This is a genomic window from Sabulicella glaciei, assembly GCF_026183895.1.
Classification (GTDB): domain Bacteria; phylum Pseudomonadota; class Alphaproteobacteria; order Acetobacterales; family Acetobacteraceae; genus Roseococcus; species Roseococcus glaciei.
On record NZ_JAPFQI010000015.1, the window covers coordinates 54,164 to 109,992 of the forward strand.

Annotated in this window: 50 protein-coding genes, 1 tRNA gene and 1 pseudogene (2 of these 52 running past the window's edge); 27 read left to right on the forward strand and 25 right to left on the reverse strand. The window is 68.4% G+C overall.

What is annotated here, in order from left to right:
• The 5 genes from OF850_RS16775 to OF850_RS16795 form a co-directional block, all read left to right on the forward strand.
• Positions 1-2,401, forward strand: partial view of an FAD-binding and (Fe-S)-binding domain-containing protein gene (locus tag OF850_RS16775; protein WP_301591471.1) — the 3' portion only. The gene continues 467 nt to the left of window position 1, outside the view; the window shows 2,401 of its 2,868 coding nt (coding positions 468-2,868); the start codon falls outside the window, past its left edge; the stop codon is at positions 2,399-2,401.
• Positions 2,398-2,967, forward strand: a complete 570-nt coding sequence (locus tag OF850_RS16780) for a DUF924 family protein (RefSeq protein ID WP_301591472.1) — start codon at positions 2,398-2,400, stop codon at positions 2,965-2,967. Before OF850_RS16775 ends, OF850_RS16780 begins: the two co-directional genes overlap by 4 nt.
• Before the next feature lie 87 nt (positions 2,968-3,054).
• A complete protein-coding gene (locus tag OF850_RS16785; RefSeq protein WP_301591473.1) occupies positions 3,055-3,663 on the forward strand; it encodes a glutathione S-transferase family protein in 609 nt (202 codons plus the stop codon).
• 218 nt (positions 3,664-3,881) lie between these two features.
• Positions 3,882-4,622, forward strand: coding sequence for a DUF1194 domain-containing protein (locus tag OF850_RS16790; protein WP_301591474.1), 741 nt, complete (start codon positions 3,882-3,884; stop codon positions 4,620-4,622).
• A 165-nt stretch (positions 4,623-4,787) separates the two neighbouring features.
• The gene (locus tag OF850_RS16795) at positions 4,788-5,426 is read left to right on the forward strand and encodes a VOC family protein (protein WP_301591475.1); all 639 of its coding nucleotides are present in this window, start codon (positions 4,788-4,790) and stop codon (positions 5,424-5,426) included.
• 108 nt (positions 5,427-5,534) lie between these two features.
• On the opposite strand, the gene OF850_RS16800 is transcribed toward OF850_RS16795, so the two are convergent.
• A complete protein-coding gene (locus OF850_RS16800) occupies positions 5,535-6,128 on the reverse strand; it encodes a class I SAM-dependent methyltransferase (RefSeq protein WP_301591476.1) in 594 nt (197 codons plus the stop codon).
• Between the two features lie 32 nt (positions 6,129-6,160).
• On the opposite strand from OF850_RS16800, the gene OF850_RS16805 reads away from it, so the two are divergent.
• Complete coding sequence (locus tag OF850_RS16805; RefSeq protein ID WP_301591477.1) at positions 6,161-7,516, forward strand: PleD family two-component system response regulator; 1,356 nt, start codon at positions 6,161-6,163, stop codon at positions 7,514-7,516.
• 52 nt (positions 7,517-7,568) lie between these two features.
• Here the strand turns inward: OF850_RS16805 and rpmG are convergent, their stop codons facing one another.
• The 9 genes from rpmG to ruvX all read right to left on the reverse strand — a co-directional run bounded on the left by rpmG (position 7,569) and on the right by ruvX (position 17,676).
• On the reverse strand, positions 7,569-7,736 hold the full coding sequence (gene rpmG, locus OF850_RS16810; RefSeq protein ID WP_207540172.1) for a 50S ribosomal protein L33: 168 nt from the start codon (positions 7,734-7,736) through the stop codon (positions 7,569-7,571).
• A gap of 63 nt (positions 7,737-7,799) precedes the next feature.
• Positions 7,800-10,040 carry a ribonuclease R gene (gene rnr, locus OF850_RS16815; protein ID WP_368044700.1) on the reverse strand — a complete coding sequence of 747 codons (2,241 nt, stop codon included), beginning with the start codon at positions 10,038-10,040 and terminating at the stop codon, positions 7,800-7,802.
• Between the two features lie 4 nt (positions 10,041-10,044).
• Positions 10,045-12,780 carry a type I DNA topoisomerase gene (topA, locus tag OF850_RS16820; RefSeq protein ID WP_301591479.1) on the reverse strand — a complete coding sequence of 912 codons (2,736 nt, stop codon included), beginning with the start codon at positions 12,778-12,780 and terminating at the stop codon, positions 10,045-10,047.
• A 19-nt stretch (positions 12,781-12,799) separates the two neighbouring features.
• Positions 12,800-13,810 carry a DNA-processing protein DprA gene (gene dprA / locus OF850_RS16825; RefSeq protein WP_301591535.1) on the reverse strand — a complete coding sequence of 337 codons (1,011 nt, stop codon included), beginning with the start codon at positions 13,808-13,810 and terminating at the stop codon, positions 12,800-12,802.
• A gap of 47 nt (positions 13,811-13,857) precedes the next feature.
• The gene (plsY, locus tag OF850_RS16830) at positions 13,858-14,445 is read right to left on the reverse strand and encodes a glycerol-3-phosphate 1-O-acyltransferase PlsY (RefSeq protein WP_301591481.1); all 588 of its coding nucleotides are present in this window, start codon (positions 14,443-14,445) and stop codon (positions 13,858-13,860) included.
• Positions 14,442-15,710 carry a dihydroorotase gene (locus OF850_RS16835; RefSeq protein ID WP_301591482.1) on the reverse strand — a complete coding sequence of 423 codons (1,269 nt, stop codon included), beginning with the start codon at positions 15,708-15,710 and terminating at the stop codon, positions 14,442-14,444. The genes plsY and OF850_RS16835 overlap by 4 nt, the downstream gene beginning before the upstream one ends.
• A complete protein-coding gene (locus tag OF850_RS16840; protein WP_301591483.1) occupies positions 15,707-16,150 on the reverse strand; it encodes a GNAT family N-acetyltransferase in 444 nt (147 codons plus the stop codon). The genes OF850_RS16835 and OF850_RS16840 overlap by 4 nt, the downstream gene beginning before the upstream one ends.
• Complete coding sequence (locus tag OF850_RS16845) at positions 16,150-17,103, reverse strand: aspartate carbamoyltransferase catalytic subunit (RefSeq protein ID WP_301591484.1); 954 nt, start codon at positions 17,101-17,103, stop codon at positions 16,150-16,152. The genes OF850_RS16840 and OF850_RS16845 overlap by 1 nt, the downstream gene beginning before the upstream one ends.
• Before the next feature lie 105 nt (positions 17,104-17,208).
• Positions 17,209-17,676 (reverse strand): Holliday junction resolvase RuvX, encoded by a 468-nt coding sequence (ruvX, locus tag OF850_RS16850; protein WP_301591485.1) that lies wholly within the window; start codon positions 17,674-17,676, stop codon positions 17,209-17,211.
• A 42-nt stretch (positions 17,677-17,718) separates the two neighbouring features.
• On the opposite strand from ruvX, the gene gatC reads away from it, so the two are divergent.
• Genes gatC through gatB form a run of 3 tightly spaced genes read left to right on the forward strand, consistent with a single transcriptional unit; the run spans position 17,719 to position 20,908 of the window.
• Entirely contained in the window at positions 17,719-18,012 is a 294-nt protein-coding gene (gene gatC, locus OF850_RS16855; RefSeq protein ID WP_301591486.1) for an Asp-tRNA(Asn)/Glu-tRNA(Gln) amidotransferase subunit GatC, read from the forward strand.
• On the forward strand, positions 18,012-19,472 hold the full coding sequence (gene gatA / locus OF850_RS16860; RefSeq protein WP_301591488.1) for an Asp-tRNA(Asn)/Glu-tRNA(Gln) amidotransferase subunit GatA: 1,461 nt from the start codon (positions 18,012-18,014) through the stop codon (positions 19,470-19,472). Before gatC ends, gatA begins: the two co-directional genes overlap by 1 nt.
• The gene (gatB, locus tag OF850_RS16865; RefSeq protein ID WP_301591490.1) at positions 19,469-20,908 is read left to right on the forward strand and encodes an Asp-tRNA(Asn)/Glu-tRNA(Gln) amidotransferase subunit GatB; all 1,440 of its coding nucleotides are present in this window, start codon (positions 19,469-19,471) and stop codon (positions 20,906-20,908) included. The genes gatA and gatB overlap by 4 nt, the downstream gene beginning before the upstream one ends.
• 88 nt (positions 20,909-20,996) lie before the next feature.
• Here gatB and OF850_RS16870 read toward each other — a convergent pair whose 3' ends face one another.
• Positions 20,997-21,254 carry a hypothetical protein gene (locus OF850_RS16870; protein ID WP_301591491.1) on the reverse strand — a complete coding sequence of 86 codons (258 nt, stop codon included), beginning with the start codon at positions 21,252-21,254 and terminating at the stop codon, positions 20,997-20,999.
• A gap of 71 nt (positions 21,255-21,325) precedes the next feature.
• Positions 21,326-21,628 carry a TM2 domain-containing protein gene (locus OF850_RS16875; RefSeq protein WP_301591492.1) on the reverse strand — a complete coding sequence of 101 codons (303 nt, stop codon included), beginning with the start codon at positions 21,626-21,628 and terminating at the stop codon, positions 21,326-21,328.
• Between the two features lie 64 nt (positions 21,629-21,692).
• Here OF850_RS16875 and OF850_RS16880 point away from each other — a divergent pair, with 64 nt between their 5' ends.
• Together OF850_RS16880 and OF850_RS16885 are read left to right on the forward strand one after the other, a co-directional pair.
• Complete coding sequence (locus tag OF850_RS16880; protein ID WP_301591493.1) at positions 21,693-22,325, forward strand: glutathione S-transferase family protein; 633 nt, start codon at positions 21,693-21,695, stop codon at positions 22,323-22,325.
• A gap of 72 nt (positions 22,326-22,397) precedes the next feature.
• Positions 22,398-22,490: transfer RNA gene (locus OF850_RS16885), tRNA-Ser, on the forward strand.
• A gap of 2,065 nt (positions 22,491-24,555) precedes the next feature.
• Here OF850_RS16885 and OF850_RS16890 read toward each other — a convergent pair.
• Positions 24,556-25,268, reverse strand: a pseudogene (locus OF850_RS16890) (IS5 family transposase); the annotation flags it as partial.
• A 110-nt stretch (positions 25,269-25,378) separates the two neighbouring features.
• Positions 25,379-25,627, reverse strand: coding sequence for a hypothetical protein (locus tag OF850_RS16895; RefSeq protein WP_301591494.1), 249 nt, complete (start codon positions 25,625-25,627; stop codon positions 25,379-25,381).
• Positions 25,628-25,847: 220 nt separating this feature from the next.
• Here OF850_RS16895 and OF850_RS16900 point away from each other — a divergent pair, with 220 nt between their 5' ends.
• From OF850_RS16900 to OF850_RS16920, 5 genes are all read left to right on the forward strand, one after another.
• The gene (locus OF850_RS16900) at positions 25,848-26,555 is read left to right on the forward strand and encodes an FkbM family methyltransferase (RefSeq protein ID WP_301591495.1); all 708 of its coding nucleotides are present in this window, start codon (positions 25,848-25,850) and stop codon (positions 26,553-26,555) included.
• A gap of 107 nt (positions 26,556-26,662) precedes the next feature.
• Positions 26,663-27,394, forward strand: a complete 732-nt coding sequence (locus OF850_RS16905; RefSeq protein WP_301591497.1) for a hypothetical protein — start codon at positions 26,663-26,665, stop codon at positions 27,392-27,394.
• Positions 27,395-27,417: 23 nt separating this feature from the next.
• Entirely contained in the window at positions 27,418-28,254 is an 837-nt protein-coding gene (locus OF850_RS16910) for a PEP-CTERM sorting domain-containing protein (protein WP_301591498.1), read from the forward strand.
• 1,358 nt (positions 28,255-29,612) lie between these two features.
• Complete coding sequence (locus OF850_RS16915) at positions 29,613-30,974, forward strand: ABC transporter substrate-binding protein (protein ID WP_301591500.1); 1,362 nt, start codon at positions 29,613-29,615, stop codon at positions 30,972-30,974.
• 1,084 nt (positions 30,975-32,058) lie between these two features.
• Positions 32,059-32,748 carry a hypothetical protein gene (locus tag OF850_RS16920; protein WP_301591501.1) on the forward strand — a complete coding sequence of 230 codons (690 nt, stop codon included), beginning with the start codon at positions 32,059-32,061 and terminating at the stop codon, positions 32,746-32,748.
• Positions 32,749-32,957: 209 nt separating this feature from the next.
• Here the strand turns inward: OF850_RS16920 and OF850_RS16925 are convergent, their stop codons facing one another.
• The 3 genes from OF850_RS16925 to OF850_RS16935 all read right to left on the reverse strand — a co-directional run bounded on the left by OF850_RS16925 (position 32,958) and on the right by OF850_RS16935 (position 36,755).
• Positions 32,958-34,301 (reverse strand): cytochrome P450, encoded by a 1,344-nt coding sequence (locus tag OF850_RS16925; RefSeq protein ID WP_301591502.1) that lies wholly within the window; start codon positions 34,299-34,301, stop codon positions 32,958-32,960.
• A 151-nt stretch (positions 34,302-34,452) separates the two neighbouring features.
• Positions 34,453-35,625 (reverse strand): glycoside hydrolase family 1 protein, encoded by a 1,173-nt coding sequence (locus OF850_RS16930; protein WP_301591503.1) that lies wholly within the window; start codon positions 35,623-35,625, stop codon positions 34,453-34,455.
• Between the two features lie 20 nt (positions 35,626-35,645).
• Positions 35,646-36,755: a glycosyltransferase family protein gene (locus OF850_RS16935; protein ID WP_301591504.1), complete on the reverse strand. Its 1,110-nt coding sequence runs from the start codon at positions 36,753-36,755 to the stop codon at positions 35,646-35,648.
• A 248-nt stretch (positions 36,756-37,003) separates the two neighbouring features.
• Here OF850_RS16935 and OF850_RS16940 point away from each other — a divergent pair, with 248 nt between their 5' ends.
• From OF850_RS16940 to OF850_RS16950, 3 genes are read left to right on the forward strand one after another with little or no spacing between them, the layout of a single operon-like run.
• On the forward strand, positions 37,004-38,314 hold the full coding sequence (locus OF850_RS16940; protein ID WP_301591505.1) for a family 1 glycosylhydrolase: 1,311 nt from the start codon (positions 37,004-37,006) through the stop codon (positions 38,312-38,314).
• Positions 38,311-38,766 (forward strand): DUF4267 domain-containing protein, encoded by a 456-nt coding sequence (locus OF850_RS16945; RefSeq protein ID WP_301591507.1) that lies wholly within the window; start codon positions 38,311-38,313, stop codon positions 38,764-38,766. The genes OF850_RS16940 and OF850_RS16945 overlap by 4 nt, the downstream gene beginning before the upstream one ends.
• Before the next feature lie 3 nt (positions 38,767-38,769).
• Positions 38,770-39,750 carry an aldo/keto reductase gene (locus OF850_RS16950; protein WP_301591508.1) on the forward strand — a complete coding sequence of 327 codons (981 nt, stop codon included), beginning with the start codon at positions 38,770-38,772 and terminating at the stop codon, positions 39,748-39,750.
• Positions 39,751-39,757: 7 nt separating this feature from the next.
• Here OF850_RS16950 and OF850_RS16955 read toward each other — a convergent pair whose 3' ends face one another.
• Together OF850_RS16955 and yghU are read right to left on the reverse strand one after the other, a co-directional pair.
• Positions 39,758-40,966: an MFS transporter gene (locus OF850_RS16955; RefSeq protein WP_301591509.1), complete on the reverse strand. Its 1,209-nt coding sequence runs from the start codon at positions 40,964-40,966 to the stop codon at positions 39,758-39,760.
• A 338-nt stretch (positions 40,967-41,304) separates the two neighbouring features.
• The gene (gene yghU / locus OF850_RS16960) at positions 41,305-42,180 is read right to left on the reverse strand and encodes a glutathione-dependent disulfide-bond oxidoreductase (RefSeq protein ID WP_301591510.1); all 876 of its coding nucleotides are present in this window, start codon (positions 42,178-42,180) and stop codon (positions 41,305-41,307) included.
• Between the two features lie 113 nt (positions 42,181-42,293).
• On the opposite strand from yghU, the gene OF850_RS16965 reads away from it, so the two are divergent.
• From OF850_RS16965 to OF850_RS16975, 3 genes are all read left to right on the forward strand, one after another.
• Positions 42,294-42,569 carry a hypothetical protein gene (locus OF850_RS16965; RefSeq protein ID WP_301591511.1) on the forward strand — a complete coding sequence of 92 codons (276 nt, stop codon included), beginning with the start codon at positions 42,294-42,296 and terminating at the stop codon, positions 42,567-42,569.
• 120 nt (positions 42,570-42,689) lie between these two features.
• The gene (locus OF850_RS16970) at positions 42,690-44,684 is read left to right on the forward strand and encodes a BCCT family transporter (RefSeq protein WP_301591512.1); all 1,995 of its coding nucleotides are present in this window, start codon (positions 42,690-42,692) and stop codon (positions 44,682-44,684) included.
• A 13-nt stretch (positions 44,685-44,697) separates the two neighbouring features.
• Positions 44,698-45,714 (forward strand): MBL fold metallo-hydrolase, encoded by a 1,017-nt coding sequence (locus OF850_RS16975; RefSeq protein WP_301591513.1) that lies wholly within the window; start codon positions 44,698-44,700, stop codon positions 45,712-45,714.
• A gap of 17 nt (positions 45,715-45,731) precedes the next feature.
• Here OF850_RS16975 and OF850_RS16980 read toward each other — a convergent pair whose 3' ends face one another.
• Entirely contained in the window at positions 45,732-46,181 is a 450-nt protein-coding gene (locus OF850_RS16980) for a GNAT family N-acetyltransferase (RefSeq protein WP_301591514.1), read from the reverse strand.
• 113 nt (positions 46,182-46,294) lie between these two features.
• Here OF850_RS16980 and OF850_RS16985 point away from each other — a divergent pair, with 113 nt between their 5' ends.
• Both OF850_RS16985 and OF850_RS16990 read left to right on the forward strand, forming a co-directional pair.
• Positions 46,295-47,263, forward strand: a complete 969-nt coding sequence (locus OF850_RS16985) for a Bug family tripartite tricarboxylate transporter substrate binding protein (protein WP_301591515.1) — start codon at positions 46,295-46,297, stop codon at positions 47,261-47,263.
• Between the two features lie 77 nt (positions 47,264-47,340).
• Positions 47,341-47,715, forward strand: a complete 375-nt coding sequence (locus OF850_RS16990; RefSeq protein WP_301591516.1) for a hypothetical protein — start codon at positions 47,341-47,343, stop codon at positions 47,713-47,715.
• A gap of 60 nt (positions 47,716-47,775) precedes the next feature.
• Here the strand turns inward: OF850_RS16990 and OF850_RS16995 are convergent, their stop codons facing one another.
• Positions 47,776-48,279, reverse strand: coding sequence for a PilZ domain-containing protein (locus tag OF850_RS16995; RefSeq protein WP_301591517.1), 504 nt, complete (start codon positions 48,277-48,279; stop codon positions 47,776-47,778).
• A gap of 367 nt (positions 48,280-48,646) precedes the next feature.
• Between OF850_RS16995 and OF850_RS17000 the strand changes: the two genes are divergently transcribed.
• The 3 genes from OF850_RS17000 (at position 48,647) to OF850_RS17010 (ending at position 50,524) form a co-directional block, all read left to right on the forward strand.
• On the forward strand, positions 48,647-49,363 hold the full coding sequence (locus tag OF850_RS17000) for a hypothetical protein (RefSeq protein WP_301591518.1): 717 nt from the start codon (positions 48,647-48,649) through the stop codon (positions 49,361-49,363).
• A 342-nt stretch (positions 49,364-49,705) separates the two neighbouring features.
• Positions 49,706-49,981 (forward strand): hypothetical protein, encoded by a 276-nt coding sequence (locus OF850_RS17005; protein ID WP_301591520.1) that lies wholly within the window; start codon positions 49,706-49,708, stop codon positions 49,979-49,981.
• Positions 49,982-50,257: 276 nt separating this feature from the next.
• A complete protein-coding gene (locus tag OF850_RS17010) occupies positions 50,258-50,524 on the forward strand; it encodes a hypothetical protein (RefSeq protein ID WP_301591521.1) in 267 nt (88 codons plus the stop codon).
• An 825-nt stretch (positions 50,525-51,349) separates the two neighbouring features.
• On the opposite strand, the gene OF850_RS17015 is transcribed toward OF850_RS17010, so the two are convergent.
• The 4 genes from OF850_RS17015 to OF850_RS17030 form a co-directional block, all read right to left on the reverse strand.
• Positions 51,350-52,957 carry a gamma-glutamyltransferase family protein gene (locus OF850_RS17015; RefSeq protein ID WP_301591522.1) on the reverse strand — a complete coding sequence of 536 codons (1,608 nt, stop codon included), beginning with the start codon at positions 52,955-52,957 and terminating at the stop codon, positions 51,350-51,352.
• Between the two features lie 354 nt (positions 52,958-53,311).
• Positions 53,312-53,845, reverse strand: a complete 534-nt coding sequence (locus OF850_RS17020; protein WP_301591523.1) for a DUF3455 domain-containing protein — start codon at positions 53,843-53,845, stop codon at positions 53,312-53,314.
• A 128-nt stretch (positions 53,846-53,973) separates the two neighbouring features.
• The gene (locus OF850_RS17025) at positions 53,974-55,383 is read right to left on the reverse strand and encodes a phosphatase PAP2 family protein (RefSeq protein ID WP_301591524.1); all 1,410 of its coding nucleotides are present in this window, start codon (positions 55,381-55,383) and stop codon (positions 53,974-53,976) included.
• Between the two features lie 73 nt (positions 55,384-55,456).
• Positions 55,457-55,829 carry the 3' end of a class I SAM-dependent methyltransferase gene (locus OF850_RS17030; RefSeq protein WP_301591525.1) on the reverse strand. The gene runs 470 nt beyond the window's last position, so only the last 373 of its 843 coding nucleotides appear in the window; the start codon falls outside the window, past its right edge; its stop codon occupies positions 55,457-55,459.

A 55,829-nucleotide genomic window follows, 5' to 3' on the forward strand; every position in this document is an offset into this window, starting at 1 on the left:
CTCCAAGTCCATCCGCTACGGGCTGATGGCCGACAACGTGCGCGCCATCGACGCCATCCTGGCCGACGGCTCGCGCCACGTCTTCGGCGAAAGCGCGCCCAACACCGACCTCGTCGCCCGGCTGCATGCCCTGGGCGAGCGCGAAGCGGCGGAGATCGCCGAGCGCTTCCCGCCCGTGCTGCGCCGCGTCGGCGGCTACAACCTAGACGCGCTGACGCCGGATGCGCGGGCGAACGGCCGGGGCAACCTGTCGCGCCTGCTGGTGGGCAGCGAGGGGACGCTGGCCTTCTCGGCCGCGCTTGACCTCAAGCTCTGGCCGATCAAGCCGCGCAAGGTCGTGGGGATCTGCCAGTTCCCCACCTTCCGCCGCGCCATGGAGGCGGCGCAGCACCTGGTCCAGCTGGACCCGGAGGCGGTGGAGCTGGTGGACCGCACCATGATCGAGCTGGGCCGCTCCATCCCCATCTACCGCAAGACCATCGAGGGGATGCTGATCGGCGAGCCGGACAGCCTCTTGATCGTGGAGTTCCACGGGCACGAGGATGCGCCGCTCCTGCGCGGCCTCGATGCGCTGGACGACATGATGGCGACGCTGGGCCTGCCGGGGCAGGTGGTGCGCGTCACCGACGCCGCGACCCAGGCCGCCGTGGCCGAGGTGCGCGAGGCCGGGCTGAACATCATGATGAGCATGAAGGGCGACGCGAAGCCTGTCTCCTTCATCGAGGATTGCGCCGTCCCGCTGGAGGACCTGGCCGACTACACGGAGCGGCTGACCGGCGTGTTCGACCGGCACGGGGTGAAGGGCACCTGGTACGCTCATGCCAGCGTCGGCTGTCTGCATGTCCGCCCGGTGCTGAACATGAAGGATGGCGGCGACGTGCGCCGCATGCGCGAGATCGCCGAGGAATGCTTCGCCCTGGTGCGCGAGTACAAGGGCAGCCATTCCGGCGAGCACGGCGACGGCATCGTCCGTTCCGAGTTCAACGAGCCGATGTTCGGCTCCCGCATGGCCCGCACCTTCGAGGAGGTGAAGGACATCTTCGACCCCGGCGCGCTGCTCAATCCGGGCCGCGTCGTCCGGGCGCCCAAGATGGATGACCGGACCTTGTTCCGCTACGCGCCGGAATACGGGCCGCGTACCGCGGGGCAGCCGGTGCTGGACTGGTCGGAGCATCCCGGCTCGCTGCTCGGTGCGGTCGAGATGTGCAACAACAATGGCACCTGCCGGAAGTTCGACGCCAACGTCATGTGCCCCTCCTTTCGCGTCACGCGGAATGAGCGGGACCTGACGCGGGGCCGCGCCAACACGCTGCGCCTTGCCCTGACCGGGCAGCTGGGGCCGGAAGGGCTGGCGAGCGACGCGGTGATGGAGGCGCTTTCGCTTTGCGTCTCCTGCAAGGGCTGCAAGCGCGAATGCCCGACTGGCGTAGACATGGCGCGCATGAAGATCGAGGCGCTGGCAGCGCGACGCGCCACGCATGGCCTCGCGCTGCGCGACAAGCTGCTGGGCCACCTGCCGCGCCTGGCGCGCTGGGCAAGCCGGGCGCCCGCCGTGCCGAACGCCCTGTTCGGGATGAAGGCGCTGCGCCGCTTGGCGGAGCGGAGCCTGGGCCTCGCCGCCGATCGCCATTTCCCGGCCTTCCTCTCGGACATCTTCCGCGACGAAGAGGCCCGGGCCGAGGGCAGCAAGGGCGAGGTGCTGCTGTTCGGCGACAGCTTCAACCGCAACTTCGAGCCGGAGAATCTCCGCGCCGCGGTGCGGGTGCTGGGCGCCGCCGGCTACACGGTCCGCCCCGCGCGGCACCCGACCGAGTCGCGCCCGCTCTGCTGCGGCCGCACCTACCTTGCCGCCGGGATGGTGGAGGAAGCGAAGCGCGAGGCGCGGCGCACCATCGAGGCGCTCTCCGGCAGCGACGCGCCGGTGATCGGCCTGGAGCCCTCCTGCCTCATGACGCTGCGCGACGAGTTCCCGGCCCTGCTGCCCGGCGAGGCGAGCGCTAAGCTGGCGAAGCGCGCCCTGCTGGCGAGCGAGTGGCTGGAGAAGAGTGGAGGGCCGGAAGGGCTGAAGCCCGTCGCCCCGGCCGCGCATGTGCACGGGCATTGCCACCAGAAGGCCTTCGGCGCATTCCCGGCGGCGGTGAAGACGCTGCGCGCGGTGCCGGGAATGGAGGTGAAGCCCATCGCCTCCTCCTGCTGCGGCATGGCGGGCGCCTTCGGCTACGAGGCGAAGAACCAGGAGGCGTCGAAGGCCATGGCGGAATTGTCCCTGCTGCCGGCGGTGCGCGCCGCCGCGCCGGAGGAGGTCGTGGTCGCGGACGGCTTCTCCTGCCGTCACCAGATCCGCGACCTGTCGGGCCGCGAGGCCATCCATTCCATCCGCCTGCTGGAGCGCGCCCTGTGAAAGACGACATCCTCGGCTTCTGGTTCAGCGACGGCCCGGACGGCTATCGCCGCGCGTGGTTCATGCGCGACGACAGCTTCGATGCCGAGATCCGCGAACGCTTCGGCACTCTGGTGCGGCCGGCGCGGGAAGGGCGGATGGATGACTGGGCGGACACGCCGGAAGGGGCGCTGGCGCTGCTCCTCGTTCTGGACCAGTTCCCGCGCAATCTTCATCGCGGCACGCCGGACGCCTTCGCCAGCGACGCCCATGCGCGCGAGGTCGCACGGGCGTCGGTGCTGGAGCGGCAGCACGATCTGCGCCTGACGCCGACCCAGCGCGTGTTCTTCTACCTCCCCTTTGAGCATGGCGAGGCCATGGCGGACCAGAACCTGTCGGTGGCGCTGTTCGAGGGGCTGCGTGACCACCCGGCCCATGCCGCGTCGGGGGGAACGATCGACTATGCGTGGCGCCATTGGGAGGTCATCCGACGCTTCGGGCGCTTCCCGCACCGCAACGCGACGCTGGGCCGCGAATCGACAGAGGCCGAGCGCGCCTACCTCGCACAACCCGGCGCTGGGTTCTGAGGCCCGGCCGGCGCTTCCAGCGCCTACCGAATCCGGCTTCGCTGACCGGTACTCTCGCCCGCGCGGAAAGCCCGAAAGGACTTCGCCATGAAACTCGTCGGCCGCATGCTCTCGCCCTTCGTCCGTCGCGTCGCAGTGACGCTCAATCTCTACGGGATGGAGTGGGAAAGCTTGCCGCTCTCCGTCGTCACGGAGTGGGACAAGATCCGCGAGGTGAACCCGCTCGGGCGCGTGCCGGCGCTGATCCTGGATGGCGGCGAGATGCTGGTGGACAGCAGCGCCATCCTCGACCACCTCGACGAGGTGGCGGGAGAGGCGGCGCTGAGGCCCCGCTCCGGCGCGGCCCGGCGGGAAGTGTTGCGCGCCACGGCCTTTGCGCTCGGCGCGACGGAAAGGACCGTTGCGGCCTTTTACGAGAGCGCGCGCCGGCCGGAGGAATTCCGGTGGCAGCAGGGCATCGCCAACCAGGTCGCAACCGCGCTCGCGGCGCTGCGCACGCTCGACGAGCGACTGGCGGGTTCGGACTTTCTCGCCCTGGGGCGCCTGACCCAGGCCGACGTGACAACGGCGGTGCTGGTGGACTTCATCGAGACCACCATGCCGAAGATGGCTGGCGACGTGCCGTCGCGGGTGCGTGCCCTGCGGGACCGCTTGCAGGACGATGAACGATTCGCCTCCACCCGGTTTCAGGGTTGACCGCTGCTGTAAAAATTTCCTTGACATCCAAAAAACTGCGCTCGCAACCCCTGGCCTGCCTCGCGCTTTCCGGGAGCAATGCAATCGGAAATTTTTTGTGCGGTGCAGCAAATAGGTCTTGCGGCCTGACCTGTTCGTCTTACCATTTTTCGCAACAAAGGGAGTGAACGCGGCACGGCCCGGGGGAAGGCGATTTCCCCTGATCGAAGGAGGGTCGGATGCTTCGTCGTTCCATTCTTGCCGCGGCCCTGGCCGCGCCCGCCATCCTGCGCGCCGGTCCAGCCAAGGCGCTGGAACCTGTCGATGTGGAGCTGGTCCTCGCCGTCGACGTGTCCCGCTCCGTGGATGCCGAGGAGCAGGAGATGCAGTTCCGCGGCTATGCCAGTGCCTTCCGTGACCCACGCCTCGCCGAGGCCATGATGCGCGGCCCGGTCGGCAGCGTCGCGGTCACCCTGTTCACCTGGTCCGACTGGAACATCCAGGAGCACCTCGTGCCCTGGATGCTGCTGGACAGCCCCGCCGCCTGCGAGCGCTTTGCCCACTTCTTGGACACCGCGCCCCGCCGGACGCATCTCTACACCTCCATCTCGGGTGCCATCGACTTCGCGGCCGGGCTGTTCGGGCAGGGCTATGAGGGGACGCGCCGCGTCGTGGACATTTCCGGCGACGGCATCAACAACTCGGGCCGCGATATCGCGCTGGCGCGGCAGGAGGCGCTGGACCAGGGCATCGTGCTGAACGGCCTCGCCGTGCTGGACCGCACGCCGCCCCCCGCAGGGCTCGGCCAGATGCAGCCGCTGGACGAGTACTACCAGGAGCGGGTGATCGGTGGGCCCGGCGCCTTTCTGATGGTGGCGGAGGGCTTCGAGAGCTTCGAGCAGGCGGTGCGCCGCAAGATCATCCGCGAGGTCGCTTCGGTCCCGGCGCCCGGGCCGCGCGTGGAACGCGCTTTCGCCTGAGGGCGGCGACTCGCTGGACGCAGCCCGGCGGCCCCGGCATCGTTTCCTTCCAAGGGAAGAGGGAACGACATGCCCGTACGGATCTGCCTGCACAGCCTGCCGCCTCGCCAGGGCTGCCCCGTCTCCATGCTGGCCGGGCGGCGCCCGCCCGGGGCGCGCTGAGCGATGGCGGAGATCGACCACATCGTCCTCGGTGCGCGGACGCTGGAAGAAGGCGCCGCCTTCATCGAGCGCGAGCTGGGCGTGAAGTGCCAGGCGGGCGGCATCCACGAGGGCGCGGGCACCCACAACATGCTGCTCGGCCTCGGCCCCGATTCCTATCTGGAGGTGATCGCGCCCGACCCCAAGCAGCCGCAGCCGGTCCACCCGCGCCTGTTCGACCTCGACGAGCCTGCCGTGCGGCTGATGCTGGAAACGGGGCCGGCGCTGGTCGGCTGGGTCGCGCGCACGGGGGCGATGGACGCGTTGGTCGCGCGCCTCGGCCCGCGCGGCGGCGAGCTGCGGGAGATGCGGCGCGGCGACCTGCACTGGCGCATGGCCATCCCGCCGCAGCGCCAGGACATGGACAACCTCGTCCCCGCGTTGATCGAGTGGCGCGGCGAGCGCGCGGGCAAGCGGCTGCGTGACAGCCATTGCCGGCTTCTCGGCCTCGAAGCGGAGCATCCCGAGGCCGATCAGGTCCTGGCGGCGCTGGCCGATCGCGGGCTGGAAGGGGCGATGCGGGTCCGGCGCGGCCCTCGGCCGCGTCTCATCGCGCGGCTGAAGACGCCGGATGGGGGCGAGAAGGTCCTGACAAGCGCCTGATTGGCGAAGACGCCTTCGCCGATCCAACCGGGGCTGCCAAGTCATCCCTCCCGCCCCGGTCGAAGACATGTTAGGAAGCCGTCAATGCGGCTTCCTTTTCATTTGGCGTCATGCTGGGCGCGGCGTGTAGCGCCAAACGCTCGCGGGCGGAAAGTTCAGCGGCGTGAAGGCCACGCGGGTCGCGTCGAGGCCCAGCTTCCGATAGGGCAGGGGCGAGGTCGCGCAGTAGGTGTAGAGCAGGAAGCCCTTGCCGGGAGCCACCGCCTCGACCGCATCCACGAAGGCCTGTTGCCGTTCCAGCGGAAGCAGCACCAGCGGGATGCCGCAGATCGCCGTCCCGATCCGGCCGTGCATCGCGGGCGGCAATGCGGCGCGGAGGTCGAAGGCATCGCCCTGCACCACGTTCACGCCGGGCAGCGAATCGCGCAGGTACCCGGCCATCTCCGGCACGATCTCGACCACCGTGAGGCGCGAGGCGGGCACTCCATGCTCCAGCAGGGCACGCGAGATAACGCCGGTCCCGGCGCCCAGCTCCAGCACGTGCTCATCCGGCTCGCGCCGCACCGCGGCCGCGATCTTGCGGCAAAGCGTCCGCGACGAGGGGATGATGGACCCCATCTGCAGCGGATTGCGGAGCCAGCGGCGGAAGAAGAGCGCCTTGTTGGCCTCCTCGGAGCCGGGGTTCAGGGTGATGTCGGACATGCGGCGGGGGCCCTTGTGTTGAGGGGGGCGGAATGACCGCGCGCATCCTTGCGGTGGATGACATCGCGGCCAATCTCCGCCTGATCGAGGCGAAGCTCGTCAGCGAATATTACGAGGTGATGCTCGCCTCCAGCGGCCCGGAGGCCTTGCAGACGGCTTTCACGCAACTGCCCGACATCATTCTCCTCGACGTCATGATGCCGGGGATGGACGGCTACGAAGTCTGCCGCGCCCTCAAGGCCGACCCGAGGACGCAGCACATCCCAGTGGTGATGGTCACGGCCCTCACCGACAGCACCGAGCGGGTGCGCGGGCTCGAGGCGGGGGCCGACGACTTCCTCACGAAACCCGTGGACAACGCGACCCTTTTCGCGCGGTTGCGGGCGCTGCTGCGCGTGAAGCAAGTTCAGGACGCCTGGCGCCTGCGCGCCGAAACGGCGCAGAACCTGGGCGTGGAGGGGCTGAGCGGCCTGGATGTCCCGATCTCAGGTGCGGCGGCGCTGCTTCTGACGGCGGATGCGCGCGAGGCTCTGACGGTCACGGAGGCTCTGGCGCAGGACGGCGTTTCCGTCGCCTCCGTTTCCTCGGCCGAGGAGTGCTGGCGCCAGGTGACGGAGCGCAGCTTCGACCTCGTCCTCTTGTCCCTGTCGGAGGAGGGGGCGGAGGAGCTGCGCATCGCCTCCCGCCTGCGCGCCCATGCGGGAACGCGCGACGTCCCCCTACTGCTCCTCGCCGAGACGACGCAGAAGCAGCAGGTGCTGCGCGGCTTCGACCTGGGGGCAAACGACCATTGCTTCCGCCCGGTGGACTCCAACGAGCTTCGCGCCCGGGCGCGCAACCAGATCCGCCGGAAGCGCTTCCAGGAGCGGCTGAAGACCGAACTGGACCGTTCGCTCGAACTGGCCGTCACCGACCCGCTGACCGGGCTGCGGAACCGGCGCTACGTGCGCCGCCACCTGGACGCGCTGCTCCGCTCGGAGGAGGCGGCGGTGCTGCTGCTGGACATCGACCGCTTCAAGTCCATCAACGACACGCATGGCCATGGGGTGGGCGACGTCGCGCTGAAGGAGGTCGCCGGCCGCCTGAAGTCGCAGGTGCGCGTGGCCGATGTCGTGGCGCGCTGGGGCGGCGAGGAATTCCTGATCGTGCTGCCGAATGCCCGCGCGCCCTTCGCGCTGATGGCGGCGGAGCGGCTGCGGGAGGTGGTGTCGGCTGACCCCGTGGTCGCGGCGAATATCGTCCTGCCGGTCACGATTTCCATCGGGGTCGCGACGGGCGTGGCCGGAACCCTGGCGGATGCGTTGATCGAGCAGGCGGACCGGGCCCTTTATCGGGCGAAGGCCGAGGGGCGGAATTGCGTCCGCGTGGCGGAGCCGGTCACGGGGTGAACCCATCCGGCGCCGCCGGGCTCAGGCGGCCTCGCTGGCCGCCCGGCGCTGCTTACTTGATCTTGCCTTCGCGGAAGACGACGTGCTTGCGCGCGACGGGATCGTACTTCTTCAGCTCCAGCTTGCCGGTCGCGGTGCGGGCATTCTTCTTCGTGACGTAGTAGTAGCCCGTGTCGGCCGTGCTGTTCAGCTTGATGAGGATGGTGTTGGCCTTGGCCATGTCGGTGGTCTTCGCGCGCTGTGGGAAATCGGAAAGGCGTTTCTAGCGCCCGAGACCCAGGGGTCAACCCTTTCTTCGGCGCCCCCGCCCCGAGATCGTCGCCGGGGCCCCGCCCATCTGGAGGTCGAAGACCAGGGAGCCGGTGGTGGGATTGGCCTCGCGGAGCCTCGCCTCCACCGGGTCGCCCAGGGACAGGACCTGGCGGGAATGGCGGCCCAGCAGGCGGCGATTGCCTTCCTCCACGAGCCAGTGGTCGTCGGGCAAGGCCTTGATGGGCACGAAGCCGCTGGCACCCGTCTCCTCCAGCGTCACGAACAGGCCGAAGGGATGGATGCCGGAGATGCGGGCGGCAAAGGTGGCGCCCACCTTGTCGGCCAGGAAGGCGGTCAGGTAGCGGTCCACCGCATCCCGCTCGGCCTGGGCGGCGCGGCGCTCCGTCCCGGTGATGTGCTCGCCCGTCTCGACGAGGCGGGCGGCCTCAGCCTCGGTCAGCCCATCCGTGCCGAGCTTCAGCCCGCGCACCAGGGCGCGGTGCACCAGGAGGTCCGCATAGCGCCGGATCGGGCTGGTGAAATGGGCGTAGCGGGCAAGGGCGAGGCCGAAATGCCCAATGTTGTCCGGCTCGTAGGCCGCCTGGGATTGCGAGCGGAGCACCGTCTCGTGGACCATCCGCGCCTCGGGCCGGCCCTCCACCTGGGCCAGCAGGCTGGCGAAATCGCCAGGGCGCAGCTGGCCCTGCGGGTTCAGCGACAATCCCAGCGTGGACAGGAACTCGCGCAGGGAAAGCAGCTTCTCCTCGCTGGGCGGCGCGTGGATCCGGTACATGCAGGGCTGGCCCAGCCGCTCCAGCTCCTCCGCCGCGCAGACATTGGCGGCGACCATGAACTCCTCGATCAGCCGGTGGCTGTCCAGGCGCGGGCGGGGCGAGACGCCCAGAACCTTGCCGTCCGGGTCCAGCTCGACCTTGCGCTCGGGCAGGTCGAGCTCCAGCGTGCCGCGCCGTTCCCGGGCCGCCAGCAGGGCGCGGAAAGCGCCGTAGAGGCGTCCGACATGGCCCCGCTCCAGCGCCTCCGGGTCGGTCCCCGCATCATGATGCGCCTGCACCGATTCATAGGTGAGCCGCGCGAAGGAACGCATGAGGCCACGCCCGAAGCGGTGCGCGGTCTTGGTCCCCGACTTGTCGAAGCGCATCTCGACGAAGAGGCAACCGCGCTCCTCCTCCGGCTTCAGCGAGCACCAGCCGTTCGAGAGCGCCTCGGGCAGCATGGGTACGACGCGGTCGGGGAAGTAGACGCTGTTGCCGCGCGCCCAGGCCTCGCGGTCCAGGGCGGAGCCGGCCGTCACGTAGTGGGCGACATCGGCGATGGCGACGACGACTCGCCAGCCTTCGCCATCCGGCTCGGCGAAGACGGCGTCGTCGAAGTCGCGCGCATCCTCGCCGTCGATGGTGACCAGGGGGAGGTCGCGGAGGTCGGTGCGCTTGCCCAGCGCGACGCCCCGCGCCCGCTTCGCCTCGGCCAGTGCCTCCTCCGGGAAGACGTCCGGGATGCCGTGCTGGTGGATGCAGATCAGGGAAACGGAACGCGCCTCGCCCGACATGCCAAGCCGCTCCACCACCCGCGCCGGGCGCAGGCCGAAGCCGGTGGAGGGGAGGGCCTCGGCCAGCACGATCTCTCCATGCTCGGCGCCGCCATGCTCGCCCTCCGGCACCTCCCATTCCGCCTTGTGGCGCCGGTCGGTGGGGGTGATGCGACCCTTGTTGTAGATGCCCAGCACCCGACGGGCCTCGCCGGCCGTGCCCAGGCGCTTCAGGGTGCGGCCTTCGTATTTCTCGCCGGAAACGTGGTGCAGCCGGGCCAGGACCCTCTCGCCGGGGGCGAGGGCGGGTTGGCCGCGCCGTTCCGCGTGCATGTAGACGATCGGCCGCCCCTCGCCGCCCCAGTTCACGGGGCGGGCGATGGCGTCGCCATCCGGGTCGGTGCCGGTGACTTCCACCACCGCCGTGTCGGGCAGGCGTTCCGGCGCGCGCAGGGTGCGCTTGCCGACCGGCGCAGCGCCGCCTTCGGCCGTGATCTCGGAAAGAAGCTGGCGCAGCGCGGGGCGCATCTCGGTCGGAAGGCCGAAATGCCGTGCGATCTCCGTCTTGCCGACGCGGCCCTGCGCCTGGGCGAGAAAGGCGCGGATCTCGGCGCGGGAGGGCAGCGCGTCGGTGCGCGGCGCCCCCTTCACCTTGGTGCGTGGCGCGCGTGTCGCCTTCGCCTCCGGCCGCGCCTTGTGGCCTTTCGCCGGGGGGCCGCGGCGCACCAACTCAGCCTGCCTTCTTCGCGGCGGCGGTCTTGCGGGCCGCGGGCTTCTTGGCGGCCGGCGCCTTCTTCGCCGCAGGCTTCTTCGCGGCGGGCTTCTTGGCCGGGGCCGCGGCCGCCTTGCGCGCCGGGGCCTTGCGGGGCGCGGCCTCGGCGGGCGCATCGCCCTTCGCCGCCTTGGCGGCAGGCTTCGCCTTCGTGGCGCCCTTGCGTCCCTTCAGCGGCGCCATCTCCTTGCCCTTCTCGGCCAGGAGGGTCACGGCCTCGTCCAGCGTCACCTGCTCCATCTCCGTCCCGCGCGGCAGGTTCGCCACGCGCTTGCCGTGCATGACGAAGGGACCGAAGCGTCCGCGCCGCACCTCCACCGGACCACCGCCCTTCGGGTGCTCGCCCAGGGTGAGGCCGCGGGGCTTGGCGTCGGCCAGCAGCGCGACGGCGCGATTCAGCCCGATCGTCAGGGGGTCGTCGTCCCGGTCGAGCGACTTGGACAGGTTCCCCATCTTCAGATACGGCCCGAAACGGCCAAGGTTGCTGGAGATCTCCTCGGCCGTCTCGGGGTGCACGCCCACGATGCGCGGCATGGAGAGCAGGGCCAGGGCGCGCTCCAGGTCCATCCCCTCCGGGTCGGAGCCGCGCGGCAGGGAGGCGCGACGCGGCTTCACCGCCTTGCCCTTGGCGTCCGTCGTGCCCTCGCCGAGCTGGACATAGACCCCGTAAGGGCCGCGCCGCATCGTCACCTGCTCGCCGGAGGCGGGGTCGGTGCCGAGCACGCGGATGCCTTCCTGGAACCCGCCCCCGGACTCGCCCTCGGCCCCCGGCACCGCGAGCGGGCGGGTGTAGCGGCATTCCGGGTAGTTGGAGCAGCCGATGAAGGCGCCAGTCCGCCCGAGCCGCAGCCCGAGCCGCCCCGAATTGCAGGCGGGGCACAGGCGGGGATCGGTGCCGTCATCGGCCTGGCGCGGAAAGAAATGCGGGCCCAGCTCCTCGTCCAGCCGGTCGATCACGTCGCTGATCTTGAGTTCGGAGGTGCCGTCCAGCGCCCGGGCGAAATCCTCCCAGAAGCGGCGCATCACCGCCCGCCAGTCGGCCCGGCCGCCGGAGATGTCGTCCAGCTGCTCCTCGAGCCCGGCGGTGAAGCCGGTATCCACGTAGCGCTCGAAATAGCTGACCAGGAAGGCGGTCACGAGGCGGCCGCGATCCTCCGGCACGAAGCGCTTGCGGTCGAGCCGGACGTACTCCCGGTCCTGCAGCACCTGGAGGATGGAGGCGTAGGTGGAGGGGCGGCCGATGCCCAGCTCCTCCATCTTCTTGACCAGCGACGCCTCGGAGTAGCGGGGCGGGGGCTGGGTGAAGTGCTGCTCCGCCGTCACCTCGCCGCGCTTCAGCGGGTCCTTCTCGCGCATGGGCGGCAGGATGCGGGTCTCGTCGTCATCATCTCCCGCGTCGTCGCGGTCCTCCTTGTACAGCTTCAGGAAGCCGTCGAAGGCGATGACGCTGCCCGTGGCGCGCAGCTTGGTGCGGCCCGACCGGTCGGCAATCTCGACGGCGGTCTGGTCCAGCTCGGCCGACTGCATCTGCGAGGCGACGGCGCGCTTCCAGACCAGCTCGTAGAGCTTGCGCTGCTGCTCGGACAGGTAGCGGGCGACCTTCTCCGGCGTGCGGGACACGTCGGTGGGGCGGATCGCCTCGTGCGCCTCCTGCGCGTTCTTGGCGCGAGAGGAGTATTCGCGCGGCGCGGCCGGGATGTAGTCCTCCCCGAAGGCGCCCTTGATGTGCGAACGCAGCTCCTGGATCGCCTCGCGCGCCATCTGCACGCCGTCGGTCCGCATATAGGTGATGAGGCCGACCGTCTCGCCGCCGATCTCCACGCCTTCATACAGGGACTGGGCGGTGCGCATGGTCATCTGCGCGCCAAAGCCCAGCTTGCGGCTCGCCTCCTGCTGGAGGGTGCTGGTCTGGAAAGGCGCCGGCGGGTGGCGGCGGACCCGGCGCTTCTCGACCGTGGCGACGCTGAACTCGCCCGCCTCGACGGCGGCCTTGGCGCGCATCGCCTTGGCCTCGTCGTTCAGGTCGAACTGGTCGAGCTTGCGCCCCTCGTGATGGGTCAGCCGTGCGGTGAAGGGCGCGCCGGAGGGCGTGGCGAAACGGGCCTGCACCGTCCAGTACTCGCGCGGGACGAAGCTCTCGATCTCCGCCTCGCGCTCGCAGATCAGGCGCAGCGCCACGGATTGCACGCGGCCGGCGGAGCGGGAGCCGGGCAGCTTGCGCCACAAGACCGGGGAAAGGCGGAACCCCACCAGGTAGTCCAGGGCGCGGCGGGCCAGGTAGGCCTCGATCAGCGGGGTGTCGAGCTCGCGCGGGTGGGCGATGGCGTGCTGGACGGCGCGCTTGGTGATCTCGTTGAAGGTGATGCGCGCGACCTTCTTGCCGCGCAGCGCGCCCTGGCGCTGCAGCATCTCCTGCACGTGCCAGGAAATCGCCTCGCCCTCGCGATCTGGGTCAGTGGCGAGATAAAGGCGGTCCGCCCCCTTCAACGCGGAGGCGATGGCGCGGACCTGCTTCTGGCCGCGGTCATCCGCCTCCCAATCCATGGCGAAATCCTCCTCTGGCCGGACGGAGCCGTCCTTGGGGGGCAGGTCGCGCACATGGCCGAATGAGGCGAGGACGCGGAAGTCGGACCCCAGGTACTTCTCGATGGTCTTGGCCTTGGCGGGGCTTTCGACGACGACGACATTCGCCACGTTGCGATCCTTCAGGGCCTCAGGAGGCCAGCGCCACCCGGTTGCCGGGCAGGGTTTCGATACGGCCTTCCAATTCCAGATCGGTCAGAAGAGCCGCGAGTTCGGGCCGCGATAGCTGGCAGCGCCGTCCCAACTCGTCAACGGGCATGGGCGTTGCGCCAAGCATTTCAAGCACTTGCGCGGCGCCTCCCAGGGCCGGGAGGGGCGTGGGCTCCATGATCGGAAGCTCCGGCAGTTCCATCTGCCGCAAGGTTGGACGGCCAAGCGGCGCGTCGGGAAGGTGCATCAGCACGTCTTCCGCCCCCTCCGTTAGGTGGGCACCCTGGCGGATCAGATCATTGGCGCCGTGCGAGCGCGGGTCGTGCGGATGGCCCGGCACGGCGAAGATCTCGCGCCCCGCCTCGATGGCAAGGCGGGCGGTGATCAGCGTGCCCGATTGCCGCGCCGCCTCGACCACCACGACACCCAGGGACAGCCCGGCCACGATGCGGTTGCGGCGGGGGAAGTGCCGGGCCAGCGGTGCGGTGCCGAGCGGCGCCTCGCTGACCACGGCGCCGCCTTCCTCCACGATGCGACGCTGAAGCTTCGCGTTCTCGCGCGGGTAGGGCACATCCAGCCCGCCCGCGATGCAGGCGACCGTGGTGCCGGTCCGCAGCGCGCCCACATGCGCCGCCCCGTCGATGCCGTGCGCCAGGCCGGAGATCACGGCAATGTCCTTCAGGGCCAGGGCCTCGGCCAGTTCCTCGGCGAAGCGGCAGCCATGGGCGGAGGCGTTGCGGGCGCCCACCAGCGCCACGCCGCGCAGGCCGAAAGGCGCCAGCGAGCCCTCCACCGCCAGCACCTGCGGCGCATCGTCGAGCAGGGCGAGCAGGGGAGGGTAGTCCGGGTCGCCGGGAAACAGCAGCCGCGCGCCGCGCCGCTCCAGTGCCTCCACCTCCCGCCGGGCCGCGTCGCGGGAAAAGGCGCGCGGTCCGAGCGCCTCCAGGGTGGCCTCGGCCGAGCCGTGCCGGCTGAGGAGGCGCCGCTGCATCGCAGCCCCGACCCCCTCGGTTCGGGCGAGGCGGAGCCGCGCGAGGCTCACTTGCCGGCGCCGATCCGCGGCTCGGTGCCGGCGCGCAGCCGTGCGATGTTCTCGTGGTGGCGCCAGAACACGATCGCCGCCACCGCCAGCAGCGCGAGGGCCGTGCGCCCGTCGGCGAAGGCCAGCGCGGCGAGGGGCGCCACGGCCATGGCCGCCAGCGCGCCGACGGAGGAGATGCGCGACAGCTTCGCCGCCAGGAGCCAGAACAGGGCGGAAACGACGAAGACCGGCCAGGACAGGCCGAGCATGACGCCCAGCGCCGTCGCCACCCCCTTGCCGCCGCGGAAGCCGAGCCAGGGCGGGAAGCAGTGGCCCAGCACGGCAGCCAGCGCGGCCAGCGGCGCCCATTCCGGGCCGAACAGCCAGCGCGCCACCAGCACCGCGACGGTGCCCTTCAACGCGTCCAGCAGCAGCGTCGCGGCGGCGAGCTTGCGGCTGCCCGTCCGCAGGACGTTGGTCGCGCCGATATTGCCTGAGCCGATGGCCCGGATGTCGCCCATCCCCGCGGCGCGGGTGAGGAGGAGGCCGAAGGGAATGGACCCCAGCAGCGCGGCCAGGATCGCGGCGCCCAGCGCGTTGGTCATCCGAAGACCCTCTTGCCACGCTTCCAGGTGCCGATGACACGGCCCTCCAGCGCCCGCCCATCGAAGGGCGAGTTCTGCGCCTTGCCCGGCAGCTTGCCGTCCCGCACCTGCCAGGCGCGGGTGGGATGGAACAGGCACAGATCGGCCGGGGCCCCGGGGGCGATCCGCCCGGCCTCGATGCCCAGCAGCGCGGCGGGGCGGGAGGTCAGCAGCGCCAAGGCCTCGGGCAAGGCAAGGTCGCCCGCATGGACGCGGGCCAGGGTGACGCCCAGCAGCGTCGCCAGCCCCGCCCCGCCCGGCGCGGCCTGGGCGAAGGGCAGGCGCTTGTCGTCCGCGTCCCAGGGCGTGTGGTCGGAGGCAATGGCATCCACCGTGCCGTCCTTCAATGCCGCCACCACCGCGAGCCGGTCCTCCTCCCGCCGCAGGGGCGGGGACAACTTGGCATAGGTGCGGAAACCGCCGATCGCCGTCTCGTTCAGGTCAAAGTAGGGGGGTGCGGTGTCGCAGGAAACGCGCAGCCCTTCCGCCTTGGCCTCGCGGATCAGGTCGAGTGCGGCAGCGGTGCTGACATGAGCGAAATGGACATGCCCGCCGGTCAGCCGCGCCAGGGCAATGTCGCGTGCGACCTGGATCGCCTCCGCCGCCGCCGGGATACCCGGCAGGCCGAGGCGCGTCGCCAGCTCGCCCTCCGTCGCGGCGCCGGTCCCGGCGAGGCTCGGCTCCTCCGGGTGCTGCACGATCATGGCGCCGAAGGCCCGCGCATAGGAGAGGGCGAGGCGCATGGTCCGCGCCGGGCCGATGGCGCGGGCGCCGTCGGTGAAGCCGACCGCCCCCGCCTCGCGCAGCAGACCGAACTCCGAGAGTTCCTTGCCGGCGCAGGATTTGGTGGCCGCGCCCCATGGCAGGATGGTGAGCGACCCGGTGGCCTCGCCGCGCCGGATCACGAACTCCACCAGGGCCGGGTCGTCCAGCGCCGGCTCCGTGTCGGGCAGGGCGCAGAGCGTGGTGATGCCGCCCGCCGCCGCCGCCTCGGCCGCGCTGGCGATGGTTTCCCGGTGCTCGGCGCCCGGCTCGCCCACCGTGGCGCGCAGGTCCACGAGGCCGGGGCACAGCACCGCGCCGCCCGCGTCCAGCGTCTCCGCCCCCTCGGCGGGGGCGCCGGACAGGCTGGCGATGCGCCCGTCCTCCACCAGCAGCGACCCCACCGTGTCGAGGCCCGACCCCGGGTCGAGGATGCGCGCATTGGTGATGAGCAGCTTCGTCATGCGAGGCGCTTCTCCATGAAGACCCGGCGGAATCCCTTCTCCTCGCCGCGATGCGTCTCGACGAAGCCCAGCCGTGCGTAGAGGGCGATGTTCTCGGTCATCTTCTCGTTGGTGTAGAGCCAGACGCGCGGATGGCCGCGCCGCAGCGCCTCCTCCTCCACGAAGCGCAGGAGGCGCCGGCCGATCCCCGTCCCTCGCAGCGAGGCGGCGACGGCGATGTTGTCCAACAGCAGCCCCTCGGGCGTGTCCTCCAGCACCAGCACGCCGAGGATCTGCCCGTTCTCCTCCTCCACCCAGGCCTGGCCGGCGCGGATGCGCGCCGCGTAGTCGTCGGTCATGGGAAAGGGCTCGCGTCCCAGGCGCGGCACGTAATGGGCATAGGCGCCGCGCACGAGGTCGCGCAGCGCCTCCGCCTCGCCAGGCTTCGCGAGGCGAGGCATCAGGCGTTACGCCGGAGGCGGCGCGACAGCACGTCCAGCACGGCCATGCGGACCGCGACGCCCATCTCCACCTGCTCGCCGATCACCGAGCGCGCGGGGTCGTCGGCCACGGCGCTGTCGATCTCGATGCCGCGGTTCATCGGGCCGGGATGCATCACGATGGCGTCCGGCTTCGCGACGGCGAGCTTGGCAGCATCCAGCCCGAAGAAGCGAAAGTACTCGCGGCTGGAGGGGACGAGGCCGCCCGTCATGCGCTCCTTCTGCAGGCGCAGCATCATGACCACGTCGGCGCCTTCCAGACCCGCGCGCATGTCGTGGAACACCTCGACGCCCAGGCGGGCGCATTCGCTCGGGATCAGGGTCGGCGGGCCGACGACCCGCAGCCGCGCGCCCATGGCGGAAAGCAGGTGGATGTTGGAGCGCGCGACGCGCGAGTGCAGCACGTCGCCGCAGATCGCGACCACCAGCTCCTCCAGGCGGCCTCTGCGGCGGCGGATGGTCAGCGCGTCCAGCAGGGCCTGGGTCGGGTGCTCATGCGTGCCGTCGCCCGCGTTGATGACGGCCGCATCCACCTTCTGCGCCAGCAGCGCCGGCGCGCCGGACTGGCCGTGGCGCACCACCAGCAGGTCCGTGTTCATGGCGTTGAGCGTCGCCGCCGTGTCCAGCAGCGTCTCGCCCTTGTTCACGCTGGAGGTGGAGACGGACATGTTCACGATGTCCGCGCCCAGCCGCTTTCCCGCCAGTTCGAAGGAGGTGCGGGTTCGGGTCGAATCCTCGAAGAACAGGTTGATGAGGGTGCGGCCCTTGAGCAGGTCGCGCTGCGTCTTCCCCTGGCGGTTCAGCAGCGCATAGCTCTCCGCGAGGTCGAGCAGGGCGGAGATATGAGGCGGCTCCAGCCCCTCGATGGCGAGGAGGTGGCCGGTCGGGAGGATGGGAAAGGAAAAGCCGCTCATCGCCCCGCATCCCCGCCAACGTGCCCACGAGTCATCCCGTGCCCATCCCCTGCGCTGCCGGGGCTTGGTAGCGCGGGGCGGGCGGGTTGCCCAGGGCAGGGGGCCTCAGACGGGGCGGGTCGCGTCCAGCGCGCCCTGCAGCATCCAGGCGGCCGCGGCCGAATCCACCGCCGCCGCGCGCTTCTTCCGGGTCAAGTCGGCCTCCTGGATCATGGCGCGGTTCACGGCAGCGCTGGACAGGCGCTCGTCCCACAGGGCGCAGGGCAGGCCCGTCGCCTCGGACAGCGCCAGGGCCCAGTCGCCGGCTGCCTGGGCCGCCGGACCGCGCGAGCCGTCCATGGAGAGCGGGTGTCCCACCACCAGCCCACCCACCCCCATGGCGGCCGCGATGCGCGCCACCTCGGCCGCATTGCGCGACAGCTTGTCCCGCTTCATCGGCGGATGGGGGGAGGCGAGCATGAGCGACACGTCGGTCAGTGCGAGGCCCACCGTCTTGCTGCCAATGTCCAGCCCCAGCAGGCGCTGACCGGGCGCGAGGCTTGCGCGGAGGGACGCCATGGATAGAAGGGGCATGACCGGCCTTATGGCCCTCCTCTAGCGGAATTGGCGAATCCCATGTCGCTCGACGCCGAGACGGTGAAGCGCGTGGCCCGGCTGGCCCGGCTGCGCGTGGAAGAGAACGAGATCCCCGGCCTCCAGGCCGAGCTGAACGGCATCCTCGGCTGGGTGGAGCAACTCGGGGCTGTGGACACCGAAGGGGTGGAGCCCCTGGCGGGCGGCAATCCCGGCGGCGCCAGCCTGCCCTGGCGCGAGGACCGCGTGACGGGTGGCGGGGTGGTGGAGAAGGTGCTCGCCAACGCCCCGGACCGCGAGGGCGACTATTTCGGCGTGCCCAAGGTGGTGGAGTGATGCTGACCGAACTGACCATCGTCGGCGCCCTCAAGGCGCTGGAATCGGGTGAGACCAACGCCGTCGAACTGGCCGAGGCGCATCTGCGCGCCATCGAGGCGCTGAACCCGCGGCTCAACGCCTATGTCACCCTCCACGCCGAGCGGACGCTGGACGCGGCGCGCGAAAGCGACGCTCGCAAGGAGCGCGGCGCGCTCGAGGGCATCCCGCTCGGCTTGAAGGATCTGTTCTGCACCGAGGGCGTGCGGACCACGGCAGGGTCGAAGATCCTTGGCGATTTCGTGCCGCCTTATGAAAGCACGGTGACGGCGAAGCTGAAGGCGGCGGGCGCCGTTTCCCTCGGCAAGCTGAACCTGGACGAGTTCGCCATGGGCTCGACCAACAGCAGCAGCGCACACGGGCCGACGATCAACCCCTGGTCTCCTGGCAACCGGAAGCTGGTTCCGGGCGGCTCCTCCGGCGCTTCCGCCGCCGCGGTCGCGGCGCGCCTAGCGCCGGGGACCATGGCGACGGACACGGGCGGCTCCATCCGCCAGCCCGCGGCGTTCTGCGGCGTGGCCGGCATCAAGCCGACCTACGGGCGCGTGTCCCGCTGGGGCATCATCGCCTATGCCTCCTCGCTCGATCAGGCTGGGCCGATGGCCCGCACGGTGGAGGATTGCGCCATCCTCCTGCGCGAGATGGCGGGGCATGACGCGAAGGATTCCACCAGCGCCGATGTCCCGGTGCCCGACTTCGCCGCTGCCTGCGGCCGCTCGGTGAAGGGGATGCGGATCGGCGTGCCGGCGGAGTACCGCCTCGAAGGCCTGTCGCCCGAGATCGCCCGCGTTTGGGACCAGGGCCTCGAATGGCTGAAGGAGGCGGGGGCGCAGATCGTGCCCATCTCCCTGCCGCACACGAAGCACGCGCTCGCCACCTACTACATCGTGGCGCCGGCCGAGGCGTCCTCCAACCTCGCGCGCTATGACGGCGTGCGCTACGGGCTGCGCGTCGCCGGGCAGGGCGACGGGCTGAACGACCTCTACGAGCGCAGCCGCGCCGCCGGCTTCGGGGCCGAGGTGCGGCGCCGCATCCTGATCGGCACCTATGTGCTGAGCGCCGGCTACTACGAGGCCTACTACCTGAAGGCGCAGAAGCTGCGCGCCCTGATTCGCCGCGACTTCGAGCAGGCCTGGGAAAGCTGCGACGCCATCCTGACGCCGGCCACGCCCACCGCCGCCTTCGCGCTGGACGATCAGCCGAGCGACCCGGTGACCATGTACCTGAACGATGTGTTCACGGTCACCGCGAACCTCGCCGGCATCCCGGGCATCTCCGTCCCGGCCGGGCTTTCGGCCGAGGGGCTGCCGCTGGGGCTGCAGATCCTGGGCCGCCCCTTCGAGGAGGAGACGCTCTTCGCCGCCGGCGCGGCGCTGGAGCGCGCGGCGAACTTTTCCGCCAAGCCGGGGATGGTCGCATGAGCTACACGATCGACGGTTGGGAGCTGGTGATCGGGCTGGAGGTCCATGCCCAGGTCACCTCGCAGGCCAAGCTGTTCAGCGGCGCCGCCACCGCCTTCGGCGCGGCGCCGAACAGCCAGGTTTCCTTCGTGGATGCCGGGATGCCGGGGATGCTGCCCGTCATCAACGGCGAATGCGTGGCGCAGGCGGTCCGCACGGGCCTCGGCCTGAACGCGGAGATCCATCTCTGGTCCCGCTTCGACCGCAAGAACTACTTCTACGCGGACCTGCCGCAGGGCTACCAGATCAGCCAGTTCGCGCACCCCATCGTCGGCAAGGGCGAGGTGGAGATCACGCTGGCGGACGGCACGACCAAGACGGTCGGCATCACGCGCCTCCATCTGGAGCAGGATGCGGGCAAGTCGCTGCACGACCAGCACGCGACCAAGTCCTTCATCGACCTGAACCGCTCCGGCGTCGCGCTGATGGAGATCGTCTCCGAGCCCGACATGCGCTCGCCGGAGGAGGCAGGAGCCTACCTGACCAAGCTGCGCCAGATCATGCGCTACCTCGGCACCTGCGACGGCAACATGGACGAGGGCTCCCTGCGGGCCGACGTCAACGTGTCCGTCCGCAAGCCGGGCGAGGGGTTCCGCACGCGCTGCGAGGTGAAGAACGTCAACTCCATCCGCTTCGTGATGCAGGCGGTGGAGGCGGAGGCGCGCCGGCAGATTGAGGTCTGGGAATCCGGCGGCACGGTGGACCAGGAGACGCGCCTGTTCGACACCGGGCGCGGCGTCACCCGCTCCATGCGCTCCAAGGAGGATGCGCACGACTACCGCTACTTCCCCGATCCGGACCTGCCGCCGCTGGTGTTCACGAAGGACTTCGTGGACGGGCTGAAGGCGGCCCTACCGGAACTGCCCGACGCGCGCCGCGCGCGCTACGTCGCCATGGGGTTGTCGCCCTACGATGCGCATGTGCTGACGCTGGAGAAGGACACGGCCGTGTTCTTCGAAGAGGTGGCGGGGGGCCGCGACGCCAAGCTGGCCGCGAACTGGGTGACGGGCGACTACTTCGCTGCGCTGAACCGCCTCAAGCGCGACGTGTCGGACAGCCCGGTGTCCGCGCGCCACCTGGGGCGCCTCCTGGACCTGATCGCCGACGGCACGATCAGCGGCAAGATCGCCAAGGACGTGTTCGAGATCATGCTGGAGGCGGACGAGGATCCCGCTTCCATCGTCGAATCGCGCGGCCTGAAGCAGGTGAAGGACACGGGCGCCATCGAGGCGGCGGCGGATGCGGTGCTGGCCGCGAATGCCGACAAGGTGGCCGAGTTCCGCTCGGGCAAGGACAAGCTGTTCGGCTTCTTTGTCGGGCAGGTGATGAAGGCGATGCAGGGCAAGGGCAACCCGGCCCTGGTGAACGAGGTGCTGAAGGCGAAGCTCCAGGGCTGAGCTGGGGCGCTTCGCAGCTCCGAAACGATGGCCAGGCCGGTCCCGCCGCATCAAGTGCGGCGGGACCGGCCTGGGGCTTCGTGTCGGCTCAGCTTTTCAGGGGGCCGGTATCCTCGTCGTCCTCGCCGATCCCCTCGTCATCGTCCTCCTCGTCGTATTCATCTTCCTCGTCATCGGCGTCGAGGATAAGGGCGCCGCGCACGGTGGCGAGACAGGCCGAGTAGGTTTCCAGGATCCACGCGCGGTCCACTTCCGCGTCCTCGTCCTTTTCCATGATGAGCTTGAGCAGGGCGAGGGCCACGGCTTCTTCGCTGTCGCCCTCGATCTCGATCTTGATGTCTGCCATCGGCACTCCCTCCTTCGGCATCACGGGAAGCTTGTCCAACGCACGGAGCCTCCGTGCGCTGCCTCCGACAGTCAGCGGCGCAGCGTGTCGATCATGCGCTGATCCGCGCTGCGCGCCATGCCCGGGATGAGCAGCGCGTCGAGCAGCCACCAGAGAAAGATCAGCCCGAGTCCGGCATAGCCAATGAAGACGAAGGTCAGCACCCAGGACATGGCGAAGAGGCCGAGCATGATCACGCCCGACACCCAGCGGCCCAGGTACATGCGGTGAACGCCGCCGTAGCCCAGCAGGAACCAAAGCACGTAGGCGGCGATCAGCGACTTGCGGTTCGCATCGAAGCGCATGCGGGCCAGGGCATCGTCGGATGGGGGCATCTGTGCCTTCCAGTTCTCCAAGCCTAGGATATGGGGAAGCATTACCTCGCAAGGAAGACCCCGCATGGCGATCGAACTGTGGACCTGGAATACCCCCAATGGCCGCAAGATCAGCGTGGCGCTGGAGGAGATGGGACTGCCCTATACGGTGAAGACCGTGGACATCAGCAAGGACGAGCAGTTCAACCCGGAATTCCTGGCCTTCTCGCCCAACAACCGCATCCCGGCGATCAAGGACCCGGACGGGCCGGATGGAAAGCCCATCACGGTGTTCGAGAGCGGGGCGATCCTCCTCTACCTCGGTGAGAAGACGGGGCGCTTCCTGCCGCGCGACCTGCGCGCGCGCATTCCGGTCCTGGAATGGCTGATGTGGCAGATGGGCGGGTTCGGCCCGATGCCGGGCCAGGTGCATCACTTCCTGATGCAGCCCGAGGGGCCGGCGCGCGACTACGGCTTCAACCGCTACCACAAGGAAACCAGGCGCCTTTATGGGGTGCTGGACCGGCGCCTGGCCGGGCGGGAATTCGTGGCGACGGAGGGCGAACCCTCGGTGGCCGATTTCGCCATCCTCGGCTGGGCTTGGCGGCACGAGCGGCACCAGGTCCCCTTTGACGACCTGCCCCACGTCGCGGCCTGGTATGAGCGCATGATGGCCCGCCCCGCGACCCGGCGCGGCTTCGAGGTGCCGCTGTCCTGACGCGAGGTTTGACGCGGCGAGGCCCCGCCTGTATCAGGGCGGGGCATACGCCGTGTGACTTTCCACTCCTGCGGAGGGGTGGCCGAGTGGCCGAAGGCGGCGGTTTGCTAAACCGTTATAGGATGTCAAGTCCTATCGTGGGTTCGAATCCCATCCCCTCCGCCAGTTCTTGCCCACAGAATCCTGATTTTGCAGAGATTTCTCGCGCGGCCGGCGAGGTAGTCCACAATCCAGTCCACAAGAGCCTCGTAGCTGCCTGCCTTGAGTGGCAGCGCTGTGCACAGTTCGGCGGAGATGCGGCCGTTGCGGTGTCGGGTGATGGCGGTCCTTATGCAGCTCAGGCGGGCAGACAATGGCGCACACGTCAGAAGACTGCGCCGCATAGGTCTCAATGTTGTCGTCGACGTGGATCATCGCGCACAGGAGCGCCGAGCGGAAGTCCGCGCCCTTGGCGGGCATTGCCACCTCCTTATCGCGACAAGGAGTGAGAATGGCGATGTTGTTTGTGGAGGCTCCGGGCGCGAATGGAGACATCTCGAAAAACGCCTTCGCTCACTTCCCCGCCTGCGCGCCGACCGAGGCCTCATCGTCATTCGTAAAGGGACACGACCAGCCTGCCATAGGATCTTTCACCGCGTCGCTGGAGAGAACCCATCTGTGCGGGTGGTAAGCCGCTCGGCAGATCCACCCGCGGATAAGTAATGAGCCATACCCGTCTCGACCGCTCCAAAACCGGCCCGAGCGAGTCGTTGCCCACCACAAGACTTGTTTCTCCCGCAAGGGGAATCGATTGAGTGACGGGCATAAGGCGAAATAACTCGACAAGACGTGGGCCGAGAACATCGTACACCCGACTCCATTGCGGGCTTGGCGGGTTGGCGACGGAGAGGGCTGATCCCCAGTTCGGACCAATCATGTACCAAGCCATTCCCCAAAACATGGATAGCTGCGGCGCATAGACAACGTCGTTCGGCTGGAGTTGTGCTTGGATGTCTGATGCGGCACGTCGGAAGTCGGTGGACGTCGTCCGGTCGGCCCAACCTACAATCGGGATGGCCAGAAGCACTAGGAGGAGGCTGGCGACAACGGTGTTCCTCGCGTGGGCGCTCACGGTGAAGCACAAATGGGCGAGCACAATCGCGAAAAAGGGCGCCATCATTGTTGCGAAGAGGTTCGTCTTGAAGATCGGCTTCAGCATCACGTCCAGGCCCGCTGCGACGACGAGTGGTGCGACAAGGAAAAAAATCGTGGTCGCGCGCGTGCGGCGCACGCTGAGCCCCGCAAAGACCGTGCCGAGGTAAACTAGCAGTCCGGCCCACCAACCGACCGCTACGGGAAGGCTCGTCGTGACAACGGACGAGAGCCAGGACATGACACCTACTAGAGAGGACGCCTCAGCCAAGTTGGCGTCGTGCAGCAAGTTCTTCACCAGAACCGGGCCGCTCGCCAGCGCTGCGGCTCCATAGAGAACCAGCCAGATCATGTAGTCTCGCCGTGGTGCCCCGCGGCCGGAAAGCAGAGTAAGCGCGAACAAGCCATTGAATAGGACGGCTATGAAGCCGACCGCATGGGTGTAAATGATCGCCAGAAGAAGGATGAGAAGGACGATGCGGTCTCGTCCTCTCACGTGCCGACTGTCGAAAACCTGCACGCAGTAGTAGTACGACCAGATCAGCAGGACAGTGAGCCACGCGTAAGGCCGGACCTCCTGTGACGCCCATAAGCCGCTCGGCAACGCCGCGAGGATCGCGGTACCAGTCCAGGCTAGTTCGCTGGTTCCGATGCGCCTGAGGACGAACCAGAGCGAGGGGAGCGCCACTAAAGACCAAAAGATGGAATTTGCCTTGAACCAAAAGTCCGTTTGGCTAATCCAACCCCAAAAATGTAACTGCAAAAAGTAGACCGGTGGATGAACGTCGTTCCGAAGGATTTGTGGGATGATCTGAGCGATCGGCTGGACCGCGTGGGTCACTGCAATGATCTCGTCTTCCCATAAGCCAAGTTCGAGTCGCACTATCAGGCGCAAGGCAACGCCAAAAAGGATTACGAGCGCTGCCAAACCGAGGTAGATTCGATGCGGATTCAATCGGGCGGCTTCGTAGATGCCAAATGATGTCGGCGAAGCTGCGGGCCTTGGCAAATCTTTCAAATCGGGATCTCCATCTGCCTCATCTGTGAATTGAGGATGCCGGGGAATTGGTCTGGCAGCTAGGCTCAGGACTCGCTGATTGAGCCAGAAGGTGACGGTGGCCGCCAGCGTGATGGCTGCAAAGAAGGTGTGGGCGCATCGGTCGTAGCGTATGGCAATGCGCCACCAGCCCTCGAGGCGGCCGAACATGATCCCGGTGCGGTGGCGCTGGCGATAAATGGTGGCGTCGTGCGGGATGGGCTGCTTGCGAGACCGGGTCGAAGGGATGCAGGCCGCTGTGCCGCCTTGCTGCAGAGCCTGCCGAAAGCAAGCACTGTCCTAGCCGCGGCCAGCGATCGGTTCCCGGGCGCGGCAGCTTCGGCAGCATCAGTGCGGCGCCTCGGTGGTCGCTCAGCTGTCCTTCGGGAGCAGCAGCACGAGGGGCCGGCCGTGGCCGTCGCAAGCGGCGTGGAGCTTGGAGTTCAGCCCACCCATGGTGCGGCTGAGAAGGCGGAGAAAAGCTCCTTTTCGAGGGGGCTGGCCGCCGTCCGATGCGCTTTCGGATGAGTGCTGTCGATCATGAGCCGCTCAGGCGGCCCAGCCTCAGCCGCCAGCGCCGCGATGCGGTCAAACACGCCCATGCGACTCCAGCACACAAAGCGATTGTAGAGCGTCTTTTGGGGGCCGTAGGCTGTGGGAGCATCGCGCCACTGCTGGCCGCGGCGGATCACATAGATGATGCCTCTCAGCACACGGCGGTCATGCACCCGTGAAACGCCATGCGATAGTGGAAAGTGCGGCGACAGGCGGCGCAGCTGGGCAGGCGTCGGTAGGAAGTGCGGCTTTGGGCTGGCATGGAGGAACCTCCGCCACGCTCAGAATCGCAGGCCGCCGCGCCGATGCAAGCGATTAGCGGGTCCTGAGCCTAGCGTCGTCTCTCATTCTTCGGGACCGCTTTGAGCCAGTGCGGCAGTCTCTGCTCCGTCAGCCATAGGTCCACCAGATCCGTGATGGTGCCCGGCGCGCCGAACTGGATGCCATCAAGGGGGTGGCCTTCCATCCGCAGTGAGCAGACGGCACCCACCTTGTTGCAGTGGATTTCGGCGCTTCGGTAGCGGAAGCGCGGCCCGCCCTCAGGGCCTACCTGTTCGATCAGTTCGAGGTCATCTGGCATCCTCCCTGGCTACCAGGGAGCTTGAGGTGCCAACATGCCCTGCCTTGACCTTGGTATAGGCGAATGTCGCGTGGGGGGCGGCTGTGGCGCTCAAGCCAAGGCCCCGCCAATAAACTTGCGAGGCTTCATATTTTTGGACAGACTTGCCTGTCTGCCCACGCACAAAGCGGGGCCGGGGGAGTCGTCCAACATGCTGATATCTCCGCTTGTGGATCTGGCGATGCGCGTCGCGCCGCCCCGCATGGCCTTTCGGATTGAGCAGATGCGGCAGGCACGGTGGGGAAACACCGAGCCCGAGTGGCGGCTTCTCCATGAGCTGGCCGATCCGGACCGGGCCGCCGTGGACGTGGGAGGCAACCATGGGCTTTATGCGGGGCAGCTCGCGCGCCTTTGTCCACAGGTGCATTGCTTCGAGCCGCAGCCCGCCCTCGTTGCGGAGTTGCAGCGCAAGCTTCCGCGCAACGTCACGATCCACAACATGGCTCTTTCGGATACGACCGGCATTGCGACGCTTCGGGTTCCGCCGGGCGACGATGGGCGGGCGTCGCTCCATCCGGCGAACGCGGTCAGGGGCGATACGCTGCTCGTTCCGTTGCGGCGCCTAGACGATGTGGTGCGCGAGCCAGTGGGCTTCATGAAGATCGACGTCGAGGGGCACGAGATGGCCGTGCTCCGCGGCGCAGAGGAAATCATCCGTCGCGACCGACCCGCGCTTTTGGTCGAGGCCGAAGCCATGCACGAGCCCAGCCAGCCTTTCGAGCTCTTTCGTCACCTTTTTGATCGAGGCTATGCGGGCTGGTTTCTTTGGCAGGGCGAACGGTTGTCGGTCGAAGCATTCTCCCCCGAGACGCACCAGCGGGAAGACCGGATGGGCGGCTACGCCCACAATTTCATGTTCTGCGCCAACGCGGATTGGCCGTTGCGCTGAACCATCGCCTCGGAACGAGCGGTTTTCTTTTTTCTTTCATGAGGGGGCTTGCATATACCTTCCCAGGCGGTGGTAGCGTCATTCCGTTAAGCACTCGGGAGGAAATCATGATCCGAAGATTGGGCCGGCGCGTCGCGCTGGGATTGCTGATGCTCGCCTCGGGCGGGGTGGCGCATGCGGCACCTTGGCCAACCTACAATCCCGATCCGGGCGCACACGCAATTATCAAGTTCGAGACAACGTTCACGGGGAACGTTGATGGCGGTAGCGTGCTCCGCCCCGTAAAGATGGAAGGTTCTATTACCCTGACGTGGGAGGCTTTCCAGAACGGCTTCGACCTCAGATTCGAGAACGGGCAGGCGTTTTTGCTGCCTGATGGGACGGTCAGCGAACCGCCATCAATTGACCAGACAAACGGACTTTTAGATATCCGCGTCGAGTTTTCGCGGCTCGACTGGCCTTCACATTATTTTACCAACCACGTCGACTTGGCGTACCTCCGCAGCGGTCGCGGCGGTGTGCAGGAAACTCCGCAAACAAAATTCTTTTCACTAAACGGAAGCGCTGCGAGCGGCATGACTGGGTCCTTCGCCTTCGATGATGATACCTACGGTTCCAACCGCAAGCTCTTCGGGACTCGCATTCAGTTTCTGGCAGATAATAGCTTCTCGGGAGACTTCATTAGCGTCTCAGGCATCGATGTTTGCTACAGCCCGTCGCCGCATTGCCTCTTCACAGGTCAGACCACTGTCGCTGTTCCTGCACCGGCTGGCCTCGCCTTCCTGGCGCTCGGTTGGGCCGGGTTGAGCATCGTACAGCGCAGACGGGAGCACACCTGATCAAGTGGAACGCTTGGCTTCAAATGGGCGACCTTCCCATTGCGGCGACCACACCATCCATTCCCAAAAGTTGGTCGGCTGACCGGCCACAAATAAGCGGAGGTCTCATGTTCTGGAGAGCGTTCCGGCGCAGCGCGCTGGGCTTGTTGTTACTCGCCTCGGGAATCCTGGGAGGTGCGGCGCAGGCGGCCCCATTGGGTGGGCTGCCGAACAACAATGCACCGAATGATCCGGTCACAATCAGCTTCTACACCACCTTCTTCGGATGGAAGGGCGAGACATCCGAGCCCGGGGACCGCATTGAGGTGATGGGCGCCCTTACGGTCACGGCCGAAGCTTTCAGAAAGGGCTTCGACTTCCGTTTCGAGAACAGTGGAGCTTGGACCGATCAGCAGGGCAACCCGCACAAGGGGCTCGGCTATCTCGATCAGACAGACGGATTGCTGGACCTTAGCGTCATTTTGACCAATCTTGATCGTCCAGGCTGGTTCCCGTCGATGGGTGTCGACCTTGCGTATTTGCGTGCTGCGCAACACCCGATCGGCATTTCGGACAGCAAGTCTTTCTCTCTCCAAGGTGGAATTGGGCGCGGCTTGTCCGGAACCTTCCGGTTCGATGACGCCAATTATCCAGGGTACAATGGCTTCCCACCCGGGGAGTTCGGCGTGGCCTTTGCCTTCGACCGCGATGACTTCACTGGCAGGACCGCCGGCACCGGCTTTGGCTGCTTCAACCAGCCTTGCTTCTTCGCGGGCGAGATTTCCGTTCCCCGGGTGCCTGTGCCCGCACCAGGTGCCCTTGCCTTGCTGGCGCTCGGCGTGTTGGGCGTCGGCATGGTGCGGCGCAGGCAGCCCGCCTAACGGATCTACGACCCTCGCCCGGCGGGCGGGGGTCTATTTCTCCAGACACACCGCCATCGATCATCGCGCTCCACGAGCTCCGGTGCACGGACCGATCTCACGGCAGCAGCGGTACTCGGCCCGGCTCACCTTCGCCCACCCGGTAAGCTGGCGGCCCGGATGGATAGTGTACGAGATGCACCTCGCGTGACCTGCCGCTGCATTTCTCGCATCGCAGCCGAGCAGCGACTTCGCCCATAGGGTCGGCGCGGTGACACGCCGCGTTCGAGCAGCATCAGCACCGGTACGTAGCTGAGATCGCAAGGGCAGAGGGTCCGGAGCCGTAGCCCACACAGGCGCCGAGCGGAGTGTCACGAGTCCACACCCAGGGAGGATGAGCGTAGAATTTAAAGAGAACAAGCGGGTGCTTGGGGGGCAGTCTCCGCCGCCTCACACACCAGATCCAGCACGCGCGCTCGCAGCCTTGGCAGCAGGCGCACCGTGGCGGCCCCTCTGTCATCAAGCGGGTAGCGCACTTGGCGGCGAGCCGGCGCCTACCGGCCTGGCTTTGCTCGGCGCGGGACTGCTGGTCCTCGCATGGTGCGCCGCAAGGCCGTCTGCCGCGATCGGTGCGGCTCCGGCAGGGCTCAGCTTCTTTGCTATTGGACGGCCGATGCAGCTCGAGCGACAGGGCTCGTCACGTCTGGTTCGCAGGTCGGCCACGAGCGTCAATGGCGCCATAAGGGGATGCCATTGCGCCAGCAGCGTCAGCTAGGCCAACCGCAGCACTGCGATCCGAACGCGGGTGCATTGCTGCGCACCGCACGCGCTAGTTCTTCGACTACTGCGATCATCTACACGCGCCGTTGGAACGGGGAGCCGCACCCTTCGGCTCACTGTTCGCCCTGACGGAAGAGCATACGGATGCTTTGACTTCTACGCGCACATCCAGGCAGGCTTCACGAGAGGGAACGGCTGGCTAGGGCCCGCCGTGACAGGGAGCAAACGCCGTGCGCATGCAGCAGGGCGCCTCTTGATGACGGCGACGCGGGCCTTCCTCGAGTCCCACTCCTGTGGTCAACACGAACTCATCCAGCAACTGCCCCAGGTTCCAGCAGGGCGCGAAAGCCCAGCCGCTCGGCCGAAAGCTCCCGCTTCGGTCGGAAGCATTCTGCTTGCTTCGTTCATAACCCAGAATGCTAGCCTTTCCTCATGAAGTGGGAGGAAGCAATGCTTCAAAGATTGGTCCGACGCGCCGCTCAGTGACGACGAATGAGTGGACACAATCCACGAAGATGCGCCGCCACTCTGGCGAGCAAGCGGCTGGGGCAGGCCTCAGCTTGCCTGAAGCGGTCTACGCAGGCCTCACGAGATTGCTCATGCCGGGCAGCCAGCCTGCCTGGTTCGCGGGCCCACATCGATCGCGAAGTGCGGGCCGATGTGGCGGCATCACGGGAAGGGAAACGACAAGGATGAAGAATCTTGCAACGCCTCACACGGGGTTGGCGCAGCTGAGAGCAGGACGCCGAGGAGTCCTGCTGACCGGCGCCAGCCTCTCCGCCGCGGCGATCTGGCATTCAGGGCGCGCTCTCGCCCAGGCCTCCGACAACGTGGTCAAGATCGGTGTGCTCGACGACATGTCTGGCCCCTTTGCGGACCAGCAGGGCATGGGCGACGTCGTCTCCGCACGCATGGCCATCGAGGATTTCGGCGGCCAGGTGTTGGGCAGTCCGATCGAGCTGATCTACGGTGACCTGCAGAACCGGCCCGATGTCGGAATGGGGCTCGCCCGCCGCTGGTATGACCAGGAGCGGGTGGATGCGATCTTCGGCATCGGCAACTCCGCCGTTGCCCTTGCCGTGCAGCAACTCACCCGGGAGAAGAACCGAATCAACGTGTCGGTCGCCGCGGGCACGACCGAGCTCACGGGGCGGGCCTGCACGCCGAACGGCCTGCACTGGACCTACGACAATTACGCGCTCGCGCGCGGCACCGTTTCCGCCATGATCAACCAAGGCAAGCGGCGCTGGTTCTTCATCACTTCCGACTATGCCTTCGGGCACTCCCTTGAAGCGAACGGCACGGAGGTCGTGCGCGCGCTCGGGGGGCAGGTGGTCGGCTCAGCCAAGGCCCCGCTGAACGAGACCGACTTCTCCAACCACCTGCTGCGCGCGGCGCAGTCGGGCGCCGACGTGGTGGGCCTCGCAGTCGCCGGGGTGGACCTGATCAACGCGGTGAAGCAGATGGGTGAGTTCGGCCTCATCCGACGCGGCATCCAGCCCGCCGCGCTGCTTTGCCTGCTCACCAACGTCAGGGCAATCGGCCTGGATACCGCCCAGGGCCTTGTGTTCACGGAGGCATATTACTGGGATCAGAACGACGAGACGCGCGCATTCGCAACCCGCTTTGCACGGCACCATGGCCGGCCGCCGACCATGTTCCAGGCGAGTATGTGGGGCGCCGTGACCCATTACCTGAAGGCGGTGCAGGCCGCCGGGACTGACGCCGCGCCGGCGGTCATGGCGAAGATGCGCGAGACGCCGATCAACGACTTCATGACGCGCAATGGCCGCATCCGCGAGGATGGCCGGATCATCCGCGACATGTACCTCATGCGCGCAAAGCGCCCTTCTGAAGCGCGTGGCGAGTGGGACCTGCTGGAGGTGGTCGGGACCATTCCGGGCGATCAGGCTTTCCGTCCCGCCAACGAGAGCGAATGTCCCGCGCTCCGTCGGAACTGAGGACTCAGGCAGGGCAGGTCCGCCGGATCTGCCCTGCTTCCCGAAGAAGCGCGTCGGCCCATCAGAAACGACATGACACTTCGCGCAGAACTGGCTGAAGCGTGCGGCCGTGGCGCCGATCGCGCGTCGAGGAGCGCGAGAATGTCATGTGGACCAGGGCACCGAGTGGCGCTCCGCCGGAGTCTCCTCGCGTAGGCCATGCTCGGCCGGCAGCGCCGCGCTGTTCGTCAAATGGACAACCAGCGTCTCAGGTCCGATGAAATTCGAGACGGGCCCTGGGGCGGCACCAGCTGAACTGGGTTCAGGAGGACGAACTCTCAGGGTGCGGGAAACATCTCGCACGCAGTGACCAGCGCTTGCCAGAACAAAACCGACGCCACGAAAAGGAAGCGAACAGCCTCCTGCCAAGGTAAGCCATTGCGCGAGTAACTGTCCCTGTATTGTTCTGCGCGACGGCGCATCTGCTTTCTATCCAACAATTGGCATCCCCCCATCGTTCTGCGCAATCGCCGTCGGCGTTATCGTATGATTTTCAGATAGGCATAATTGCTTGCGGAGAGCCAGTTCTCAAATCATGACCGAATAGAGGATTTGTCTATGGAGTGAGTCTGGTGGGTGTTCCATCGATTGCCCAAGACCCAGCTAGGGGGGTGGCCAAACCCACCCGAACTGCAGGAAGGCGCGTCCGGGGGCCTCGCTTGCTACCGACATCGGTGCCTCGTGGCCCTGAGGCGACTGCGAGGTGAGCCGGTGGGATCTCTACGCCTCACGCAGGGGCATATTGCCTGCCGAACCGTCCACCCAGCTCTGCTTCTCGGGTGCGCGCCGCATATACGCGTCGGCTCGTCGTCGCCTGCTTCGAAAGAATTTAGACCATCGTCGGCTTTTTTTACGACCTGGACAATGTCGCAGACCTGTGCCCACGAAAACTGGTGCCACCCAAAGGGTTAGAGTTTTGGCATGGTGCTTGCTTTGGGTAGGAGCGGGCGAGCCGCACCGCTCGCCGCGAAACCTTGACGGGCGTGATCCCGGTTCCGGCAGGGTTCGGAAACAGCAACGGCACACTGGTTTGAGGAGCATCTCGATGAAGAAGCTGGCACTACTGGCGACGACCGCCGCCTTTGTCGGTCTGAGCGCCATTGCTCAGGCGGCGCCGATCACCATCATCACCTGGGCGCAGAACACGACGGATAAGTTGATCACGGCCACTGCCAACGGCGGCAACACGCAGACGACCCTCGCCGGAAGCGATGTCGCGATCACGGTGTCGGGCTATGCGAACGGCGTCGCGACGCCCTTCGCTGCCTTCCTGAACCTGACCGCGACCAGCACGGGCGCCGCGACGATCGTGGGCGGCGACGATGTCCGCCAGGCCTTCGCCGGCACCTTCACCATCACCTCCGGCGCGGGCGGCTCGGGCACCAACTACCTGTCGGGCAACTTCTCCGACATCTCCCTGAACGGGTCACGCATCGGTGGGCCGGCGGGTGGTTTCCAGGCCAGCCTGATTGCCTCGGATCCGCCGGGCACCGTGAACCTGACCTCCGCCCTGATTCCGGCCGCCAATCTGCAGGATCCGTCGGCGATCGGCTTCACCTTCACGGCGCTTTCTTCCGCCTTCAACATCTGCGGCTCGACGATCTGCGGCTTCACGGCGAGCGTCAGCGGCAACGCGAGCGCTTCGCAGGTCGCCGTGCCGGCCCCGGCCGGCCTCGCCCTGCTCGGCCTTGGCGTGTTCGGTCTCGCCGCGGTTCGCCGCAAGGTCGCGGCCTGAGCACAAACCGCATCCTTTAGCGGTGTGAAAGGGGCGGCCCCGGCTCCAACGAGCCGGGGCCGTTCTGCTTCAAGGCGCCTACGTGGGTCTGGCGCCATCTGATTGGCTCTGTACCGCTCCCGCACTGGCTCGCTATCGGACTCGTTCCGCCTGATGGGGTCGCACGCGGCAAGAATGGCAATCCGACGCGATTGTCGGACCTTGCCAGCTCAGCGGTCTAGCACGCGCTCTATCCGCATCGGCAGGCCGCCCGCAGGCCTCAGTGTGATCTGGAGATGCGGCTCGACAGGCGCATTCGAGCCATGGCGCGGCCGCACCCGTGGCACCATCACCGCCAGCGCGGCAAGCATCTCGGTCATGGCGAAGTGGTTGCCGATGCAGGTGCGAGGCCCACCGCTGAACGGGAAATAGGTGTAGGGCGCCGGTCGGGCCTCGCCGATGAAACGGGTGGGGTCGAACCTTTCCGGATCCGGCCAGAAGCGCGCGTCCCGCTGCACCACCCAGGGGCTCAGGGCGATGATGGAGCCGGCCGGGATGTCGTGGCCGCCGAGCCGGTCCGGCGCGGCAGCGAGGCGGGGAAACCAGCCTGCGGGCGGGTAGAGCCGCATCGCCTCCTGCAGCGTCGCCTCCGTATACGCAAGCTGGGCTAGGTCGCCCGGCGTCGGGACCGTCCGGGGTCCGAGCACGCGTGCCACCTCGTCCCGGATTCTGGCCTCGACCTCAGGATGAAGGGCGAGGAGGTGCCAGGCCCAGCTCAGCGCGGCTGCGGAGGTCTCGTGCCCGGCGAGGATCATGGTCATCGCCTCGTCGCGCACCTGCCGGGCATCGACGCCCCTGTCGCCGTCCCCCTGCGCGGCCAGGAGCATCCCGAGAAGGTCGTCTCCCGGCTCCGCGGCGGCGAGGCGTTTCGCGATGATCTCCTCGATCGCCTCGTCGAGCACGGACAGGGCGTGGCGGAAGCGACGGTTGGCGGGGGTGGGCAGGCGCTCCGTCCATTCCGGCGCGAGCGACCAGAACCGCCCCGAGATCCAATCCTGCACCTCCAGCACGGCAGCGGTGATCCGCGCATCTCCGCCTCGCTGCTGCCCTCCGAACATGCAGCCCACCGCGATGTCGAGGGTAAGGTCGGACATGGCCTGCGAAACATCGATCGTCCGGCCCGCCTCCGCCTCCCAGCGTTCTGCCAGGTCGGAGGCCGCACCCGCCATGATGCGCACGAAGCGCCGGATCCGCTCGGCCCGGAAGGCCGGCTGCAGCAGGCGGCGCTGGCGCTGCCAGAGCGCCCCCTCGCTGGTGAGCATGCCTTCGCCGAGCACCGCCTTGAGGCGGTCGTGGAACGGCGTCCGGCGGTAATTGGCCGCGTTCTCCTGCAGCACGTGCCGGATATGCGCGGGGTTCGTCAGCACGAAAAGCGGGAAGCGCAGCGGGACCGGAATCCGGACAACATCGCCAAGCGACCTTGCCTGCTCGAACACGGCAAGTGGATTGCGCGCGAGGGCCGGCAGCTTGCCGAGAAATGGCAGGCCGCCTGGCATGGTCGGTGGTTGGGTCACCAGCGACTCCATCATGGCGGCGGCGCAGCCTCGCCGTGCCCAGGCTAGAGCGGCAGGGTAGGCAAGGGCGCGGGGAAAAGCACCCGAAACCCTCGCCTACGGGGCTGGCCCCTTCGTTGCGGCTTCCCTCGAGCTTCGTGCCCGCCTTTTCCTAGGACGCCCCGCACAAGGCGGCGAAGAGGTGGCGCTGCTTCTCCACCTCCTGGGCCAGCGGCTCGTGGACGGTCCTCTCCTCCCCCTCCACCGCCAGTTCGAGCATCCCGTTCGGGCAGTAGCGGTCGTCGTCCCACCCGAGATGAGACAGCACGGGGTAGAGGCAGATCCCCTCTATAGGCACGCCGGCCCGCATCGCGGCCCGCACCTCCTCGCAAACATAGTTCAACCAAGGCGCACGCTCCTCGCCCTCGATGCTGGTCTCGGCGAGAAAGATAGGCCGCCCATAGCGCGCGTGGACCCCGACCAGGAGGTCGCGCAGCGGCGTGTGCCCGGGGTCGCCCGGGACCAGCGCCTCGCGCAGGCCGCCGTGGAGCCACTGGTTGTTCCAGTAGTAATTCACGCCGATCACATCGAGCAGCTCCGGCGCACCGCCCAGTTCGGGTGACATGTGGCCCGCGATCATCTCCCAGGCGTGGAACTGGCCCTCGTTGCGGGCGGCAGCCTCGGCGGGGTCCTGCTCGGGGCGCGCGACGATGTTGATGAGCGGGTCGATCAGGAGGATGCGCGATCCCGGCGCGGCCTCCCGCACCGCCCTTGCGCCGGCCACGGTCGCGCGGACCAGCTGCCGCTTCAGATCATCGCTGTGTTCCTGTGAGGTGCAGCCGGGATTCATCAGCCCGGCTTCCCCGCCCGCCCAGGAAAAGAAGGAGATCTCGTTGACGGGGCAGACCATCGGCGGCTCCCCCGTCTCCTCCAGGTGCAGCCGCGCGAAGGCGCCGGAAAAGGCGGCAAAGCGGTCCACGAAGGCGGAGGAGAAAACGTCCAGCCCGTCGGGCCAGCCATAGTGGCACAAGTCCCACGCGACCTGCGTCCCCACCTCCTGCGCCGCCCGCATCATGGGAAGCACGGAGGACCAGTCATAGTGGCCCGGCGCCGTCTCGACGAGGTGCCAGCGCGCCCCGTCGCGCACGGAGCGGATTCCGTGCCGCTTCAGTTGCCGGTAATCCTGCGACACGAGGACATCGTGGCGCGTGGTCCGCAACAGGTCGAGGCGCTGCCCGTCGCGGCGCCGATGCGTCGAGCATTCGAAGCCGCCCAGGAAGAAGCTGCGGAACAGGCTCGGGCGGAAGCTCAGCTCGGGCGGGGCCGCCCGGAGGTCGTTGGACATGTGCTGCATGGGATCCGCGATCAGGCTCGGGTGGTGGCGCGGCGCTTGGCGCCAATCTCCAGGACGAGGCGGGCGGCGGCTTCGACGCCCCCGCCCCCGGTGACGAGGCTTCGGGCCTGGGCGATCCTGTCCCGCGTCGCCTCCGGCTGGTCAAGGATCTCGCGGAAGGCCGCCTCCATCGCCTCCGGGGTGACCGCATCGGGGAGGAGGCAGGGCGCGGCCTGGTGGCGCCCCAGCGCCTCGCCGAGCAGCCGCGTCTCCGAGATGGGGCCGGGCACCAGCACCATCGGCGTGCCGAGGGCGGCGGCCTCGTGCATGGTGCTGGTACCTTCCGCCAGGACGATGTCGGCGGCGCTGATGTGGCGCAGCGCCTCGGCCTGCGGCACGACGCCCTCCAGCCGCACCCAGTCCGGGAAGGCGTCGAGGCCGAGGAGGGAGCGGAGCTCCGCCCGGTCATGGGTGGCGATGAGGTGGAGGCGAAGCCCGGGGTGGGAGCCCTGCCGCAGCCGCTCCGCCGCGCCGAAGACGCTGCGCAGGACGCGCGTGCCGAATTCCCGCGTGAAGGGGAAATTCCGCACCGCGTAGAGGATCATTGGGCCTCCCGCCTCGGCGCCCAGGCTGGCGCGCGCCTGCTCGCGGTCGGGCACGGAGGCTAGGTCCAGGAACGGGCCGGTCTTCACGATCAGGTCCTCGACCAGGGACAGTTCCTCGGGCATCGCGACCACGGGCGAGTAGGCCCAGATGATCGCGTCCATCTGCTTCATCATCGGCCAGTCGCCGAACAGCTCGTCGCCCACCGGCGGGATCGGGATGGAAACCCAGGCGGCCCGGGGAACGCAGGCGCGAAGCGGCAGGAGGTAGCGCGCCGTGTCGTCCACGATCACATCGGCATCGCCGAAGCAGGCGCGGGCGATCGCGTCGCGGTCCCGGCGCGAGATCGCGGGGAGCAGGCGGGGCTGGTAGCCCATCTGCATGGTCATCTCGATGTTGGGCGGCCGCAGCCGGACCATGTCGATCACGTACTCGACCTCGACCGACGCATCGGCGCGCTTCAACGCCCGGGCCAGCGTCGCCGTCCGGGACACGTGGCCGATGCCGCCCTCGACACAGGGGAGCATGATCACCTTCATGGGCGCTGCCTCAACAAATTCGCCATTCGTCTGCTTGACCCCTTGCTTCTGGCTCGCGGCGATGGTGGCCGCGCAGGCATCCCCCGTGGGAATGCCGCTTCCCAAGCAATCAAACTTGAGCCCGCTCGTTGGCTCCAGGCGGAATTTTTCTTGCCTGCAAGGAAACGGACACCTCTCGCATGCGCTAGGCAAAAGGCTCGTTCCGGAAATGTCCCAGGTGAACAGTCGGGTAAACGAGGCTTGGATGCATGCAGAAACTTGAATTATGGGGCGGTGTGGAGTGCACCGTCCTGCGTTCGGGGGGTGTTTGGCGCGATCAGGTCCACGAGACCGGCCATCACGACCGCGAAGGCGACCTGGACCTCATCGCGGATCTCGGCATCCGAAAGCTGCGCTATCCCGTCCTTTGGGAGCGGGTGGCTCCGGAGGATCCTTCCCGCCTGGATTGGAGTTGGTCCGATGCGCGCCTCGGCAGGCTGCGCGAGCTGGGCTGCGATCCGATCCTGGGCCTGGTGCATCACGGTTCGGGGCCGGCCTATACGAGCCTGCTCGACCCGGAGTTCCCGGAAAAGCTGGCCAATTACGCCGCGCAGGCGGCTGCGCGCTATTCCTGGGTCCGCGATTGGACCCCGGTGAACGAGCCGCTGACTACGGCGCGCTTTTCTGGTCTCTACGGCCACTGGTTCCCGCACGGAAACGACGCGCGCAGCTTCCTGCAGGCGCTGATGAACGAGATCCGCGGCACTGCCCTTGCGATGCGCGCGATCCGCCGCGTCCGGCCTGATGCGCGGCTCGTCCAGACGGAGGATCTCGGCCGCGTCTTCTCGACCCGACCGCTGGCCGGCCAGGCGGCGCACGAGAATGAGCGGCGCTGGCTCAGCTTCGACCTACTGTGCGGCCGCGTGGACCGGCACCACCCCTGGTACCGCATCATGCTGGCCGAGGGCGTGGAGCAGGCGCACCTGGACGAGATGGTGGCCGAGCCCTGCGCGCCCGACCTCATCGGCATCAACCACTACGTCACGAGCGACCGCTTCCTCGATCACCGGACGCATCTTTATCCGCCCGAGACGATCGGCGGGAACGGGAAGATGGCCTATGCCGACACCGAGGCGGTGCGGGTGCCCATGCCGCCCGATGCGCGCATCGGCCCCGAGGCACGGCTGCGCGAGGCGTGGGAGCGCTACCGCCTCCCCATCGCCGTGACCGAGGCGCATCTCGGCTGCATCGAGTCCGAGGAATGCGTCCGCTGGCTGATGGAGGTGTGGAACGCCGCCGGCCGCCTGCGGCAGGAAGGCGCGGATCTCTGCGCAGTGACCGTGTGGTCCCTGTTCGGCGCGGTTGATTGGTGCTCCCTGCTGCGCCGTAAGGCCGGGCGCTACGAGCCGGGCGTCTTCGACGCGCGCCATTCCCCGCCCCGCCCGACGCTGCTGGCCGAGGCCGTGAAGTCCCTCGCGACCACCGGCCGATACGACGAGGCCATCGCGCGCCAGCCGGGCTGGTGGCGGCGCGAAGACCGCTTCGTCGTCGAGCTGCAAGCGCTGGCCGGGGACGATTGAGCCGGGCTGGCCCGTCCCGCGGGAAGGGCTCGGATCTGGCTGAGGGCGACGCTCCCTCCTGGGGGCCGCTCGACTGGTTCGCCCTTTCGCCCGCCCTCGTCCTCGCGGCACTGGGCATAATGTTCGTGCTCGCGCCCCGTGCGGGAGCGGCGCTGTTCGGGCTACCGGCGCCGGAAGGCGACGCGCTGGGCTATCTGCGCGCCATCGGCATCCGCGACCTCGCCTTTGGCGGCTATGTGCTGGCGCTCGCGTGGCTTGCGGGGCGCCGGGCGGCAGGGATCGTGCTGGCCATCACGGTGCTGATTCCGGCCAGCGACCTGCTGCTGATCCTGACGATCCGCGGCTTTGCCTCGCCGCTTCACCTGATGCTGCACGCTGCCAGCGGGCTCTATGTGGGTCTCGCGGCAGTGATCCTGCTGCGCCGTGGTCCGGAACGCATGCCCTGGAGATGACGCATGGCTGAAACGAGATTCGCGCCGCCTGGACCGTTGGGCTATGGCGGCGCACCGCTCGGCAACATGTTCGCGGTGGTGGATGACGCGACGGCGCGCTGCGCGCTGGACGCGGCGTGGGAGACGGGAATCCGCTACTTCGACACGGCGCCGCATTACGGCTCCGGCATTTCCGAGCATCGCTTCGGCGAGGCGCTGCGCCACCGACCGCGGGAGGAGTTCGTGCTCTCGACCAAGGTCGGTCGCCTGCTGCGGCCCGATGCCAGCCGTCCCGTGAACCAACCCTTTCTCGACCCGCTGCCGTTCCGGGTCGTGGTGGACTATTCCTTCGACGCCACGCTGCGCTCGATCGAGGACAGCCTGCAGCGCCTCGGCACCGACCGCATCGAGATCGCCTTCATCCACGACATCGCCGAGGACCATCTCGGTTCGAACTGGATGGAGGTGTTCGACGAGGCGATGCGCAACGGCGCGGCCAAGGCGCTGATCCGCCTGCGCGAGGAAGGGGTGATCAAGGCCTGGGGCCTGGGCGTGAACCGCACCGAACCCTGCTCTCGCGCGCTCCGCATGTCCGACCCGGATTTGTTCCTGCTGGCGGGGCGCTACAGCCTGCTCGACACCTCGGCGCTGGGTGGTCTCTTCGCCGAATGCGCCGAGCGGGGTGCGCATGTGGTGGTGGGTGGCCCCTACAATTCCGGTCTGCTCGCGGGCGGACGGAACTTCGACTATGTCGAGGCGTCGGCAGAGCGTGTCGCGGCGCGCGACCGCATGGCCGAGATGTGCGCCCGCTTCGGCGTGGACCTCCGCAGCGCCGCGCTGCAATTCTGCGCGGCGCACCCCGTGGTCGCCTCCGTCATTCCGGGCGCCAAGCATGCGGACCGGGTGCGGGAGAATGCCGCGCTGATGCGCCAGCCTATCCCCGGCGAATTCTGGCAGGCGCTGAAGAGCGAGAAGCTGCTGCCCGAGGCGGCGCCGACGCCCTAGCCGGCAGTCACGGCGGGTTCATGCCGCGTGTTTCCGGCATGATCCGCCAGAAGAGCAGCCCGCCCAGCGCGGCGACGCCCGCCAGGGCCAGGAAGGTGGTGTCATAGCCCACCCAGACCACCATCTGCCCGGCGATCCCCGCGCTGAGCACGCCGCCCACCCCATGCACCGTGCCCACCACGCCCTGAGCCGCCGCGAAATGCCCGCTCCCCCGCGTCAGGTCCGCGACCACCACGGGGAAAAGGGCGCCGATCAGCCCCGCGCCGACCCCGTCCAGCAGCTGCACGGCAATCAGCCAGGCCGCGTTGTCCGAAAGCGTGTAGAGCACGCCGCGCAGCGCGAGGGCCGCGAAGGCCGCCAGCAGCAGCGGCCGTCGCCCCCAAAGATCGGCCCGCGCCCCGGCCAGCGCCGCGACCGGCACCATCACCGCCTGCGCCGCGATGGCCGAGGCGGCGGTGAGGGTGATGCCCTGGCCCAGATTGCCGAGCGCCAGCTTCTGCGAGACGAGGCCGAGCATCGAGGCATTGGCCAAATGGAACAGGGCGCCGCACATCGCGAAGGCGAGGAGCGGACGCGATTCCAGCAGCAGCGCCCAGGCCGAGCGTCCGGGCGCCGCGACCTCGCCGGAATGGAGGCCGCGCGCGACGGAATGGTCGATGGCGCGCGCGGGCACCGCCGCGGCGGCCACCACGCTCGCCACCATGGTGAAGCCCATGCTCCAGAACAGCACCGGGCTGCCGAAGAATGGCGCGGTGACGAGGATGGCGAGGCAGATCGTCCCGTCGCCCAGGTGGAACAGGGCCTCGTTGCGCCCGGCGCGGCGCGCGAAGCGCTCCGGCCCCACGATACCGAGCGAGATGGCGGAAAGGGTTGGTCCGATCGTGACGCCCGCCAGCGCCCCGACCACCCCGGCCAGCGCCACCGGCCAGAATTGCGGGAAAAGCGGGATGACGAGGCAGGTCGCGGTCACGAGGCACACTGCGCCGGCGATCAGGGCGCGTTTCGCCCGCACCGCGTCCACGAGCGAGCCCATGGGCGCCTGGGAAACCAGCCCGGTCAGCCCGCCGATCGAAAGCGCGGCGCCGATGCTGCCGGCATCCCAGCCATGCTCGGTCAGGAGATAAACGCCCAGAAAGGCGCCGAGCCCGTAGCGCGCGTCGGAGATGAAGAAGCTGAGCGCATCCAGGGTGCGCTCGGCGCGCGCATTCAGCGCCATTTCCGCCATCCGTTCAGGGGCCGGTCGAGGTGGAGGCCAGCCCGAGGCCAGCTTTGCGTGCACATGCTGGAAGCATCAATGCAGGTCGGGGCCTGAAGGTCATCGCCTCCGCGCTTGATCGGCCACGCGACCCGCGGCCGCCGAGGAGCCGGCCGCAACGGTTTCCCTTCGCCCGAGGCCAGAATGCATGGCTTGGCAGCCCGCAGCGCGGCCTCGTGCGCCTAGCTGCCTGCTCCCAACCCGGGGCCAAGATGCTCCGGGGGCGGGCGAGGTCATCCGCGCGGCAGCCGAGCCGCGCAGGGGGCGGCCGCCAGGAGGACCGCCCCCGGCGCGTCGCCTTAGGCCCCGGCGGCCACCTTGTCCTGCGTCTTGGTGTCGAAATCGCTGGCCTCGTGCCGCTCCCAGAGCTGGCTGGCAGGGTCGCCCTGGGTCCGGTTGACGATGCGGCCACGCTTCACCGCAGGACGCTCCCCGGTCGCATCCGCCCAGCGCACCACGTTCCTGTAGGACTGCACGTCGAGGAACTCCGCGGCGCCGTAGAGCCAGCCCTTCACCAGCCCGCCATACCAGGGCCAGATCGCCATGTCCGCGATGGTGTACTCGGCGCCCGCGACGTATTCGGCCTCGGCCAGGCGGCGGTCGAGCACGTCGAGCTGACGCTTGGTTTCCATGGCGAAGCGGTCGATCGGGTATTCCATCTTGCTCGGGGCGTAGGCGTAGAAATGCCCGAAGCCACCGCCGAGATAGGGGGCGCTGCCCATCTGCCAGAACAACCAGGATAAGCATTCCGCTCGCGCGGCGCCCTCGCGCGGCAGGAAGGCGCCGAACTTCTCCGCGAGATAGAGCAGGATCGCGCCGGACTCGAAGACCCGCACGGGGAAGGGGCCGCTGCGGTCGAGCAGGGCAGGGATCTTCGAGTTGGGGTTCACCGCGACGAAGCCGCTGCCGAATTGCTGCCCCTCGCCGATGCGAATGAGCCAAGCATCGTACTCGGCGCCCGCATGGCCTTGGGCCAGAAGCTCCTCCAGCATCACCGTGACCTTCTGGCCGTTCGGCGTGCCCTGCGAATAGAGCTGGAGCGGGTGCCGCCCGACTGGCAATTCCTTCTTGTGAGTCGGGCCCGCGACCGGACGGTTGATGTTGGCGAAATGGCCGCCATTCGCCTTGTTCCAGCTCCAGACTTTGGGCGGGGTGTAGTCGGACGTTTGGCTCATGCAGGACTCCAGGGACAAGGGGCCGGGCCGTTCCCGTGTGGGAGGCCGTGCCAGGATATGGTGCGCTGCGCGGGGCGGACACCACCGGACCGGCAACTGGAAGGAAGCAGGACATGGATGCGGACGAACTGAGAGACTGCCCCAGCCCCGAAGGCCTGCCGCCGCTTCTCGCGGCGTTGTGGTGGGACGCGCGCGGCGACTGGAAGAAGGCCCATGGCCTCGCGCAATCGGTCGGGAGCATGGAGGGCGCCTGGATGCACGCCTATCTGCACCGCAAGGAAGGCGACCTCGCGAATGCGGATTACTGGTACCGCCGGGCGGGCCGCCCCCGTCCCGCTGCTTCGCTGGAGGCGGAATGGGCGGAACTCGCCCGAGGCCTTGGCGCCTGAGCACCGGCTCGCGCAGGCCGCTCCAGCCCCGCGCCGTCACCGCTGACCGAAAAGGCGCTGATCCCGAACCGAACTCCTTTCCGCGCGTTGGCAGCCAAGCCGGAAGCGAAAGGGGCATCCATGCTCAACACGTCGCAACCCGTGCGGGAGGGCGGCTCGGTCAAAGGAGTGGGGCCGGTTTTCCTGGCCTCGGCGGTTCTGATCGTTGCCATCGTCGTCTGCGGCGTCGTCGCCCCGGAGGCGGTCGGCCGGATCTTCACCGCCCTGCAGGCCTGGATCATGGACCGGCTTGGCTGGTTCTACATGCTGTCCGTCGCGATCTTCCTGTTCTTCGTGCTCTTTCTCGCGATCAGCCGCCACGGCCTGGTGAAGCTCGGCCCCAACCACTCCGAACCCGAGTTCAGCTACGGCTCCTGGTTCGCGATGCTGTTCAGCGCCGGGATGGGTATCGGCCTCGTCTTCTTCGGCGTGGCGGAACCGGTGATGCATTTCACGACGCCGCCCGTGGGCGAGGAGGGCACGATCGAATCAGCCCGCGCCGCGATGCGGATCACCTTCTTCCATTGGGGCGTGCATGCCTGGGCGATCTACGCCGTGATCGGGCTGTCCCTGGCCTATTTCGGCTTCCGCCACGGCATGCCGCTCACCATCCGCTCGGCCTTCTATCCACTGATCGGGGAGCGCATCCATGGGCCGCTCGGGCAGGCCATCGACGTCTTCGCCGTGCTCGGCACCGTGTTCGGTGTCGCCACCTCGCTCGGCCTCGGGGTGCTTCAGGTGAATGCGGGCCTCGCGCACCTCATCGGAGTGCCGGAAGGGTTGACGACGCAGGTCGTGCTCATCGCGACGATCACGGGCATGGCGACGGTATCGGTCATGCTCGGCCTCGATGCCGGGATCCGGCGGATCAGCGTGCTGAACATGGTACTGGCGGGCGCCTTGCTGCTCTTCGTGGGCGTGGCGGGGCCGACCGTCTTCCTCCTGAAGGCGCTGGTGCAGAACACGGGCGGCTATATCGACGACTTCATCAGCCGCACCTTCCTGCTCTACGCCTATGAGCCGAACAACTGGATCGCCGACTGGACGCTGTTCTACTGGGCCTGGTGGATCTCATGGTCGCCTTTCGTCGGCATGTTCATCGCCCGCATCTCGCGCGGGCGCACCATCCGCGAATTCGTGCTCGGCGTGCTGTTCGTGCCGACCGGCTTCACGCTGGTCTGGATGACCGCCTTCGGGAACACCGCGCTCTGGCTGCAGCTCTCCGGAACCACGAGCTTCGTTTCGGAAACTGTTGCGCAGAGCGTTCCGCTCGCCCTCTTCGCCTTCTTCGAGCAGTTCCCCTTCGCGACCCTCACCTCCGCCGTCGCCACGCTGCTGGTCGTGACCTTCTTCGTCACCTCGGCGGATTCCGGCGCACTGGTGGTGGACACCATCACCTCGGGCGGCGCGGAGGACACGCCGGTCTGGCGGCGCGTGTTCTGGGCCGTGCTCACCGGCGCCGTGGCGGCGGTTCTGCTCTTCGCGGGCGGGCTCCGCAGCCTGCAGACCGCGACCATCGCCAGTGCGCTGCCCTTCACGTTCGTCATGCTGGCGATGTGCTACGGGCTGCTGCGGGCGCTACGCCTCGAAGCGCTGCGGGCGACGCTCATGCAGGCGGCACCGGCCGCGACAGGCGGCACCGACCATTCCTGGCAGAGGCAGCTTCACACCATTCTCCACCACCCCTCCCAGGCTGAGGTCCGGGGCTTCCTGGCCGGCGTCGCCGCGCCCGCGCTGGAGGCCGTGTGCCAGGAGCTTGGCAACCGCGGGGTGGAGGCGAAGCTGCTGCGCGACGAGGACCGCATCCGCCTCGTCGCGATGCCCGGCGGGCCGGAGGAATTCCGCTACGGGCTCCGCGTCCGCGGCTTCACCGTTCCGAGCTTCGCCTATTTCGAGCGCGGCCCGGTCGCAGAGGACGGGAGCCGCCGCTATTTCCGGGCCGAGGTGTTCCTGCGAGAGGGCGGCCAGGATTACGACGTGATGGGCTATTCGCGCGAGGAACTGATCGCGGACGTACTGGCCCAGTATGAGCGGCACCTGAACTTCCTGCACGCGGCCGGTCGCACCTCGGGTTGAGGCGCGGGGGCGGATGAGGCCGACGCTTCACCCGCGCCTGCTGAATGGCCGGACCGGGGACCCGGCGCTCTACGTGGAGGCGCTGCACCGGACGGAGGCGATCCTCCTGGATTGCGGCGATCTGTCCGCGCTGTCGCCGCGGCACCTGCTGCGGGTGTCCGCACTGGCGGTGTCGCACGCGCACATGGATCATTGGGCCGGGTTCGACCGCCTGCTGCGGCTGCTGATCGGCCGCGAGAAGACGCTGCCCGTGGTGGGGCCGCAGGGCTTCGCGCAGCGCCTGTTCCACCGCCTGCAGGCCTATACCTGGAACCTCGTGGACCGCATCCCGGCCGATCTTTCCTTCGAGGTGACGGAGGTCACCGCGACGGAGCCATGGAAGCGCGTGCGGTTTCGGCTCCACCGGGGCTTCGCGTGGGAGGATCGTCCCCCGCAGGCGGCGGCGCCGGACGGCGCGGTCCTCCGGCTGGGCCCCTTACGGCTGCGCGCGGCGGTGCTGGATCACGGCACGCCCTGCCTCGGCTTCGCCGTCGAGGAAACGGCCCACCTGAACATCTGGCGCACCGGGCTGGATGCGTTGTCGCTCCCCACCGGACCCTGGCTGGATGGCCTGAAGGATGCGGTGGTGTCGGGGCAGCCCGACGACCACCCGGTCCCGATCTATGCCCGCCGCTCGGAGGCCGTGGCGGCGCCCAGGCGGCCGCTGGGCGAATTGCGGGACTTGGTCCGGGTGACTCCCGGCCAGCGCCTCGTCTACCTCACAGACTTCGCCGATATCCCGGCCAATCGCGACGCCGCCGTCGCACTGGCACAGGGCGCAGACATGCTGTTCATCGAGGCGCCCTTCGCCGCCGCGGATGCCGCGGTCGCGCTGGACCGGCGGCACCTGACCACGCAGGCCGCGGGCGAGATCGCGCGCGCGGCGAGGGTGCGCCGCATCGAGCCCTTCCACTTCTCGCCGCGCTACCTTGGCCAGGAAGCGCGGCTTCTCGCGGAGGTGGCGGCGGCTTCAGGATTGGAAATCCCTTGAAGCGCGGCAGGCGGGTGTCACCCCTGCTTGCGCAGCGACCGGGTGAAGCGTCCCCCTGCCTCGCTGAAGCCGGTGGCGCGACAGAATCCGCGCAGCGATGGTTCCTCTGGCCCCACCAGCACCTCCAGCCGGCCGCAGCCGGCGGAGCGCGCGGCTTGCGAGGCGGCCTTGATCAGCAGCCGGCCGATGCCGCGCCGTCGCTCCTCCGACCCGACCAGCAAGGTGGTGACCTGCGCGGTGGGGCGCGCATCGTCGAGCGTCGGATACCAGTGCAGCACCACGAGCCCGCTGGGCGGGCCCCACTGCACCGCGACGAGCACCGTGCCGGAGGCGTGCCGCAGCGCGCCCAGCCGTTCGGTCAGGTCGCGTTCGGAAAGCGCGTGGCCCGCGCTCTCCAGAAGCTCGGCCAGCCCTGCGGCATCCCCCGGCGTGGCGGTGCGGATTTCCAGGCCATGGCGTGACGTCACGGATTCGATCCATCGTTGCAGGCCGTCCCGGGAGTGGCCACGGCTTGCCATGCGGCGCGGTCCCGTGCCTCCTCGCGGCACGGATGAACGAGGTTCAGGGAGCAACGCCCATCATGTCCACCCGACGTCACCTCCTGGCTGCCGGTGCGGCGGCCCTGGCCGCTTCGGCGCCGCGCGGCGCTTCCGCCCAGTCCTGGCCCGCGCGACCGATCCGCCTGATCGTGGCCTTCGCGCCGGGCGGCTTCACCGACATCGCGGCGCGGCTCCTCGCGGAACGGCTCGGCGCCGCGCTCGGCCAGCCGGTGACGGTGGACAACCGCGCCGGCGCGGCGGGCATCATCGGCACCGAGGCGGCAGCGCGGAGCGCGGCGGACGGGCACACGCTGTTGATGGGGACGATCAGCACGCAGGCGATGAATGTCGGCCTCTACCGCACGCTTCCCTACGACCCCGTTGCCGATTTCGCCCCCGTCTCCGGCGTCGCCACCAGCCCGAACCTGCTGGTCGCGCATCCGTCGAAAGGGATCAACGATGTCGCTGCGCTCATCGCGCGGGCGCGGGCCGAGCCGGGGGTGCTCACCTATGGCTCCGGCGGGAATGGCACCTCCAGCCATCTTGCGGGGGAGTTGTTCAAGTCGCTGGCGCGGGTGGACCTGCTTCACGTGCCGTTCCGCAGCACGGCGCCCGCCGCCACGGCGCTCGTCGCGGGGCAGGTGGACGTGATGTTCGACACGCTGCCTTCCGCCCTGCCGCATGCGCGGGAAGGACGGCTGCGCGCGCTGGGCGTCACCTCCACCGAGCGGCTTCCGAGCCTGCCCGAGATCCCGGCCGTGGCCGAGACGGTGCCGCGATTCGAGATGGGGGTCTGGACCGGGCTGTTCGTCCCAACCGGTACGCCGGCACCGGTCATGGAGCGCCTGAACGCTGCGACGCAGGAAGCGCTTCCGCACCTCGCGCCGCGCTTCGCCGAGCTGGGATTGCAGCCCTTCGCGGCGGGGCCTGCGGAACTCGCGGCCCACCTGCGGCGCGAGATCGGCAAGTGGACGGAGGTGATCCGTGCAGCCCGCATCACAGCGGATTGAGAAATCACGTGGCTCGCCACTTCGTGTGACGGGCTGCGACGGTGCGCGTTGAGCGGGAAAGAGCCACGGAGCCAGCTATGCAGGTCGCCGACGCCTTGCATTTCCTGATCGAGGATCTCATCGAGGATGCGCGCCTCCGCCATCTCCGGAAGCCCGATCAACTCGCGCTGGAAGCCGCCACCGACGCGGCGCAGGCCTTGCGCCAAGCGCTGCAATCCCCGGAGGGGCGCCTTCCCCGGGCCGCGCTGGAAGCCCTGCTGACCGACACCCGCGCGCAGGTGCGGAAGGCGCTGGAAAGCGGCGAAGCGTCGGGCTGGTATTGGCTGTCGCGCGAGGCGCACACCGCCTGGATCATCGAGGTGGTGAGCGTCATCCTGATCAAGGCCGGCGAGGCGCCGATCCTTGAGCCGAGGCGCTGCGCGGGCGAGGCCCTGCTGGCGCTGTTCGACTGAACAGCGCCCGCTTGCCCAGCCATCCGGCTGAGAAGAGCCGCAAGATTGCGGCTTCTGCCCTCAGTGGTCGCAGGCTTCGAGGGCCTTCCGCAGATCCTGGCAGGCTTCTTCCATTGCCTTCGCCGCCTTCGCGACGCGCGCCCGCTGCGCCGGCGAGGCATCGGCAAGGCGCCCTGCATCCCCCTGGAACAACATCCGGCCCAGCTCCGAGGCCGCATCCGACCGCGCGGCCGATGGGCCGTCTGCCGGGCTGTCCTCGCTGTCCTTGATGAACTCGAGTCCGATCTCACGATCCCTGGCCCATCGCAGGGTGGCGTTGTGAGAAGAGTTGTCGTGCAGGACAATCACGAGCTTCTTCGGAAGGTCCGTCGCGCTGCCGACATTCACGCGCGCGCCCCTCGAGGAGAAGTCGAGGAGGACGCAGTCCAGGTTGGTGTTGCCGAACTTGATCCTGGCGTTCCTGATCGTCCTGATCCGGACAGCGTTTCGTCTATTTGAAACATTGGAGGGAATGTTTCTGTATTTGGGCAGGACTCCCATGCCGTTGCCCTCAATCGCAGCCATCAACCGCTTCCCTTTTGTCCCCGACCACTTGGGGAAAGAACCTTCATCCCTGTATCGGGAGCAGATTCTTTTGTTCTTGGCAAAATAATCTTGGGCATGTTCTCAGGTGGCAAGCTTGCGATGCTTCGTCGCCCGCTGAATGGGCGCGTCCATCGGACGAGGTCGCGCCCCGTGGAGCGTGCAGAAGGGGTGACCACCACGCCCCGGCTTTCGGAGACGAGGCAGCGAGAACCGGCACCGGAGGGTTCGGTCGGATGGGCGTGCGCTTCCGAACGGGCCGCCTGCTTCACGTTTCGTGAAAGCTGCGCGAACAACCAAGTCGTTCCCGGCGCGGTTACTGTCCACTCCCTTCGCGTGAGGACGCACGATGAGCGAGGAAGCCAAGCCCGGGCGAACCACCTCCGGCTTCAGCATGGAGGTGTTGAGCAGCGCGGTGCAGACGCTCGCCATCGTGCTGGCCGGAGCCTGGGGCGTCTACACCTTCATCTACGAAGCGAAGATCGCGCCGGGACTTGCACCACCCAGCGTGTCCGTCACGAGCACGCTGGAAAGGGTTGGCCAGAAAGGAAACTTGGTCGCGATCCGTTCCACGGTGACCCGAACCAATGTCGGCCAAGCCGAAGTGAGGGTTCTGGCCCTCACCTACAACGTCATCGGCGTCCGGGTGCGGTTCCGCGAGGCCGGAGAGGCAGGCGCCTTTCCGCAGGCTTTGCCCGGATCGAGCGCGATCGCCCAGGCGCGGTACTATGACGAGGCCGAGGGAGGCGAGGTGCTCCTTCGTCACGGGGTGCTGTTCGAGGGCGCTACGGAGTTGCCGAGCGAGCCGTCGGCCTTGAACCCGGGGGAGGCCGTGTCGCGCGACCTCATCTTCTATGCCGACCCGGACCGCTTCGACACGATCCGGTTCCAGGTCGAGCTGGCCTACGCGAAGCGATCCGAGCCGCCTGTGCCGCTGACCTTCGAGGTGGCCCCGAACGGGCGCCTCGCGGCCGTGCCGGGTCCCCCCTGTCGCGATGAGCCGTCACGGTGCCGTCCTCTCGTCGTAACCGACTTCGGCACCGAGTTCTCGCTGTGGCGGCCGTGAGGGGCACGCTCGCCGGCCCGCATGGCGCCAGTCACGGCAAAGCTGGTCGAGGTGCCGACACGGATTTACTCGTTCTCACTTCATCCCCACGTCGCGGTCGCTGCGACGTGCCAACCAGGGCTTCGTGTTGTTCCGCGGCTGCACCTGAAGCGCCCGCGACCAAAGGAGGAAAGCTGCATCGGCTGGAGCGTGGTTCTCTTTCTTGTCATGCGACTGGGTTCATCGCATTTGTTGTGGATCAAACCATTCACGCTCCGCTAGGGCTAGGATCGAACAGTTGGCTTGGTTTATGGCCCCCAGGATGGGGGCTGCTGTCTTGCCACTCCTTCGGAAGCCCCGCCTGTGCAAGACCGCTCCTTCTTCGCCCCTAGCCTGGTGATTGTTGCCTGCGGGGACACCATCGAAGTGACGATGAATGGGCACCTCGTGCGCTTCGTGGACGCGGATCCCACACTCGTCATGACCGTGAGGCGAAGCGTTGCCTTCCCGCCTCTTTGGGAACTGCTTCGCCACCTTACCTCGCCAGGATTCTGGCCTGCGGGTGAAAGCGAACTGAAGCTGCCTGCCGCGGTGCTTGAGACCGTTTTCCGCGAGGCGAGCCTCCTGGATGCAGCGTAGAAGCCACCAAGCGGCGGTGCCGCGCACACGCAGGTACGCCAGATCGATGTTTGGTCCGATTTTCCAACTCCTGGAAGGCGATGGTGACGTTTGACTGCTGGGGTCGTGCCTCAGGTCTGGGAGCGCGAGGGATGGGGCTCCGCGAGCGGTGTCTTGTTGCACTCCGTTCGGACCACGAGGGCTTCGCCACAATTGCGCCTCATTTGGGACTGGCGCAAACTGCCCTGAGAACCAACTCCTTTGTTCGAGGGCCGCGAAGGTCCTTTGGAGGGCCGTATGGCCGACAACATTCCAGACATGCATCCGGTTCATCCCCTTCAGAGCCCTGACGAAGTCTGGGACCTGACGGTAGGGATCACCACCAACCGCTATTTGGGTCCTCCCAGCCTTCGGATCGTCGAAGGGGGGCTGGCACAGCGAGAAGGAGCCGCGCCCGCCAACCGGCGCGCGCTCTCCCTCGTCGCCTCTGCTGTTGACGACAAGCCGATTCGAGGACGCGGATGTCCCTGCGCCGCGTGCGAAGCGGATCGCCGTCGGCCGTGATCAGGCGGCCCAGAACCTCCTGGAAGAAGGACTGGCGGATCGTCTCGGGGCGAGTGACCCCTTGTGCTTCAGACTGGACTGGGTTGTCCTGAAGGGGCGGGATCGAGAGTGAATGTTCCGCCTGCGTGGCAGGGACATGGACGGAAAGGCTGAAGGACCGCTCCGCCGCGGCGGAGCGGTCCTGCCCGTTATCCGATGGATGACATTTCTGCCAGAGAATGGGTTTCCGAAGACAAATCTCTTGTCGCTCGAACACCAAGCCGGCATGCTGAGATGTCTCCTACTTTGGGAGACACTTTAGAATCTGTAAACTCCACCCCCGTTGCTGCTAAGGCGGCGGGGGTTCTTTATTGCGATGCGGCGCTACGTCGAAGGTCCCACCTATCACCAGACGATGACGGAAGCGGATCCACGAACAGGCACGCCTCAGTTCGGTCGTATCACCGAAACTCATCGCGCCGCATAAGGTTTCATCGTCTGTAGTTGGCTTCGAAGCATGCTCCTCGACTCGCTTGGGGAAGGGCGCTCGTCCCAGGCGCCCGGACCTGCACCGCTGGAGGCATGACCTCCTCCGCGCCCGCAGGATCGACCTCACGATCCGAACGTGATTCGCGGCGGAGATCCGCGTCGAGCGACCCGCGCAGTTCCCCAAGGATGCGTGCATCCGAACTGGCAGGTGGAGGCGAAGCGACACGCGGGGAGGTCACCTGCGGCACGTCCGGGAACCGCGGGCCAGCCGCCTCATGGACCAGCAGCCACGATCGCTGGCTGGAAGGAAGCCCGATCATGGCACGGACATGGCGAGTGCCGGCAGGAGGGTGTCTCTTATCGAGTGACGACTACGGCCCCGTTCCGCCGCGGATCGGCTGCGCCGCACAGCCGGCCTGAACGAGGGTCGCGACCGACCGCCTGCATGCCGCCGACGCGCATGGTGAATGGGGCAGGGAAGAACCGCGCGTCGTGCCCTTTCGCACGCAGGCCCGCCAACGCCTCGGGCGCGACCCGGTTTTCAATCTCCACCAGCCGCCCATCCCAGAGCCGGGCACGCGGCGCATCGATCGCGGCCTGCAGCCCAAGCCCGAAATCCAGATGACTGACGAATGCCTGAGCCTGGGTCTGCAAGATCCCGTAGCTGCCCGGGGTGCCCAGAGCCAGGCAGGGCTCGCCATCCTTGGTCGCGATGCTGGGCGACATGCACATCGCCAGCGGCTGCCCAGGCTTGGCGCGGTTGGGGCTGCCAGGCTGCACATCCGCCCAATACAGGAAGTTGTTGAGCACGACGCCCGTACCCGGAACAACAACCCCACTGCCGAACACCGAGCCCAGGCTCTGGGTGATGCAGACGAGGTTTCCCTCGCGATCGGCAACGGAGAAGGAGGTGGTATGCCCCGGATCGGCGCCAGGCGGCGGCTCGCTCGTCCACTGCTCGGTCGGACCCTGGAGCCCGTCACCTGCCCGCAGGCGGTCGCGGAGCGACTGGACGTTCGCCTCCGAGAGGATCACGCGCAGCTGCTCCTCGTCGGGCGTGTTGTTGGCGATGCGCACGGCGGCGGCCATTCGAACCGCGCGGATGACCAGGTCGAGGTGATCGACCGAGAGTGGCTCGAGCAATCGGAGATCGAAGCCTTCAAGCAGGCGCAGGGTCAACAGGAACTGGAAGCCCTCGCAGGGTGGCGGCGGCACATGAATGCGCAGGCCTCGATACGGGACGGAGATCGGCTCGCGCCAAACCGGCGACACGGCCGCGAGATCGTCGTGCGTCAGCGTACCGCCGTGCTCGGCCAGAAAGGCAACGATGCCTGCCCCGATTTCCCCTCGGTACAGCACGTCAGCCCCACATTCCGCCACCTGCCGCAGCGTGGCACCGAGCATGGGCAGGCGCACCTGGTCCCCAGCGCGAAGCGTCGTGTGAAAGGGAAAGGCAGCAGCGAAGGCCTCGCCTGTCCCGGCGGCCGCCGCATGGCCCGGGCCGAAGCCGGTCACCTCCTCGATGCCGAAGGCGGAGAACTCGAAGCCTTCCTCCGCAAGCGCCATGGCCGGCGCGATCGCGTGGCGCAGCGGGAGCCGGCCATAGGCCTCGTGCAGCGCGCACCAGCCGGCAAGATTGCCCGGGCTCGCCACGGCGGCGGGTCCCGAAAGCAGCTCCTCGCGGGAGGTGAAACGCCCCGCCGGGAAGGAGTGCGGGATCGGCGGCACAAAATCCAGCACGCGGACGCGGCTTTCCGCGGCGACCCACATGGTGGCGAAGCCCATGCCGGCCAGGCCGGACATGTAGGGCTCGACGACGTTCAGCGCCGCGGCCACCGCCACGGCTGCGTCGAAGGCATTGCCGCCGGCTTCCAGGATCTCACAGCCAGCCTGTGAAGCACGCGGATGCGCGCTGGCGACCATGCCGACGCCGCTGTGTTCCGTCCCGGGCGAAGCAGGTGTCATCGAGGAGCCTTTCCGCAGCCAAACAGGTTGCTCGATCCGGTTCGCCTTGAGAAGTTCATGCCTGGACCAGATTGGGAAGAACGGCTTGGACGTGGAATTTCGCTGCGGACGGGAAGCGGTCGCCGTCATCGCCGCTGCGCGCTCCCTTTATCCTCGATCCGTGAGTGCGCAGGGACGCGCGATAATCGACCTGTTCGCAGTCACGCAGGCCCGTCGGCGGTGCGGGCGGCGCGCTCAGGTGCGGCCGCACGCATGCGCCAAGGGGAGGGCGGACCCGCGACCCGTCGGCGGGCGCCGCCGGCTCCGGCTGAGAGCCCAGCTCCCACCCTCCGGGCGTCGAGGAGGAGGCTGTAATCAACCCCCGCCTGATGGCGCGAGGAACACGTAGTCCGCGGCGTAGGGCACAGCCCGGAAGGCGCCGGCCATTGGGCACGGTCCCTCCGCGACCCCGCCTGCCGTGTTCACGCGCAGGATCACCGTGACCGGTCCGAGCCGCCTGCCATGACCTGCGCCGCGCCGCTCCGTCACTTCCAACCGGAGCCACGGGATGTCGCCTGTTCCTGCCCCCGGCAGCCGCTCCGCGACGCGCCCCACCACCGTGTGTCCTCCATCGGCGAGTTCCCAACTCGGTCCGGCATAGTGCCGCCCGACCGTGCGGCCTTCCTCCAGCAGCGTCGCCACCGGCTCGCGGAATGCCCAGGAAAGGCGACCATCCGCGCCGGCGCGGCACTCGTAGATCTGCGCGCCCTGCGCGTGGGTGGTCGCCACGACGGTCAGGCCTGGCGGCACAGCGGGGGCCGGTCCGGCCTGGGCCAGTGCGGATCCTCCCGTCAACACGGCGAGAAGCCCAGCCGCGCACGATGAAAGGGGAAGATGACGTTTGATCATGTCGGTACCTCCTGAAATGCTGGTCCTGCCGGCGACGGCCGGAAGGTCCTCGACCCTCCGCCCCAAGGATCCGGACGGCCGGTGGGTGACGCGGGCATCCGCACCGGCACGATCGGCTTCGGAATTCCTCACCGAGGGGCCGCGTCCGAACCGTCGCCCACCGCGCGCTGGATCGCGCGCTCCGCCACGCTGCGGCCGAGCGCGTCGGCTGCGGTGACGTCGCTGGGGTAGTGAATCCCCGCCCAGATACGCGAAGCCCCGGCCTCGCGTGCCAGCGACGCCATGGTTGCGGCCTCACGCGGAAACAGATGCCCGATCACCCTCGCAGCCGAGGTGGAGAAGCAGCCATGCGCCGAGGGGTAGCTGGGGTGGTTCGGCACCGCGATCACTGGACGGAACTCGCGGTCAAGCTGCGTGGGACGGATCGTCCAGTAGGCGTACTTCGCGTCCCAACAGGCGATCCCGCTGTCGAACATCGCCACGTTGAGCAGTGCGTAGGCGCGCGCGGCACGTGGCGCGTCCGCGGATTGGCCGTGCTCGAACAGCAGCCGCCCGACATGGTTGTTCCAGTACTCGTGGCTGCGGAGGCCGCCGGCGGCCGCTTCCCAGAAGATGGCGCGGGCGCTGGTGAGGGGCGTGCGCTCCAGCGTGCGAAGCTGCGCCATCTCCGTCGCGCGCTCCGGCGAGTCGGCGGCCGGCGGCGGCCGCGGCCGGAACTCGGCGGCCGAGGAAAGCAGCCACGGCGCCCAGTTCGGGGCCTGCGGCAGGGCCGGGTTGGCGGCGTTCCACTGGCCGGGCTGCGCCGGCACCGTGCCCGTCCAGCGCTGGTCCGTGCCATCGCGCCGCGCCCGCTCCAGCGCCACGGCCGCGACCTGCCGTCCCAGGGCGGTGCCCGCCGCGACGTCGCTGGGATAGGCCGCGCCGGCCACCTGCCGCAGGCGGCCTGCTTCCTCCGCAAGGCGCGTGAACTCGGCCGCGCGGCGCGGGAAGATCTCGGCGAGGATGGCCGCTGCCGCCCCGGCGGCGACGGCGTGCTCATCCGGGTAGGACGGGCTGGCGGGCGCTGCCACCGGCCGCAGCGCCGGGTCGGTGGTCCCGGGCCGGGCGCGGTTGTGGGCCTGCTTGCTGTCCCACGCCGCGACCATCGCGTCGGCCAGCGCGGTGTGCAGCAGCGCCAAGTGCCGCGAGGCGAGGTTGACCGGCACGCCCGCCTGCAACGCCTCGTCCATCGCGATCTGGTTCCAGCGGTAGGACGGCGCGGCGGCGCTCCACCAGGCGATGCGCTGCAGAGTCTCCGCATCGCGGGAGGCCACCATGCCGCGAAGCTGATCGAGCTCCGCGCGCGTCGCCGCGGCGTTGGGCGGCGGCGGGAGGCGGAACTGCTGGCCGGAGGTCAGCACCCAGGTTTGCCAGGTGCCGGGATGCGCCGGCTGCGCGCCTTGCCTGGGTTGCGCCAAGCCAGTCCCGGACAGGACGAAGCTGGAGCCGAGGAGCAGCGCCGCACCCAGCGCGCGACGGCTTGGACTCATTCTGGTCATCTCAATTTTCCTTTGAAGGGGGATCGCGTGGGGTTGGCGGCGCGGCGGCGATCCGCCGCGCCGGCCGCTTCCGTCAGCGCCGCGTGACGACGACCTCGAGGTACTCGCTCGGCACGATCAGCGTGTCCGCGCCACCGCGGTTCATGCGGTCGCTCAGGTCCTTGATGTCCTTCTCGAGCGCCGCGGCCTTCTCGGCGTCGAGCGCCGCGAAGGCGCGGTTCACCGGCCCGTAGAAGGTGCGGAAGACCTCGAGCATGTGGCTGGCCGAGCGGTAGCGGAAGTTGAAGACCTGCCTGGTGGCCTCGATCCGCTGCCCGGGGAACAGCTCGGCCAGGCGCGCCTCGGTGCCCCAGAGCGCGGGCGAGCGGACGCCGGCCGGCGGCGGCATGTACTTGCCGATCGTGCGGAAGACCTGGCCGATGAAGCCCTCGGGCGTCCAGTTGGCG

Excerpts from the sequence above, each read along its gene's own strand:
- OF850_RS16785 (WP_301591473.1), top strand. The coding sequence starts at position 3,055 with ATGAAACTCGTCGGCCGCATGCTCTCGCCCTTCGTCCGTCGCGTCGCA.
- OF850_RS16790 (WP_301591474.1), top strand. The coding sequence starts at position 3,882 with ATGCTTCGTCGTTCCATTCTTGCCGCGGCCCTGGCCGCGCCCGCCATC.
- OF850_RS16795 (WP_301591475.1), top strand. The coding sequence starts at position 4,788 with ATGGCGGAGATCGACCACATCGTCCTCGGTGCGCGGACGCTGGAAGAA.
- OF850_RS16800 (WP_301591476.1), bottom strand. The coding sequence starts at position 6,128 with ATGTCCGACATCACCCTGAACCCCGGCTCCGAGGAGGCCAACAAGGCG.
- OF850_RS16805 (WP_301591477.1), top strand. The coding sequence starts at position 6,161 with ATGACCGCGCGCATCCTTGCGGTGGATGACATCGCGGCCAATCTCCGC.
- rpmG (WP_207540172.1), bottom strand. The coding sequence starts at position 7,736 with ATGGCCAAGGCCAACACCATCCTCATCAAGCTGAACAGCACGGCCGAC.
- dprA (WP_301591535.1), bottom strand. The coding sequence starts at position 13,810 with ATGCAGCGGCGCCTCCTCAGCCGGCACGGCTCGGCCGAGGCCACCCTG.
- plsY (WP_301591481.1), bottom strand. The coding sequence starts at position 14,445 with ATGACCAACGCGCTGGGCGCCGCGATCCTGGCCGCGCTGCTGGGGTCC.
- OF850_RS16835 (WP_301591482.1), bottom strand. The coding sequence starts at position 15,710 with ATGACGAAGCTGCTCATCACCAATGCGCGCATCCTCGACCCGGGGTCG.
- OF850_RS16840 (WP_301591483.1), bottom strand. The coding sequence starts at position 16,150 with ATGCCTCGCCTCGCGAAGCCTGGCGAGGCGGAGGCGCTGCGCGACCTC.
- OF850_RS16845 (WP_301591484.1), bottom strand. The coding sequence starts at position 17,103 with ATGAGCGGCTTTTCCTTTCCCATCCTCCCGACCGGCCACCTCCTCGCC.
- ruvX (WP_301591485.1), bottom strand. The coding sequence starts at position 17,676 with ATGCCCCTTCTATCCATGGCGTCCCTCCGCGCAAGCCTCGCGCCCGGT.
- gatC (WP_301591486.1), top strand. The coding sequence starts at position 17,719 with ATGTCGCTCGACGCCGAGACGGTGAAGCGCGTGGCCCGGCTGGCCCGG.
- gatA (WP_301591488.1), top strand. The coding sequence starts at position 18,012 with ATGCTGACCGAACTGACCATCGTCGGCGCCCTCAAGGCGCTGGAATCG.
- gatB (WP_301591490.1), top strand. The coding sequence starts at position 19,469 with ATGAGCTACACGATCGACGGTTGGGAGCTGGTGATCGGGCTGGAGGTC.
- OF850_RS16870 (WP_301591491.1), bottom strand. The coding sequence starts at position 21,254 with ATGGCAGACATCAAGATCGAGATCGAGGGCGACAGCGAAGAAGCCGTG.
- OF850_RS16875 (WP_301591492.1), bottom strand. The coding sequence starts at position 21,628 with ATGCCCCCATCCGACGATGCCCTGGCCCGCATGCGCTTCGATGCGAAC.
- OF850_RS16880 (WP_301591493.1), top strand. The coding sequence starts at position 21,693 with ATGGCGATCGAACTGTGGACCTGGAATACCCCCAATGGCCGCAAGATC.
- OF850_RS16895 (WP_301591494.1), bottom strand. The coding sequence starts at position 25,627 with ATGCCAGATGACCTCGAACTGATCGAACAGGTAGGCCCTGAGGGCGGG.
- OF850_RS16900 (WP_301591495.1), top strand. The coding sequence starts at position 25,848 with ATGCGCGTCGCGCCGCCCCGCATGGCCTTTCGGATTGAGCAGATGCGG.
- OF850_RS16905 (WP_301591497.1), top strand. The coding sequence starts at position 26,663 with ATGATCCGAAGATTGGGCCGGCGCGTCGCGCTGGGATTGCTGATGCTC.
- OF850_RS16910 (WP_301591498.1), top strand. The coding sequence starts at position 27,418 with ATGGGCGACCTTCCCATTGCGGCGACCACACCATCCATTCCCAAAAGT.
- OF850_RS16915 (WP_301591500.1), top strand. The coding sequence starts at position 29,613 with ATGCCGGGCAGCCAGCCTGCCTGGTTCGCGGGCCCACATCGATCGCGA.
- OF850_RS16920 (WP_301591501.1), top strand. The coding sequence starts at position 32,059 with ATGAAGAAGCTGGCACTACTGGCGACGACCGCCGCCTTTGTCGGTCTG.
- OF850_RS16930 (WP_301591503.1), bottom strand. The coding sequence starts at position 35,625 with ATGTCCAACGACCTCCGGGCGGCCCCGCCCGAGCTGAGCTTCCGCCCG.
- OF850_RS16935 (WP_301591504.1), bottom strand. The coding sequence starts at position 36,755 with ATGAAGGTGATCATGCTCCCCTGTGTCGAGGGCGGCATCGGCCACGTG.
- OF850_RS16940 (WP_301591505.1), top strand. The coding sequence starts at position 37,004 with ATGCAGAAACTTGAATTATGGGGCGGTGTGGAGTGCACCGTCCTGCGT.
- OF850_RS16950 (WP_301591508.1), top strand. The coding sequence starts at position 38,770 with ATGGCTGAAACGAGATTCGCGCCGCCTGGACCGTTGGGCTATGGCGGC.
- OF850_RS16955 (WP_301591509.1), bottom strand. The coding sequence starts at position 40,966 with ATGGCGCTGAATGCGCGCGCCGAGCGCACCCTGGATGCGCTCAGCTTC.
- yghU (WP_301591510.1), bottom strand. The coding sequence starts at position 42,180 with ATGAGCCAAACGTCCGACTACACCCCGCCCAAAGTCTGGAGCTGGAAC.
- OF850_RS16965 (WP_301591511.1), top strand. The coding sequence starts at position 42,294 with ATGGATGCGGACGAACTGAGAGACTGCCCCAGCCCCGAAGGCCTGCCG.
- OF850_RS16970 (WP_301591512.1), top strand. The coding sequence starts at position 42,690 with ATGCTCAACACGTCGCAACCCGTGCGGGAGGGCGGCTCGGTCAAAGGA.
- OF850_RS16975 (WP_301591513.1), top strand. The coding sequence starts at position 44,698 with ATGAGGCCGACGCTTCACCCGCGCCTGCTGAATGGCCGGACCGGGGAC.
- OF850_RS16985 (WP_301591515.1), top strand. The coding sequence starts at position 46,295 with ATGTCCACCCGACGTCACCTCCTGGCTGCCGGTGCGGCGGCCCTGGCC.
- OF850_RS16990 (WP_301591516.1), top strand. The coding sequence starts at position 47,341 with ATGCAGGTCGCCGACGCCTTGCATTTCCTGATCGAGGATCTCATCGAG.
- OF850_RS16995 (WP_301591517.1), bottom strand. The coding sequence starts at position 48,279 with ATGGCTGCGATTGAGGGCAACGGCATGGGAGTCCTGCCCAAATACAGA.
- OF850_RS17000 (WP_301591518.1), top strand. The coding sequence starts at position 48,647 with ATGAGCGAGGAAGCCAAGCCCGGGCGAACCACCTCCGGCTTCAGCATG.
- OF850_RS17010 (WP_301591521.1), top strand. The coding sequence starts at position 50,258 with ATGGCCGACAACATTCCAGACATGCATCCGGTTCATCCCCTTCAGAGC.
- OF850_RS17015 (WP_301591522.1), bottom strand. The coding sequence starts at position 52,957 with ATGACACCTGCTTCGCCCGGGACGGAACACAGCGGCGTCGGCATGGTC.
- OF850_RS17020 (WP_301591523.1), bottom strand. The coding sequence starts at position 53,845 with ATGATCAAACGTCATCTTCCCCTTTCATCGTGCGCGGCTGGGCTTCTC.
- OF850_RS17025 (WP_301591524.1), bottom strand. The coding sequence starts at position 55,383 with ATGACCAGAATGAGTCCAAGCCGTCGCGCGCTGGGTGCGGCGCTGCTC.